Here is a 57,671-nt window from a genome sequence, read left to right as displayed (position 1 = left end):
TGCTTCGCATTTTTCGCAATGACAGTAAATGAAACTTAAAACCTATACAATAATGAATATATTTATAGCGAATTAAGACAAAGAATATAAAAAAAGCGCCCGAGGGAAACCTAAGGCGCTTTTTCTTTTAGAACTATAAAGTATCAAAAATTATTTCGCAACAACTGATGATTCTTGTGTAGGTCTTAACTCAGCAAATGCCATTTTACGTACATTTCCTTGTTGTTGTTTAGCAGCAAGTGCATCTAAAGCAGCATTTTGCTCAGCTTCTAAGAAAGCACCTTTAGCAGGTCTAGCATTTGCATCAACTGTAACTGTTGTTGCAAATAATGCAGCATCGCCACCGAATACTTTCTTTAAAGCGTTACCAGCTTTTGCAAAGAAACCAGATTTAGGATCAAGGTTAGCTTCAGCTGTTAATGTTTTAGAAGAAAGAATTGCAGTTGCAGCAGCATTACCGATTAATGCGTTAACAACGTGCTTACCATATTTAGATGCAACGTTAGAAACAGCAGCAAATACTCTTGTAACAACGTCTTTAGAGAAGAATGCTACAACTTTTTTACCAAATGCTGTTGCATAGAATTTGTTCATAAGTTTGCTTAAACCTGTGAAGTTTGCAACTTTAGCTGCAAAATTGTTTGGTAAGTATTTAGAAGCAAGATTAGAAATAACCGGACCTAAAGCTCTACCAGCAAAATATAAACCAGCAGAGAATGCAACTGTGTAAGCTACACGTTTAGCAAATACTACTAAGTTGTTTTTTAAGTATTTTTTGTTGTCAGCAGTAGCTTGAGCTTTTGTAGCAATTACGCTTGGTCTTTGAACTTTAACAGAAGCTAATTTGTCAGAAACAACTTGGCTTTTAACTGTAGCTTTAACAGTAGAAGCTGTTACAGATGTTGTAGCTTTTAACTCTGTAACTTTACCATTTGCATCTTTTGTTGCATTTAATGTAAAGTTAGAAAGTTTTAAGTTGTTGTAGAAGTCGTCAAAAGAAGCAGCAACTTTAGCTTTTTCAGCTGTTTTAGCAGCTACTTTTGCTTGAGCATCAGCAACATTATCAGTTTTAGCTTTTGTTGCATCAGCATGAACTTTTGTAGCTGCTGTAATTGCATCTGCAATAAGTTTACGAGCGGTTTCGTTTGTAGCTTCTTGCTTTTTTTCATCATCTGTTGGATTTTTATCATCAGCATAAGCTGTTTTTAAAGATGTAACATCAAAATTTTCAGCAAATTCAGCTGGAAGTACAACATCAGCACCTGCAGCATCAACAAATTTTACTTCTTTTGCTAAATTTAAATCAGCAGCTTTAGGAGCAACATATGCAGCAACTTTCACATCTTGTGCAGCTTTTAAAGCATCTTCAAGATTTTTGATTTCCGTATCAATAGCAGCAGATTCAGCTTTAACAGCTTCATCAAGAGCTTTAACTTTTTTTGTAGCATCTTTAGGATCAGCAACTTCTTCCTGATCTTTTAATTCTTTAGCTAAAGCTTCTACTAAGTCTTTTTCAGCTTTAGCAACTTTTGCATTAGCAGCTTCTTCAGCAGCTTCAAATTTTGTTTTAGCAGCTTCTTTTGCAGCATCATCTTTAGCAGCAGCTAATTCTGTATCATATGTTTTTTTAGCAGCTTCAAGATCAGCTTTTAATGTTGTTTCTTTTGCTGTAATATATGCATCATATTGTTTTAATGCACCATTCATTGTGTATTCTGTCATTATCAACACCCTAGAAATTAGTTAATAGTCAATTTTACGATAAACTATTATTTAGTTTACGATAAGTGCATTATATACATCCGCAATAATATTGCAATCGAAAATTTACCAAAATTAACTTATTAAAAATTAATTTTATAATAATCAATTACTTGATATGTTAATCATTGGTATAAATTTTAATGTATAAAAGGCATCTAAAATAATTTTTTAAATCATTATTTTAGATGCCTTTTATACTTATAAATATTTAAGTTTCAATAGCTTACAAGCTATCAACCATTTCCTTTGCTAAATTTTCTTCTTTAGATAATGATTGAACCAAAGCTAGCACTTTTTTTCTTATTTTGCTTTCTTTAATTTGAGAATATGACTTTACTAGTGCCATAACTTCTTTTGTAGAAACGTCATCTTCAAAATCATACTTAAAGCCACGGTTTTCTTCATTAAATGCTAATGACGCGCCATTTTGATTAGCAGATTTAACATGGTCTTGCGAGAACATATTTGAAAAAAAGTAGTTAACATCAACATTTAATACTTTTGCAAATTCAAATAGTCTGCTTGCACCTATTCTGTTAGAACCCTTTTCATATTTTTGAATCTGCTGAAAACTGACCCCCGTAGCCGACCCTAACTGATCCTGGCTCAAACCTAACATAGTACGTCTGAATCGCAATTTTTTTCCAACTTCGATATCAATGCTTTTAAGTTCTTCTTCAAAATCTTCAGTTCTATTGTTTATAATTTCCATAAAAATCAGCCACTTATTGTTAAGAATACATCAATCATATACATTACTTTTTAGCTAAGTGCAACGATTTTAAAGTAAATCTAAGCTTTAAAAGCAATAATATAGTAATTGTTAATAAATTTTTCCCAAAAAATTTGCCAAAATAATAGTCAAATCCATTTAATTTATGCCGCTCTACAAAGATTTTGGGTGCATCACTTGTAGAACACGTATGCCTAACATACTTATAGGGGTAATATATTAATTTTCCACCAATTTGTCTGATCTTCATACATAAATCTAAATCTTCCACATGTAAAAAGTACTCTTCATCAAAGCCCCCTAACCTAAAATAGTCTTCTTTGGTAAATAACATAAACGCGCCTGATGTTGCTTCTATAAAGACTTTTTTATCAGGTAAAGGAGTTTTATTTAGATTGATACCTCTAAATATATTAAATGGCGTTAAGAATCTTCTTCTGCTGCCTCTTTGTTCACTTCCATCAAGGTTTTCAATTTTGCAGGTAGCGCACAATATGTGAGGTTCTTTTAAATCCTCTAACATCTCTGTAAAGTCAAAATCATCTGATAGTACACAATCAGGGTTTATTATTAGCACATAATCGGTTTTAACATGCTTAGCTCCAAGGTTACATCCTTTAGCAAAACCAATATTTCCATGACCTGATATAATCTCGGCATCTTTTATATTATCCAAAAACCCTTCAGGATTACCGTTATTAACTATAATTATCTGAGATATATGTTTATTATTTTTAAGAGATTTTATCGTATCAAAAAGTACATCACCTGTATTATACGACACTATTACGGCAGTAATCATTTATTACCTTTTTTAAGCTTTCATCAAATTCTTTTTGCACAATATCATATTTTTCACATATAACAGCACAATTTAATACGGAATACATAGGACGCTTTGCTGGCAATGGATATTCATTACTTGTAATTGGCAATACCCTGCCATTACCTATGATATCAGATATTTTGACCGCAAAATCATACCATGACATAATATCTTTATCTGTATAATGATATAGCCCAGGTATAGGATTTTGAATAATTTTAGTAATTACTTCTGCTAAGTTTAGACAACTTGTTGGACAGCCTATTTGGTCATTAACTACTTTTATCTCAGGTTTTTCAGATAATAACCTAATCATAGTTTTTACAAAATTATTACCGTAACTACTATATAACCACGATGTTCTGATAATAATCGATTTTGGGCAATTACCTAAAACCGCCTCTTCCCCAAGTCTTTTGGTATAACCATAGAAATTGACGGGGTTTGTAATATCGGTTGTTTTATACGGAGCAGCCCCCTCTCCATCAAATACATAATCAGTCGATATATGTATTAAATACGCATCGTTTTCCTTACACCACATGGCAAGCTTTTTAGGAAACTCGCAGTTTAGCTCTAAAGCACTGGCTTTCTCAGTTTCGGCCAAATCAACCTTAGTGTAGGCTGCTGTATTTATTATAAACTCTGGTTTTATATCGTTAAGTTTATCAAATGAAAATTCTTCTTTTGATAAATAAGTAAAGTCTGGTGCAATTTGAGCCAGGCTTGCTGCCAAATTTCCGCTTTTTCCAATAACAACTACATTCATATTATAAACAGCCCCACCATTAATGGCATGTAGACTAGCGCAAAAAATGCGGCGAGTAAAACAGTTGTTGCAGCTTTTTCGGGGTGGATTTTAAATAAAAGTGACATAGTAACAGTATTTGTAGCAATAGGAGCAATAGATAACATCTTCATAGCCATATGAACATCTGGCTCATATATATGAAAAAATGCCCTATCAAGCAATATAAACGCCATAGTCAGTAACGGCCAGGCAACAAATTTTGACAAAAATGCCATACCCAAAAACTTTTTATCTATGGTAAGCTTATCCACCTGCCCAAGCGCAATACCAATAACAAGCGTACCAATTGTAAAGTAACAACCTTGTATATAATTAAGTAAATCCATAACTGACTTTGGAATATCAGCAATCTCTAACCCAAAATAGTTGAGCAGCGATCCTGCAATAAAAGCATATATAATAGGAAGTTTCGCAATTCTGCTTAATGCTTCTTTTGGGGTTTGCTCCCCTTTAGATACCATATAAAAACCAATTGAATTTTCATATAATGAAATACCTAACATGCCACTTATATACAAACCAATTAGGTTTGGGTCATTATTTGTTACAGCAATTGCAACAGGAAGACCAATAAAACCAGTATTGGCACTACCTGCCGATAATGCAATTAAGTTGCGCTGAGGGTTGTTTGCCCAAATCTTACCCCCCAAATAATAGAATAAAAAGCATAAGATACTGCAAAATATATAAATAGTTACAGGAAGCGTAAGAGCAACTCCGTTATCAAGATCAGCTTTAAGCGCCCCCTGAAATATTACAAAAGGCGTTACTATGTAAAATATAAGCTTTGCAAGGTCAGTTCCTTGCATTTTAAGGCGTTTTGCGCACAAATAACCCAGAAAAATATTGACGTATAGCGTCATAATCTTCTGTATAATTATAGAGGTTAGCATTTTAAGTAAGATATGGTTAACTAATTCATTTACATACAGTATAGACCTAAATGCCTGAAAATTCAAAAAAAACAAAAAAATCTTTTTTTATCCCTTGAATTGAACCAATAAGTACATATATATACTAACGCAAACTTAGTAAACCAAAGTTTAAATTTACAGGGAGATTAACAATTATGACAAAGTTCATTCCTTTAAAAGACAGAATCGCAGTTGAGCGTATTGCTGAAGAGGAAAAAACTGCAGGTGGAATTATTATTCCAGACAGCGCAAAGGAAAAACCAATGCAAGGTAAAGTAATTGCTGTTGGTAATGGCAATAAAGACGACAAAGGTGCTGTAATTCCTATGGATGTAAAAGTAGGTGATACAGTTCTATTTGCAAAATGGTCTGGAACTGAAGTTAAAATCGATGGCAAAGACCTTCTTATTTTAAAAGAAGCTGATGTTATTGGAATTGTAGCTTAATTATAGGAGTATTAAATTATGGCTGGAAAAATTATTTCACACGGTAGTGAAGCTCGTAAAAGAATGATCGAAGGCGCTAACATTCTTGCTGATGCAGTGAAAGTTACATTAGGTCCTCGTGGAAGAAACGTAATCATCGAAAAATCTTTCGGTGCGCCACAAATTACAAAAGATGGTGTTACAGTTGCTAAAAGCATTGAACTCGTTGACAGAATGCAAAATATGGGCGCTCAGTTAGTTCGTGAAGTGCCTAGCAAAACAAATGACAAAGCTGGTGATGGTACAACAACATCTACAGTTCTTGCTCAATCTATTATTAACGAAGGTAACAAGTTAGTAAGCTCTGGTCTTAACCCAATGGACGTAAAAAGAGGCATTGACCTTGCAGTAACAAGCGTTATCGAAGACCTTAAGAAAAAAAGCCGTCCTGTTAAAGACAAAAAAGAAATCGCACAGGTTGGTACAATTTCTGCAAATGGCGATACAGCTATTGGTGAAAAAATTGCTGAAGCTATGGAAAAAGTAGGTAAAGAAGGCGTAATTACCGTTGAAGAAGCAAAAGGCTTAGAGTTTGAGCTTGATGTTGTAGAAGGTATGATGTTTGACCGTGGTTACTTGTCACCATACTTTGTAACAAACTCAGAAAAAATGACTGTAGAGTTAGATAGACCTTATATTTTAATTTTCGAGAAAAAATTAACAGGTCTTCAGCCAATGCTTCCACTTTTAGAAGCTGTTGTTCAGTCTGGTCGTCCGCTTTTAATTATCGCTGAAGATGTTGAAGGCGAAGCACTTGCTACACTTGTTGTAAACAAACTCCGTGGTGGCCTAAAAGTCGCTGCTGTTAAAGCTCCTGGTTTTGGTGATAGAAGAAAAGCTATGCTTGAAGATATCGCAATCTTAACAGGCGCTCAGGTAGTAAGTGAAGATTTAGGTATGAAGTTAGAAAACGTAAATCTTACCGCACTTGGAACATCTAAGAGAATTGTTATTACAAAAGAAAACACAACAATTATCGATGGTAACGGTGAGAAAGAAGCTATTGAAGCTAGATGTAGCCAAATCAGAGCGCAAGTAGCTGAAACAACATCTGACTACGACCGTGAAAAATTACAAGAAAGACTTGCTAAACTTTCAGGTGGTGTTGCCGTTCTTAAAGTTGGCGGCGCAACAGAAGTTGAAGTAAAAGAACGTAAAGACCGCGTAGAAGATGCTCTTAACGCAACACGTGCTGCTGTTGCTGAAGGTATCGTTTCTGGTGGTGGTACAGCACTTTACTATTCTTCAAGATCACTTGATAATTTAACAGCTACAAACGAAGACCAAAAAGCTGGTATTGCTGTTATTAGACGTGCATTACAATCTCCACTTCGTCAAATTGCTGAAAACTCAGGTATTGATGGTGCAGTTGTAATTGCTAAACTTAATGACAGTAAAGATGCAAACTATGGTTTTGATGCTCAAAAATTAGAGTATGTAGACATGTTTGAAGCTGGTATTATAGACCCTACAAAAGTAGTTCGTACTGCTCTTCAGGATGCTGCGTCTATTGCTGGTTTATTTATTACCACAGAAGCTTCAATTGTTGAAAAACCAGAAGATAACAAACCATCTGCTATGGCATCTGGCATGGGCGGAATGGGTGGTATGGGCGGAATGGACTTCTAGTTTCAACCTTACTCAAAATTAAAAAAGCCGGGTTTTTATAGCCCGGTTTTTTTTATATAATCAAAACTATTATTTTGAATGATAATTTCCAGAATTTGGCGCTCTATAGTGACTTTCACTCTTATTTTCAATAATATTAGCGATTGTCTGACTAACAGATGTTGGACTTTGAGAAGTTTGCACCTCATTAACAATTTCATATTGTTTAACTAATTTTTCCATAACCTGTTTTGCTTGCTGCGCAGTTTCTTTCCCGCCATGACCATCAAATACAGCATTAATAAATGAATTTTGAGCATTGTTAATATTAGCAACCTGCACTGAAATATTATCTTGCGATCCACCATCTATTGCTTTTCTTAATAACAATGAAGCCAAAGAAAATTTATCCTTTTCTGATGAAGATGCTTTATTATAATCTCTAACGATTTCAGAAATTTTGTAAGGATTTAGACTATCTCTGTCAACAATACCATCACAAAATACTATTACAAAAATATTTTTACCTTCTTTGATCAAATCTGCATATTTAACTTGACCATAATCTGGAGTATTTGGCATAGGAACATTACTGTCACCAAATGCACCCCCACATTTTATATCACCGTTAACTCTGTTATAAAACATGCCTTTTGGATTGCCTGCCATAACATATCCATCTGCTTTCTCAACCATTTTCTTTCTAACAGGGTATAAAGCTTCCTGATCCTGACTTAAGTTATAAGTGTTATCAGGATCAATTGTACCATCTTGGTTTAATACAACTTGCATAATTCTTGAGTCGCCAAGATTACTGTAGCTTAAAGTTTTAGTCTCAGCATTATAATAGCTCATTACAGCAGTACTACCTGATTCATTAGCTTTAGTTTCGTTTCCAATACTATTATTGATAAATGATAAATATTTTATAGCTGCATTATCATCAAAATTTTCATTTAACTCAGCAAAAACTAATGTATCTTCTTGTTTACTTCTACCATAAACACCACCTAATCCAACATCTTCGGCAACTGAAACTGCACCTTTTTGCATATCTATTTCTAGTGTTTTTAAGGCTTTAGTTTCTAATAAATTTTCTGTATTAGCGTAACCAGTCTTAGGCATACTATTATATTGCATTTTTGCTTTTAATAATGTGAAATTAACAGCAACATCCTTCATTAACTCTAAAGAATTTAAATTACCATTACCAAGAGTATTTTTAACATATTTAACTGCCTCAGTTAAAATTTCGGCTTTTTTTGCAGCTGTATCTTTTGCAACCTGAACATCAGATGATTGTTCTGAATCATATGCACTTTCAAGTTCAGCGTAAAAATCAAGAACTTCGCTAATTGATTTTTTGCCATAAATAGTAATATCAGAATTATTTAGTTTAGTTATGTCAATATTTGACATTAATGACGTATTAATAACCTCACAAAAATTTACAAGCTCATTGATTAGTTCTGGAGTATTTACTTCACAAATTGATTTAATTGTATTTATATCTACGCTAAACTTTGACATATTTTTTCTCTTTTTATTAAATTTTATATTAAATATATAATCCCCAACATCATACAAATAAAATTATTAAAACTCAATGCTTATATTTACTTTTATAAACTATTTCTTTGCTATATTATTGATATATATTAGGTTGATTTTGCTAATCTTCTCGAACAACAAAATTTCTAAAATTTTGGGTAGCAATTAAATATTAGACTTAATAAAAGCCTCAAATCAAAAGGATATAACCAATATTAAGAAAGATTAAAAGCTGGATTAAAATCCAGCTTTTAATCTTTCTTAACTATCTAGAACATCATTCCATCATTAATTTCCTTACCCTTACCTTTTTTGTTATTAGGCAGTTTATTTTTATTTGAGCTTAGTACTCCTATTTTTTCACCTTTTGCAGCTTTTACAATAGGATACACACCTAATGTTATAATGCTTACCAGCGCTGTTAGGATTACATTTAACGCTTTTACAAGCTTACTTTTATGCTGTTTATTTGCAGGATTATCTATGATTGGTTTCATTGCTTTTTTAACGTTCTCAGTAACGGTTTTTGCATCCATTTTTCCGCTTTTTGATGATTTTTCAATCCCAGAAACTACCGCACCAAGTAAAGGTCTTGGTAAATCAGTTGATTCTACAATCTTTTTAGTTGCATCAAACATTTTTGATTCAAACGCTTTATTATCAGCTTTTTCTGGCTCAGGTTTTTTACCTGATTCCTTATCTTCAGATGCTTTTACTTTGTTTAGTGATGTGTTATTATCGTCAATTAAAGATTCATTTTGCTTTTTTACAATCTCGTGTTTTTCTGCAACCAAGACAAAGAAAGCTGGAGAATTAAAATATTCCTTACCCAACTTACTTTTTATGTATTTAATAGCATCCTTACTAAACTTTTCTATCTCTTCAATGTCTGTATCGTTTTGTTGCTTGCCCTTAACCGCTTTTGTTGCATAATGCTCAAGCATATCACGCAGTGACCTCATACCATCAACTTGAACATTGGTATTATTTTGTTGTGACAAATCTATTTCCTTATTTATCATTCTGTTGATTGTTGCGCATAAATTATAAAATTCATCTGATACTCTTTTGTTACCTTGAAGATTGAATAATTCATTCATATCAATTTTTTGTGCTTTCATTTTGACCTCATACTTACGATAAAATGGTTAATTACCAAATAGTTAATATTTTAATTTTAAATGACAAATTACCGCCCATCGATACAAAATTATTTAAAATTTAATAAATTCATATTTTTCAAATAAGTAAAATTTATCCCCCTATGTTTTAACTAATCCTTTAATTAAATTTGTCTATTTTAAAAATAAACTTATTACCTAGCCTATTAATCTTCTTGCTATATGACAGGTTTTTGTGGTAAAAGCTCATAATTCTGGAGTTTTTAAATATGTGGTTAGCGATTATAATATGTGGACTTTGCATAGGCATGGTTTTAGCTTTATTTGGTAGCGGCGGCTCAATTTTAGCATTACCTGCTTTAATATATGTATTCGCTATAAAACCTACTGTAGCCTCCAGTTACTCATTATTTATTGTAGCAGTTACCTGCTTAGTGGGCTTTGTTTTAGGGCAGAAAAAGAATAAATTAAATGTTTCAAAAGCGTTTGCAATTGCACTTCCTTCATCGTTATCTACATATTTAGTTAGGCATTATTTGTTACAGGAAATACCTGAAACAATTATAGATTTTGAATTAATCAAATTATCCAAAGACTTTTTACTTAAGGCAATTATAGCAATTATGATGCTAATTTCTGGCTTTAGAATGGCATTTAGAAACCATGTAGAACGCGGGGATGCAACATCTATTAAGGAAGTATACCCTAAGTATTTTGCAGTAGCCTTTTTAATAGGCTGTCTCACAGGCTTAGTAGGTTCAGGTGGCGGCTTTTTAATTGTACCTGCTATGGTTAGTATTTTAGGTTTTTCAATGCGTTATGCAACCAAAATATCACTGCTTATTATTTGCATTAACTCATCTGTAGGAATCGTGGGTGACTATAAATTACTTCCAAGCCTTAATTGGTTATTTTTAGGCAAATTTGTATTATCATCTCTATTAGGTTTATACATAGGTAATAAGCTTGCCAGCAAACTCAAAGACCATCATCAAAAAAGGGCATTTGGATATTTTTTAATTATGGTAAGCCTTTCAATAATATTAAGAGAACTTGTTAAGTTGTAAATTACCTATCATAATATTTAAATAATCAAGCAAGAGAGTGTTCAAAATCTTTAACTTGCTGATTTACAATGATTTTACGAGGGTTAAAGTTCTGAATATAAAGCCCCTCTAAACTTCTGGCTCTTGATAAAGCTACGTAAACCTGACCTGGTGCGAATGCTTTACTTAAGTCGCAATATATGCGGTCAATAGACATTCCCTGTGATTTATGCACCGTAATGGCCCATGCTAAACTTAATGGAAGCTGCGCAATTGAGGCAATTTCAGATAACCTGCCAGTCTCCAGGCAAATATCCTCTAATGCCCATGATTCATATTCAATAACCTTTTCAACACCGTTGTTAAACCTAACTACAGGTAGTTTTCTGCCTTTAAATATAATAAAATCAAGTACTTTGCCGGTTGATCCGTTAATAATACCTTCTTTGTAGTGGGTATTTTTAAGCATCATAACCTGCGCGCCAATTTTAAGCTCTAAAGAACTTGGAGCTAAGCAGTATTTTTTTAGGTAATCAAGTTTATCCTTATCATCCCCATATTCTTCCATTTTAAAGCTTTGAGATGTTGTATTAAGTTCTTTCAGAAAATGGGTATTAATTCTATCAACCTGATCATTATGTGTTGCAATAATGGTTAAGTTTTTAAAATCAGGCTTAAGGTTTTCACGAGATTTAAGAAGTCTTACGTCTTTATCTGATAGCTGGTTAAGTCTAATATTATTTAAAAGCTCAATAAATTCAGGGTCTTTTTGCCTAAAAATACTCTTTAATACGAACACTTTTAAGTTAGCTTCGCGCCATACCTGACTATTAAAAGCATAGGAATACTGGTTATCACGTGTTACGGGTGGAAGCTGAGCAAAATCTCCAATTAATACCACCTGAATACCACCAAATGGTACATTAACTTCACGAATGTTTCTGAAAACCATATCAATTTTATCAATTGTATCGCTGGCAAGCATTGATATTTCATCTATTACCAATAGCCTGCATTCTTTGATTTTCTTACGCATTTGGCGTGATTTGGCAGACTTTAACCGCTTTACTATAAATTCAACAGGCATATCCCCTGCTCCAATCCCTGAAAACGAATGGATAGTAGCACCGCCAATATTTACGGCAGCAATACCTGTTGTAGCTGTAATTTCAATTCCACGGTCATGGTATAGTGCTTTAAGTAACGTAATTAAAAAGGACTTTCCAGTACCCGCCTTACCAGTGATGAATACATTTCTGCCCTCTCTTACTGCATTTATTGCCTGATGCTGATCCGGAGACAAAGCATTCATTAAATCTACTGTATTCATTTTTCCTCTTTAAAATCCCAAAATTTATACTTTGGCTAATTTTTTATATATATCTGAAGTGCTTAAAAGCTCATCATGAGTTCCCATTTTGCTAACTTCCCCACCATCAAGTACTACTATTTTATCTGCATTTTCAATTGTAGAAAGCCTGTGAGCAATTACAAGAGTTGTACGACCCGCCATAAGTCTTGCAAGACCCTTTTGTATAAGCTGCTCATTTTCGCTGTCTAAGTTACTTGTAGCTTCATCTAGTAAGAGAATTGGGGCATTTTTAAGTATTGCTCTGGCGATTGCTATCCTTTGCTTTTGACCGCCTGAAAGCCTCATGCCTTTTTCACCAACAAACGTATGATATTTTTCAGGCAATCCTTCAATAAATTCATGAATTTCGGCTGCAATACTTGCCTGTACAACATCCTCAAAACTAGCATTTAAATTACCATATTTTATATTGTCATAAATGGTTGCCGAAAATATAACCGTTTCTTGCGGAACTATTGCAAAATGCCGTCTTAGATCACTCATGAGTATATTTTTGATATTAATATCATTTATTTTAACCTCACCATATTCAAGGTCATAAAGCCTTAAAAGCAGGTTAAAAATTGTAGATTTACCACTGCCTGAAAGCCCTACAAAAGCAATGGTCTCACCTTTATTTATTGATAAGCTAAAGTTGCTTAAAACATTTTTAGATGGATTAGAGGGATATGCAAAGCTGATATTGTCAAAGTTTATACTTGAAAATTCGCTTACATTAATTATTTTTGGACTCTCAGGATCTTTAATATTACTTTTATAAGCAAGTAAATGAAATATTCTATCAACAGCACCATGTGCTTTTTGGAATTCACTTAATGTTTCTGCAAGCGCCCCGCTACTTGAAGCAACAAGCACAGCATAAAATACAAATGACGACAAACTACCACTAGTAAGCTTTCCATCAATAACTTCATGACCACCTATCCATAATACAAAGCTTATTGAACCAAATACTATAGCAATTACTAGTGCCACAAGCAAAGCCCGTAAAAATATTCTTTCCTGAGCGGCATGAAGAGCTTCGTCAACCTTACCATTTAAAATAGATTTTTCATAGGCTTCGCGATTAAATACCTGAACTGTAAGTATGCCCCTTAAGCTTTCTTCTACTCTTTCACTGATTTCAGATATTTTTGCCAAAGCATCCTTTGATAAAGTTCTTACCTTTCTGCCAACAATTACAATAGGAATTACTACTAAAGGCATGAGTCCCAGTACAATAATACTCAGAAAAACACTTGTTTTAACGAGTAAAACCAGCCCGCCTATAAGTAATATCATATTTCTGATGGCAACCGATAACAGAGCTGTAATGATGTTAGTTAGTAATGTTGTATCGTTAGTAAGCCTTGTAATAATATCAGATATTTTATGCGACTCAAAAAACTCAACAGGCATTCCAACAACTACAGAAAAAGCATCCTGACGGATTTTAGCAACCACTTTTTCGCATATATTTGAAATTAAAAATGATCTAAAAAACGTTGCAATTGCAAGTACTATAGATACGGCTAATAAAATAATTAGAGCTTCGTTTAAAACCTTATAATCATTTTTAGCAAAACCTTTATCTATCAGGCTGCCTATGCCATCACCTATTCCAAGAACTGAACTTGAAGATATAGCAAGTGACACCATAACCCCTACAAGCTCATATTTAAATGGCTTTACATAATCTAAAGCAATTATTAGCGATCTTAAAGGAGAGGAAAACTTACTCATTAAACTGCACCGTTTCATTCAATTGTGCCAAGAATTTATCATACATTCAGTAATTTGACCAACTAAAACTAAACTTGACTTTAGGAAAATAATACACGACAATATATTAATAAGTTCATATATTTTAAATATTTATGTCAAAAGATAAAGAAGGTGGTGGAACCACTATAATCATCAAGAAGATCAATAAGGTAGCCGGCGGTCACCATGGTGGAGCTTGGAAAGTTGCTTATGCTGACTTCGTAACCGCGATGATGGCGTTTTTCCTTTTACTTTGGCTTTTATCAAGCGCCCCACAGGAAACATTAAGAGGGATTGCTGAATATTTCACCCCAACAATAGGAATCAGAGATGAAAAAGGTATTGGCTTTCAGGGCGGTAAATCTTCTAGCAAGACAGAATCTAATAAAGAAGCTGAATATGCAGATAATCAAATTCTTTACGGCGCACCTTCAAAAGGAGTTTTAATCACTCCACCTGAGGAAAAAAATAAAGATGATGAAGCAGATCAAAAAAACTTCATTACTATGGAGCAAGCACTTAAGGCAGCTATAAATCAGGATAAAGTTTTAAAGGATAATGCTGAAAATATTAGAATCAATATAACTCCCGAAGGGCTTGAAATTATGATAGTAGATACTAATAACAAGCCAACATTTAAGCCAGGAACCACTGAACTTGCACCTCATGCCAAGCTCATTTTAGAAAGAGTTGCTCAGATGATAAAATATATGCCTAACTTTATCTCTGTAACAGGCTATACAACAAGCGCAAGAACAGGAAGCTACGATGCCTGGGAATTATCCTCAGATAGAGCAAATTCTGCAAGGCAATACTTACAAAAAGCTGGTATAGATTCTGATCAGATAGGTAAAATTGGGGGCAAGGCAGACCGAGAGCTTTTAAATACAAAAGATCCTAATGCACCTGAAAATATTAGGCTTTCAATTATACTTATGAAAAACTCTATTAATCCACTTAAAGATAGAAATCTCGCCTCACCAACTAATTTAAAATAAGGCTAGATTCCTAAATCATTATAGATTTGCTGAACAGCACCTTTAGAAACTTCAGCTCTGTAATCATAAAAAATTGGCATTGGAGATAAAGTTTCAATTAGTCCTTTATTGTTATCAATAATTCTTTGCTCTAAATCTTCAGTAACGTCACTACCAAAAGCATTAAGTATTCGAGCTATTAAATCAGAAAATAGAGTACCTTGATTTTTATTTATTAAATTTACAATTGTTTTTTCAGCATACCATGAATCAAACATAAAGCCTGCTGCAATACTTAAAGCGTGAGACGTATGTTTTAAACCTGTAAGTAAATAATTCTGAAAAAATTGAAGATTAATGTCTTTTGTTTGATGAGTATTTTTTTTAGCAAATTTTTGTATATCTTTATCTAAATTTTGCATTTTAGTCGATAAAATTTTCAAAGCATTTGTGTTATTAATAAACATAGCACCAGCATAACTTACAGCTAATTTAATAAGCTTCACATTGAGCAAGCCCCCTATTACTGGAATATGCCTAATCACATTAGAGATTAAACTCCATATCATGCTTGCCAGCAGAATACTTCTGGCAATACCAATTGCCACAAGCTCTGGTTTTTTTTGCTCATCTCTTGTGATTTGGATATATTTTGAAAGGCTATTATTCACTTTGACATTTTTTGAAGACATTCTAAATTCCTGAAATATATAGTAAATTTCAGCGATAATAGCAGAAAACCTTAAATTATCAATTACAGATAACTAAATTTTACAGGATTTTTATTTAAAAATACTTTGGCAGGTTATAACCCTTTTATAGAATCTGCGGAAATTTCTGTATGGCTTGGCATTGAAATTAGCTTACGGTTAAGCTTTTGAACATAGCGCTTAAATTCTCTAGTTTCGTTTACATTAACCTTATTATTAGAAGCAAACTTAGCGTTTACAGGGTTAATGTGCTGAGAACCTTTGAGTACCTCAAAATGCAAATGAGGTCCTGTAACACGTCCTGTTGCCCCAACATATGCAATAACCTCACCCTGCTGTACTCTAGTACCCAGTTTCAGGTTCTTTTTAAACTTCGAGCAATGTGCATAGGCAGTACTATAGCCTGATCCATGCTTTAGCTTAATATAATTACCGTATGTACCTTTACGACCCATTTCTATGATAGTACCATCACCCGCAGCAAATATAGGTGTTCCGATAGGAGCAGCAAAGTCTACGCCTTTATGCATTTTGCTATAACCAAGAACTGGGTGCTTTCTTAAACCAAAACCAGAAGAAATCCTGGAAGCATTAATTGGTGTTTTTAATAGTTCCTTACGAACCGATGCCCCGCTTTCAGAATAATAATCACCCTTCCCGTCTTTTCCCTCAAAATAGTAAAGTTTATAAACTTCCCCAGCAAGGTTTAGTGACATGTAGATAGGCTTACCATCACGGGCATAGTTACCATATGCATCATAATAACGTTCATAAACAAGATCGAAGCTGTCGCCTTCGTGAATATCACGTTGAAAGTCAACGTCGTAACTGAATTGCTTTACAAATTCCTGGGCAATAATAGATGGCACGTCACTTGCCTGAGTCGAACCAAATAAACTGCCTTCAATTTTAGAGGTTACATGCACATAATTTTTAACAAGGGGTATGAAACGTTCTTTAACAGAAAAGCCTTCATCTGTTTTGGAAAGCTCTATGGTTTTTTCTGATGTGATAGAGAATTTTACGGCAGAGATAGAAGTTTTATCAAAGTCGTCATAGAAAATGGATATATTCTGCCCAATACTGATTTTAGAAGGGTCATAGACCTTTTTTAATGACTTTATGATATTACCTGCGTCGTTTTCGCTAATATCAGCGTTTGCAAGTATGCTTCTTAAAGTATCACCGTTCTGAACTGTAAATGAAACAGAATTATCCTGAGGGACTATTGCATCAGTTTTACGAAATGAGAAAATATCGTTATTATCCAGTAAGTTAGGAGTAGGAGTTGATTCGATTTTATTATATTCTGAAATACCGACCATGATTATGGTCATAGCCATCAGGACTGCGAAATATATTAACGAGACTTTCGTTCTATTTCTAATGGCACCGTATTTAATCATCTATCAATTTCACCCACTGTTCTTTGTTGTATGTTTACAATACAACATTAAATAATGCTATTGATATAATTAAATACTGTAATTAATTGTTTGACAAGAAAAAACTTAATCTGTTTAAATTAATTTGATTACATCTTTAAGATATCTAAACTCTCGGTTGCCACATTCCCCACCTATACTTACATTTACAGAGTTAATTTTAGCTATAATTTCCTTATCCCAATAAGTTAAAAATCGATCTAAATGCGGATAGGTTGGTGAAATATCTTCCATTTGCCAGGTAAAACTCTGCAATATACTAGGGTAATCAGGTAAGTAATACAATATTTCAATTGTTAATAACTTGGTAAAATCATTAGCTGGGATTACTAAAGAACCCAAATCATGCTTAATTCTTTCAAAAAATATGTTGTTCATGCATGCCCTTAGTATTATAAGTATTGCAGTATATAATAAAATTCTACCACATTAATAATAAGAAAAAATTAAAAAATTTATATTATACGCTAAAAATTAACCGTCAATATGGTATGCCATGAACGATTTCGGATACAGAACCAAAATATACATAGTGCTACTTACCTTATTTTGTAGCTGCCTTATATTAGGAAACATAATTTTTAAGAAGTTTACAAGCTTTAGTATATTTGGAATAGATTTTGAATTATCCGTCGGAGCTTTAACCTACCCTATTACTTTTATATTTACCGATTTAATATCGGAGTTTTATGGTAAACAAAAATCTGATTTTGCAGTAAAATGTGGCGTTATAAGTTCGCTATTTGTGGCTTTGTTACTTATGATAACAAATACATTACCATCAACTTCCTGGTCATACATTTCAAAAGATGAGTATAATAAAATGTTCGGATTATACGAAGTTGTATTTGGAGCTTCTATATTATCCAACTATTTAGCCCAAAAAATTGATATTAGAATATATTTATTTTTCAAAGATTTAACTAAAGGAAAGTATATATGGCTCAGAAATAACGCCAGCACTATAGTTTCACAAATAACTGATTCTGTTGTCATATATTCGTTAATGCTATACCTTGGAACCATACCTAACGGTAAATTTTTTACTGTATTTTCAAGTGCAATTTTATTTAAAATAATGTTTAGCCTAATTTGCACACCTTTTTATTATATGGCAATCTTTGCATGTAAAATATTGTTAGATCAAACAAAATTGAAAAATCACAAATAAAACTATTGACTTAAAATGAAATAATAGGTAAATTCCCATTTGTTCAAATACACAATTGCACCTATAAGCCGTAATAGCACAGTGGTAGTGCAATCGCCTTGTAAGCGATAGGTCGGGGGTTCGAATCCCTCTTACGGCACCATCTAAATTTAATAACTATCATTCTTATTCATAACAAATTGCTGATTTTGAAACTTTTTAAAAAATAATAAATCATTCAATTTATTATTAGTATTTTCTTTACATTGTTTTAATTTTCTGTTAGAAAGCATAGGAAAATCATGATTAGGCATAAAATTTGCATAATAATGATTTAAGTTGTTTTTTGTTAAATAATTGCAAATTTTTTAGTAAATAATACTATCTAATCTTGGAACTATTAACGCAAAACTCAAGTTAAAAAGTTACAAATTTTAGCTTAGTCACAATTCAACTATGTTCAATTAATTTTTTTAAGGTGAATTTACATGAGTACTAAAACCGAAGAGCATTTTTCTAAGTGGCGCGGTATCTTTTGGCCGATACATAACTACGAAATGAAAAAATTCTTGCCTATGGCACTTATTATGTTCTGTCTTTTATTCAATTACACAGTAATGCGTGATACAAAAGACGTACTAGTAGTAAACGCTGCAGGCGCAAATATTATTCCATTCCTCAAATTATACTGCGTAACACCATGTGCGGTATTGTTTGTAATACTATATGCTAAGTTATCTAATATCTTTAACAGTGAAAAGATTTTCTATGTTATCGTAACGCCTTTCTTAGTATATTTTGCAGCATTTGGATTCTTGATTTATCCAAACATTGCTGCTGTACATCCTTCTCCTGAATCAATTGCTGCATTACACCAAGCATATCCTAATCTTACAGGATTTATTGATATTTATGCTCACTGGGCATTCTCATCATTTTATGTAATGGCAGAAATTTGGGGAAGTGCGATGGTATCATTACTCTTCTGGCAGTTTGCCAACCAAGTGACAAGAATGAATGAAGCAAAACGCTTCTACGGTCTTTTCGCTTTAATTGCAAACATTGGTCTCATTTTCGCAGGTCAAACAGAGCATTTCTGTAACAACATTCACCACTACGTAGAAGTACAAGGTGACCATTGGGGCTTATCACTTAAGATTTTAATGGCAATTGTTGCTGCTATGGGTGTGCTTGCTATGTACCTTTTCAGATGGATGCATACAAATGTTCTCAGTGATCCAAAATTCTATGATGAAGCAGAAGCTGCTAACAAACCTAAGAAGAAAAAAGCTAAACTTAGCCTTAGCGAAAGTGCTAAAGTTATCTTCACTTCACCTGAACTTGGCTTAATCGTTTTACTCGTAGTTTCTTACGGTATCTCTATTAACTTAGTTGAAGTACAATGGAAACAACAGCTTAAACTTTACTATGCCGGCAACCAAAGCGGTTACCATGCATTCATGGGTAACTTCTCAACATTCGTTGGTATTTTCACAATATTATTCATCTTAGGTGTTGGTGCTAATATCCTTCGTTCTTTAAGCTGGTTTAAAGCTGCGGTAATAACACCACTTATTACTTTACTTTGTGGTTCAGTGTTCTTCTTTGTTATTATTCAAAAAGATTCACTTGCTCCAATGTTCCAGGAAATGGGCTTCACAACAATGGCGTTTGCAGCATTCCTTGGTGCAGGTTTAGTAACAATATCTAAAGCTGTAAAATACTCTCTCTTTGATCCAACAAAAGAGATGGCTTATATTCCACTTGATAACGAACTAAAAACCAAAGGTAAAGCTGCGGTTGACGTATTAGGCGGTAGACTTGGTAAAGCTGGTGGTGCTTTCGTACAAAGTACACTTGCGTTAGTATTTGCGGTTAAAGACGTAGTAATTCTTGCTCCTACAACATCAGTGATTTTCTTAATCATCTGCGTTGTATGGTTATTTGCTGTAAAAGGCTTAAGCAAAAAAATTACTATTGCTCAAAGACGTAAAGCAGAAGAAGAAGCAGCGGCCAAAGCATAATTTGCTTCTTTAATTAAAACCATGAAAAGGCTCGTTAAATTTAACGAGCCTTTTTTGTTTGAATTCATATTTGTACTATGTTAGCCTCAATATATTAATTTATTTACCATAGTAGGTTTTTATGAGGGCTCAGGAAATAATTGATCTATATCTTAATTACCGTTTTGATGTATTAAGCAGATGGTTCTTAGAACAAAACAGACCAGAGAAAGTAAGAATCTTTACAGAAATATATCAAAGATTTAGCGATAATAATTTATGCAATGCTTTATGGGATAATCTTGATTTAAATACTAAAATTAATATTTTATCAGATTTATTTTATGATAATCAGTTAAGTAGCTTTGAAAATATAATTAAAGATTATAACTTTTTAGATATTTTATATGCCTACTCATGCATACATAATCAAATTAGAATTATTGAACACTTATTCAGCACTTACAACATTACGAATGAACAAATTAAGTTAGGGTTCGTTAGCGCATCTGAAAGCGGAAACCTTGAGCTAGTCAAAAAGCTCTATAGCATGTTAGATGTTAACGACCATGCCAATTTATTAACGCGCTATTCTTTTGAATCAATAACTAATGCTTTAAAACATGGACACTTACAAATCGCAGAATATTTATGGAGTTTAATGAATACGGAAGAACTTAAGTTTACTACCCTTACACATAATAGATCAGATATTTTTAAAGTTCCAGTAATTACAAATCAAATTCTTTCTCTTAAATTCCTTTCTACAAAAGCAGATGAAATCAACCAAATAACTCCAGACCATAAACGAGTAATGTTTTATCAAATGTTTCATAGCGCATGCTGTGAAGGAAATTCAGAAATAATCGACTACACTTTCTCATTAATTGAAAACACTGATTTACAGCTATTTTTATTTATAAATAGCGATTTTGAAGCATTTTATAGCGCGTGCGTGAATAACAGAGTTGATATTATAGATAAATTATGGGATATCGCTACCTTACTAGAACAAGATTCCGAAGCTGCAGGACTTTTAAATCGAGACGGAATGCTTCTTGCCAAAAGAAATATTCTTTTCCACGACTTATGCTCAAATGGACATTATTTATCGGCAAAAAATATTTTAGATAAAGCACAAAAAACTGGACTACTTTTTAACGTACTTGAATCAAAAGCTGGTGAAACTGATGCAGATCATGACAACAGATATGAGTATTTTGATATAGCATGCAGATACGGTTATTTTCATATTATTGATCTAATAATGAGTTTTGGTTATGACATTCCAGATGTTCAGATAAAATGGGAGAAGTGGGCAGAAACATTGAGTCCGTGGGTTAATCTTTATAAAGAACTAAAACCAATATATGGTCATCAAATAAATCACTTTATACAATTTGCGTATCAAAACAATAAAAGCATAGATTTTATAAAAAAATTAATTTTCGATAACTCTAAGGTTGTATTATATTATACATCACAAAATATTAGTTTTTATGAATTTAAACATTTAATTTCTAAGCATAATTCTGCTGTAACTACTTTTAATCAGATACCTTACGAAATACACGATCAAGACGAAAAGTCTTATAGGCTAACCAATATGCCCGTTGAAATAAGGAAGCTATTTATAGAGAATATTGAGGAAGCAAAACCAGCTAAGCTTCTTGAAATAAAAGTTAAATCCTCTCAAAAAACACCAGAGTATAATCATCTGTAAGACGCATCATATAATTTTTAGCAAAGGTTTCCATTATATGATCAAATAGTTTTTCCGACATAAGAGAATTAGTTGAATTAATATAGTTTGTAAGCATTGATTCTAACTTCTCTAAACCCAGCATATTACCATGTAAGTCTTCTGTTTCAATCAGTGCATCACTATATAAAATTAATATATCTCCTTTTTTGAAGTCTGAGGTCTTATGCTCATAGCTATAAGATGAAGAAATTCCTATTGGAAGTCCTGCGGAATCAATTTTACGAATTGTTTTTTCACGAATGTTCAAAATAAAACCTGGTGGAGACCCACAAGCCGTATACTCAATCTGGTCATTCTTAAGATCAAATATTCCATAAAGTAATGTTGCAAACTGCCCGCGAGCAAGTATAGCTGTTAAGCTATGATTAATATGATTTACAGCTTCAGCTGAGCTTAACTTTAAAGATTTATCCTTAAGTTCACTAATAATAGTATGAAGCCTGAAAGTATTAATAGCAGCCCCTATACCGTGACCAGAAAAGTCTGTGATGTGAAAGGCAACCCTATCTTCGTCTATTGGATCAAATGACCAAAAGTCACCACCAATTTCTAATGATGGTAAGAAATACGACTGAATTTTCAGACCATAATTTTCAAGTAGTAATTTACGCGCCAAATCATTTGGCATTAATGCTTCCTGCATTTTTTGAGCGTTTGTAAGCTCAGAACGCAGCCTTTCCTGATAGTTTTGAAGCTTCTCAAGTAATATATGATTTTCCAAATGCACCTTAATACGCGCAATTAATTCTTCAGGATCAATTGGTTTATTAACGAAATCTGTGGCACCACAACTGAATGCCTGTGTTTTTTGCTTAGTCAGGTTTGTTGCAGTTTGTACAATGATAGGAAGGTTTGCAAATCTCTCTTCTTTTCTAATTATAGTACAATATTCAAAGCCATCCATCTCTGGCATCATTAAATCAAGAATAACAAGATCAGGGATTTCTTTTTTTGTAATTTCAATAGCTTCTATACCATTTTTAGCAGTAAAAACATTTTTAAAACCGTTCTTCATTAATAAATGCTGGATCATTATTACATTGAACTCCATGTCGTCTACCACGAGAATTTTAGATTCCCGCATTATAGCCATACTTTCTATAGAGTTCTTTTTCATTTATTTCTTACTAATCGATTATATTGAACAACATGTAAAACTTAGAAATTTCAAACATTTTTTGAACTTGTCCTTTAGGAGACCTTAGTATTAGTTCTATCGAATGCTTTTCAGCCTCATCTTTTAAAATAAGTAGTATACCAAGAGCGGCAGAATCAACAAACTCAAGATTACTTAAATTCAGCTCAAGAGTTTTAATGTTCTCTGACTTAAGTAAAGATAAAATGGTTTTAAATTCCATATGGTCATTGAAGGTAAATTTTCCACTTACCTCTATTGTACAAGATGAATCTTTTATAATTTTTTTGTATTCCATGAATTCCTACCTAAAACAACATAATTTCATCGTCGCTATTTCCATCAGTATCTTTAATGTCACCTATATCATATTGCTTTCCTTTTAGTTCATCAAGTAAAATGGTTTTCATTTCACTTAATTTCATAATTTTAATAAATTCTTCGACCAAATCTTTATTAATTCCAGATATTGCATTTTGGTCAGTATTTATCATAGCTAAATATTCTGCGATTTTTAGTAATGTAGACTGTGAATTCATAATATATTGCGACACCCTATCCTGAAATTGCATGCTAACAATTATTCCTGTTATTGAATTAGCATTTTCTGTGGTCTCGCGCGAAACATCTTTAAGTGTATGTGAAAAGCTTTCATTTTGCTTCATCATACGTGACATTAGTTCTTCAATTTTTTGTTTGATCATTATATTATCAGACATATCAATGGTCGCAACTTCACCCAATGTTTCATAGCTTTTATGTACGCTATTTGTAACCTCAGTAATTCTTGCCTGCATTGAAAATGACATTTGAGATATTTGTTTAGATAAGTTTTTGACTTCGCTTGCAACGACCGCAAAACCCTTACCATATTCCCCTGCCCTTGCAGACTCAATAGTAGCATTAAGCGCAAGCAAATTTGTTTGCTTTGTAATTTTTTGAATATCATCTACAACTTTATCAATATCACGCAGGCTTGCCATAGCTTCATCAAGACTATAAACCATTGACATAGCCATTTTTGAAACGTGAATAATCTTATCAACTGAATCTGACAAAGTTTTGTTAATAAGGTTTAAAGATTCAGATAAACTCATTGAACTTCCATCTTCAGCCTGAATATTCAGTGCTAAATGCACAATTTTATCAATATTTTCACCTTGTTTTTGTGTGCTTACTGCGATGTTCTGGAATTTACCGCTTAATTCCGTAATAGTGGTCTCAACAGTTTTAGATGCTATTGGAAGAACTTTACTTATAGCTTCAATACAAGTAATAATGGAGTTTAAATTTTCATTCAAACTACCTTTATAAAAATTGTTATTTTTTTCTTCTTCCTGTTTCTCTATCATAACGACCAACTATCAATTCTATTTATCAAAAATCTACAGTTACTAACTTAAACATTCTTTAATAATTGTATCCGCAATCTTTTCTAAAGGCAACTCAATAGTTACTGCACCATTTGCCTTAGCAGCTTTAGGCATACCATAAACTATACAGCTAGATTCATTCTGACCAACTGTAAAAGCGCCTTGATTTTTCATCTCCAATAAACCTTCTGCACCGTCTTTACCCATACCTGTAAGAATAACCCCTATAACTTTATCATTTTCAAATTCAGCGATCGACTTAAACATGATATCTACAGACGGTCTGTGACCTGAATATAAATCACCATTATCTAGCTGGGTATAATATTTATCACCCTTCTTTTTTATTTGCATATGAATATCACCAGGAGCAATGTAGATATTATTATACTGAAGCTGCATTCTGTCAGTTGCCTCATGAACTGGTCTGCCTAATGATTCACCAAGTCTTCTTGCAAAAGACGAAGTAAAACCCTTTGGCATGTGCTGAGTTATAACAATTGGAGGCATCCCGTCAGGAAGCATTTCTAAAAGCACCTTGTTAGCTTCAACTCCACCTGTTGATGATCCAATAGCAATAAGCATATTAGATTTGAAATTATATTGTTTCTTCTCGGCTTTTTTAACTGGCTGCCTTGCCTGAACTTTAGAATTTGCAGCAATTTTTACTTTTGAAGCAAGCTGGTTTTTAACAAGTTTGAGTGTATATGGATCTTCCTTAGCAAATGGCTTACCAATAAAATCTACAGCACCAATTTCAAGCGCCCTGATAGTATGCTCTGTCCCTGTTTGAGTAAGTGTAGATGACATCACAACTGGCATAGGTCTTAATGTCATAATTTTTTCCAAAAACTCAAGACCATTCATTCCTGGCATTTCAATATCTAAAGTAATAACATCAGGATTCAGCGCTTTTATCTTGCTACGTGCATCATCTGCATTCATTGCCTGACCAATAACCTCAATATCAGGATCTTCTGATAGCATTTCTGTATATAAATCTCTAACTAATGCTGAATCATCAACAATCAATACCCTAACTTTTTTATTCATAATATCACTCCCAAATTAGAATAAATCGACAGAACCACCCTTGTCTTCCTGAACAACCACTTTTTTGCTGTACACCATTTCTTCCTGTACAACGTTTTCCTGCTCTACTGAAGTTACAAGCTTCATCATAGCAACGCCATTACCAGGACAAAACTGTACTTTTCGTGCCTGAGTGCCGCCCAAATGTTCTGCCACCACATTTAAATTCTCTTCTTTACAAAACTTTTTGATAAATTCTACGTTTTTCGAGCCAATTAGCGCTGAAGTTGCGCTAACATTAGCACCGCCAAAAAGCTTAACTTCTAGTCTGCTTTTTACACCACCCATTTTAATAATACTGTTAATTAGCTGCTCCATTGCAAACGATCCATATCTGCTCATTGTATAGCTTGTAACTTCGCCATCTGTCGCAGGTAATAAAAAATGGTTCATACCGCCAATGTTAAGCTGCGGGTCTCTAATACATGCAGCAATACATGAGCCTAATATTGTTACCATAACTTCTTCAGGCTCTTTTGTTGCATAACAATCGCCTGAGTAAATTTTAACGTAGGTTTTATTATCTGCTTTTGAAACAAATTTTTTCATTGCATCTAAAACCATAGCAACTACCCTATTTTTCTATATGTTGTTTTGCCAATCAATTTGAAAATTGAGCTTCTATCACCTATGGTTTCAGAGTGTCCAATTAACAACATTCCTTCCTTATCTATATTCTGATGAAATTTATCAAAGATTTTTGACTGAGTAGGCTTGTCAAAATAAATTAATACATTTCGGCAGAATATAATCTGCATTTTTCTTTTAAGCGGAATATTCCCCATTAAATTTAGCTGATTAAATGCAATCAAATTTCTTAACTCAGCATTCATGCTAATTTTTTCTTCACCATCCTCATTAATAGTTTTGCAGTATTTTTTAAAATAGTCGTCAGGAATATTTTTCTTTTCTGCAATATCGTATACACCTCTTTTGGCTTTTGCTAAAATGTCAGTATCAATATCTGTAGCTAAAATTTTGATATCGTATGTAGATAAATTTCTGCCAAGCAAATGAGAAACAACCATTGCAATCGAGTATGGCTCCATTCCTGCTGAACAACCAGCCGACCAAATTCTAATTGGAACACCTTCAGCAATCAGCTTGTTAAGCTCATCTTTAAGATATTCAAAATGATGAGACTCTCTAAAAAAGCTTGTAAGGTTTGTAGTAAGTGAGTTGACGAAGTTGGTAAATTCATTAGGGTCATTATCTACTAAATCTAAATATCTTGTAAATGAATCTAAATTTAATGCTCTTAGGCGTCTTACCAGCCTGGAGTATACCATTGACTTTTTTTGTTCAGAAAGAACAATCCCAGACACATCAAATATCTTCTTTGCAACAGCTTTAAAATCGCTGTCTGTAAGTTCGAAATCTGGTGTCTGAGCGCTCATGATCTTTCTCCTATGATCTAACTACTAAAACTCTTCCCAGCCATCATCACCTTTTTTAGAAGGTGTTGAGCTTTGAGCAGCTGGAACTGGTTTTTTAGCATCAGATAATTTCTTCATGTTCTCTGACTTACCGTGAGTAGCTGGCTTTTTAGCAGGTGAGCTATGCATAGGCTTAGGGGCTTCGGCAGCCATTTCTTCTTGCTGGTTTTCAGATAACTTAAAGAAGCTCACTAGTCTGTTTAAAGTATTAGCCTGCTCTACAAGTGAATGTGAAGCAGCTGTGCTTTCTTCTACTAAGGCAGCATTTTGCTGTGTCATCTCATCCATTTGTAGTACTGCAGCATTAATCTCTTTAATACCGTTTGCTTGCTCATTACTTGCTGTCGCAATATCAGAAATAAGATCTGCCACTTGTTTAACAGATGATACGATATCACCAAGTGTTTCACCTGCCTGTTTAACAAGAACAGCACCATCCTGAACTTGCTCAGCACTCTCAATAATTAGCTTCTTAATCTCTTTAGATGCAGACGCAGATCTACCAGCAAGTGTTCTTACTTCACTAGCAACCACCGCAAATCCTTTTCCAGCGTCACCTGCACGGGCAGCTTCAACAGCAGCGTTAAGAGCTAAGAGATTTGTTTGGAATGCGATTTCGTCAATTACACCGATAATATCAGAGATTTTCTGTGAAGATTTCTCAATATTACCCATCGCACCAACTGCACTACCAACAACTTCACCACCTTTCTCAGCTTTTTGTCTGGCATCGATAGCAACTTTGTTAGCATTATTAGCGTTTTGAGTATTTTTCTGTACAGTTTCAGTTAATTCTTCCATTGAAGACGCTGTTTCTTCTAGGTTAGAAGCCTGATGTTCTGTACGGCTTGATAAGTCTGTACCGCCAGATGCAATCTCGCTTGATGCAGATCTTACTGAATTTGCAGACTCTTTAATCTGTACTGTAATAGATGATAACTTATCAATTGTTGCATTTAAAGCATTTTGCATGCTAGCAAACATACCTCTGAAGTCACCATCTAATTTATGATATAATACACCTTTAGAAAGATCATTCATCACTTCAATTGATTTACTTACTGGTACAAGCACTGTATTCATAAGTTTATTCATACCGCTACTGATTTCTAAGTATACACCTTCTAGGTCATTTGTATCAATTTTAGCTTCTAGATCACCATCAGACGCTGATGCGATAAGTCTGTTAATATTTTCTACAGCTTGTTTGTTTGCTGCATCAGCTCTTTTCTTCTCTGTAACAATTGACCAGTCAACAAATGAACCGTCAATTTGTCCGTTTGAGTTTTTAAGAATATTAGCATTTAAAGATAACCATTCATCACCAATCATGAATTCAGCTTTATGCGGCATTCTTGTTTCATCAACAAGTAACTTTCTTTGGTGTGCTGGGTTCTTATGGAAAATATCAATATTAACACCAACAAGCTTATCAACTGTAACTGGTAATAATCTCTCAAGCCTTTTTAAAGCTGCATGTGATGCTTTATTAATATATGTAATATTAAAGTTTTTATCACAAAGCATTACTGGAAGTGATAAATTATCTATCATATTTTGAAGTCTTGCAGCTTTATTAATATAACCTTTAACATGCTCTGCTTCATCTAAAATTAAAGCAATTTCTTTGTTAGATGCAATCCAAGGCGCAACTACATAACTAGTATCACCTTTTGCAAAAGCACCCATTAATTCAGCAATTGATCTATTTTTGTTTATTACAAGCTGAATAATTTTGTACATTACAAAACCAATTATAGAAAGACCAACTATAGACAAGAATCCTAATATATTTTTAGCAGTAATGATATCCTTATTGAGTTTATCTTTAATTTCAGGAGAATATTCATATAATTCAGTTCTCATTTTAACATTCAAAGCTGAACGTTCTGACATTTTAGATTCTATTTCACTTAGAATTAATTTTCTTTTTTCATAACTTACATTAGTATCATTAATAGCTTGTTCAAATAAATTTGTAATAGCTAACATGTTTTTATAGCTATCTTCCATAAGTTTTTTAACTTTATCAATATAGCCGTCTGATGTAGTATTTAGATAACCAGATTTAAAGTCTTTGTATTTTTCATAATGAATAGCAAAATTATCTTTAGCTTTATTATAAGACTGTAGATATTTTTGAAATTCACTAGAGTTTTCAAATGTTTCAAGAGCTCTTACACCTGCGTTATAAATCCCCCTATCTGCCCCTTGATACTCCCAGATTAAATATGATAAATCTATCATTTCATCTGCTTCATTTGCACCTTTTTGAATATTTTCAAGTTTAATTACAATTGTAATACTTATAATCAATACTAGAGCAACGACTAGCCCTGTTGCTGCTTGAACCTTACCCTTAATAGAACCTAACATCTTTATCATTATAGCCCCCTATTGTTTAATATTTTCGATGTTAATTTGACCAAACATTTCTTCCATATTTAGTACTATGACCATTCTCTCATTAATAGAGACAAGGCCACTAATGTACTTATCATCTATTTCTGTCTCACTTGTCGGTGATGCCTTGATTTCTGTAGCTTCCACATCTAGGATGTCAGAAACTGCATCAACCAAAATTCCTATAATTCTATTTCCTGCGGATAATATAATTACCACATTCTTATTTGTAGCCTCAGTTGTACCCTGACCAAATCTTGTACGTAAGTCAAAAATTGGAATAATAACACCACGAAGATTCATAACACCCCTCATTTCTTCAGGTGAGTTAGGAAGCCTTGTTACTTCCGTCCAAACTTTAATTTCTCTAACCATCATTATATCTACGGCATACTCAAGTTTTCCTACTGTAAAACTTAAGAACTTTTTTAAGTCGGAAGAACCGCCCTTCTTGTTATCCGTAGCTAAATTTAATTCTACACTCATTTTAGCACTCCTCTATTTTTAAGCGTTTTTCTATCGGATTTTCTTTAACTAAAATTTTCTGATGAATTGTCGGTATTTTGGATATATCAAGAATTAGCGAAACCTTGCCGTCACCTAATATTGTTGCGCCACTTATACCATCGATTGGGTTTGAGTTTTCTTCCAAGCTTTTAATTACAACCTGCTGCTGTCCTAAAAGTTCATCGACAACCAAACCAAATTTTGAATTTAAACTTTCAACTAACACTACTAAAGTTGCTGCGCCATTATCATTAGCTGCACTTACTGAGAAAATTTTATGAAGTTCAATAATATTAATGAACTCGCCACGGATATTTACAACCTGATTACCTTTAGTAACCTCATTGATTTCACCATGTTTAATGCTTAATGTTTCAACAATGTTTTCGATAGGAATAATGTATTGCTCCTCTCCAACCCTTATAATCATACCATCAAGAATCGCAAGTGTTAGCGGGAGAGATACAGTAAATACACTTCCCTTACCCATTTCACTTTTAATAACAACACTTCCGCCAAGTCCCTCAATATTACGTCTTACAACGTCCATACCTACACCGCGACCAGATATATTACTTATAACTTCAGCTGTAGAAAATCCTGGCAAGAATACTAGGTTATCAATTTCTTCACCCGATAACTGAACAGTCGGATCAATTAAGCCTTTCTCAAGTGCTTTTTTATAAACTCTATCACGATTAATCCCAGCACCGTCATCTTTAATCTCAATAATAATACGGCCACCGCGGTTAGCTGCCGAAAGAGAAACTGAACCTTGGGCAGGTTTCCCCTTAGCAATTCTATCTTGAGGTTTTTCAATACCATGATCGCATGAATTACGTATCATATGCATTAGAGGATCACCAAGCTGCTCAATAACTGTTTTATCAATTTCGGTTTGCTCACCAGACATTTCTATTTTTATGTCTTTGCCAAGCTGGCCTGCCAAATCCCTGATAAGCCTTGGCATACGAGAGAATAATGATTTTACTGGTTGCATTCTTACAGACATTACAGCTTCCTGAAGCTCTCTTGAATGCTGAGATAACTCTTCAATAGCCCTTAAAATACCGCCATGGTACTCCATTGGTAATCTTTTAGCCTGGTCATATAACATTGACTGGGTAATAACAAGCTCACCTACCATGTTTACAAGCTTATCAATTTTATCAGTATCAACCCTAATGGTTGTGGTATTTGATGAAGCCGCGTTTTTATTTGCATCTTTTGAAGTATCTTTAGCTGCTTGCTGTGTTTTATCTTCGCTTGCTTTTCCTTCTTCTTGCTCTGGCGACTGAGCTTCATGCGCCTTTAATTCTTCTTCAGATAATGGAAGTTCAATTTCTGACTGCTGCGATATTTTAATTTTTGCAACGTCTGATACAAATTCAAAAATATCCGCAATATCATTATCCGAACAACTTGTTTCTAAGTCAATTTCCCATGACATATAACACGAAATAGGATCAATATCATGAAAATCAGGGATATTTTCAACTTTACATCTTACATTAGGAATACCAAGATTTGAAAGCGCTTTAATTAAAACAAAAGGCTCACTTCCTGATCTTAACATTTCAGGCGATGGAATAAATTCGATTAAGTATTGCTTTATAAATTTTGAAGTAGGCTTTGCTTGATTTACTTTTGGCGCTTGTGAAGCAGCTTTAGAAGCACCATGACCCTCACCATGAGCACTTAAAACGGCTTCTACTTCTTCTAGTACACCCGCACCGAAATCATCATCAAGCTCTTTATTATCTCTTGCAGCCTCAACCATTTTAGTAATGATATCATTTGCTCTGATTAATATATCTACAATTGGCTTTGTAAGCGTGATTTTGCTGTCGCGGAGTTTATCAAGTAAAGTCTCAACAACGTGAGTGAATTTTACTATATTATTCATACTAAAAACGCCCGCACCACCTTTAATGGAATGCGCGCATCTAAAAATTGCGTTTAGGTCGTCTAGCGATGCTGAATCAACATTTATTTCTAATAAAATTGACTCTGCGTCCGTAAGCAGTTCGAAACACTCGGTGATAAATGTCTTCTTAAATTGCTCTGTATTGTCTGTAGACATAATTTAACCCTCAAGGACAAACCTTACTAATTACCTGCATTAATTTTTCAGGATTAAAAGGTTTTACTAACCAACCTGTCGCTCCTGCAGCCTTACCCTCACTTTTTTTAGTATCATCGCTCTCTGTGGTTAACATTAGAATTGGAGTGAATTTATATGTTGGGTTTTCACGCAACTTTTTTATTAATGTAAGACCATCCATATTAGGCATATTTAAGTCTGTAATAATTACATCAACTTTTTTATTATCTAAAACAGATATTGCCTGAACTCCGTCTTCGGCTTGCAACACCTGAAAACCATTTTGAGCAAGCGTAAATGCGAGCATATCTCTCATTGTTTTTGAATCGTCTACTGTCATAGCTATTTTTGTCATAAGTCATTACTCCATTCACCGATTTGACCCATTAGACCTAATGTTTTGGCCGTATTAATAAAAGCTTCTGAAGGCTTTACAACCTTAAAAGTTTTTTGATTTTTTTTGCATTCATTTGATATGGATATAAGATACTGAAACCCAGGAGTCGTGATTCTATCTATTTTAGAAGCATCGAGCATTACATCACCATCTAACTTAAGGCCTTTAAATAAGGTTTGCATCTCATCTATTGTCTCAATGGTCATCCTTTCTGGCAAACTGGTAACATCTTGGTCTAAATCAGCCATAGTACATTCCACAAAAGTTAATATATTAATTATTATAAAATACAAATAGATAACCTGCAATAGTAATTATGCAATAAAACAACGTAAAATTGCATAGGCTTTAGTTTACTGGTAAATTTGAATAACTTACTAATTTAGTTAACTTTTTTTATTAACTTATATTTAGTAAATTTGCAATGTCTATGAATTTATTGATTAAAATATATATGTGCTAATAATTAAATTTTAATACTATTAATGACCAATATTAATTTGCTGTATTCATAGTGAATTAAGTTGAGTTTTGCACAGAAATAACGAGCGACATTTAGTAAAAACTACATTAGCGAGGAAATGACGCATGCAAACCTCAACTTAAAAAACTATAACTAAGTTTAATAGATAATTGGTACTACTATTACATATTTAATATAGCAGCAATACCAACTTAATTTAATGATATAGCCTTATTTTTTAAGGACAATAATAGATGCAACCGAATTGATAAAAGAAGTATTTTTATGATAATATGGATGATTTTCACCATATTCTAAAGTAGATATAAAAACCTTACCAGTAATATTTCTGCCTCTATTTTTACCAGATTCGGTTCTAACGCCCCATAAACTTTGCATAACTAAAGGCTTTTGCTGCATCACCCCCATATAAATGGTAATATGACCAGGCTTATATAATAAGGCTGAAAAAGGCTGTTGCTCGGAAATTACTTCTAATTTTTGAATATTGCTCATTTCTTTTAGATCAATAACATTTTTAGAATAATTGGCTATATCCTTGCTATTTCTTGGCAAATATAGTCCAAAAGAAGTATAGAAATCTTTAAGAAATTGTGAACAGTCTCTTGCACCTAAAAGTCCGCCCCAACCATATTCCTTGCCTATCATCTGGTTAGCTATCAGGCTTATATTATCTGAATTAAACTTTAGAACGTGGCTAGCTACATCTTTTGGTTTCGCAATCCATGTTAGCTTGTTATTAACAGGAATAAGTATATTTCCATCTTTTGAAGGAAAAAGCATTCCAAGCTTAATATATTCAACGAAACTACCATTATTTATTAATGGAACGTCATCTTTGATAGCTGGAACTAATTTATAAGACTGGAATTCTTCAGCTTGCAAATCACTAATTTTCATAACATGATCAGACCTCACAAAACCTAATGCCTTATCATTGCTAATTACATATGCCCAGGCTTTGTCTTTTGAATAGTGACTGATACGTACAGGAGTACCGATATATAAGTAACTTTCCTGAGCATAATCAAATGGATACCCCTCTCCTGCTTGCGCTGGATCTGCAAAATAAGGCTTATCAGTTGGAAGCGCTCTTAAATTACTATTTCTGGTAATTAAACCTTTTTTATTAACTAACAATAACGATGAAAAATCGGCATTATATTTATCTTTTTCAAATTCATCATTAGATCTTGGCAATAGATTCAATGAGTAAGACGAAGACAAATTATTTAAAACTTTTTGATAATAATCGACATAATAACTAATATCATTGTTAATTTGCCAAGCTGAATAAAATCCTGATAAGTCAGTATTTAAACTTAAAACACTATTATCAAAATTATAATCATCCAAGTTTTGTGATAATGTTAAACTATCCTTTACTTCATCAAAACTAGTAGTTTTATGATGCGAGCAAGAGGCAATTATCAGAGCAGAACATAAAGCAATTTTTGTATACATATTGAATACCATGAATAATAAATTAAGATTAATAGTATAGATTTAATTAATACTGTCCATTCCTATTTAAATCTATTCAACAGTTAGCGGCATTACAAAACGGTATTTTGGTAAATTAGGGTAATGCTTTGGAACAGCATCGAATTTTTTAAGCTTTTTTAGTATCTCTTTAAGCTCTTCATTAGCTTTTTCGTCGTCTTCTTCCTTAAGTAATTTATAATCTATAATTTGACCGTCACGATCTACACTGAATTCAAGCATAAATTCACCATAAAGATTCTCGTAACTATCAATATTTTGCTCTAAAACAAGGGCAACTCTTGAAGACATTTTTTCTTCATAGTCCCTTTTCATGTTATCTACTTCTTTTTGAGTCGGCTCCTTTGTTTCTTTAGTTTGAGTTTTTAGATCTTTATTTTTGGTAAGGCTCTTTGGTGTTTCATGTGCTTTTTTATGAGACAGCGGAGTTTTTTTGGTAATAGCTTCAGTAACAAAATTAATATAAACAATGCTTTCTTTCTTGATTTCCTGAACTTCAAATTTATTAAAATACAGGTCTAAAAACAAAGGCACAATTACATTAATATGAAAAAATATCGATATTAATATGAAATGCCATTTTTTTAGCACAATAGGCTTACTATCGATTAATCTCTCGATAGAAAGCCTATTTTTTAAACCTGCAAATTTCATAGCATACTTTTACGGTAAATTATTTGGAGCTTGAAGCAATTGTATTGGTGTTAATTTGAAGTTTATATGTAGCTTCTAAATCTTTTAAATATTGCTGTTTATATTCTTCAAATGTTTTGCCTTGTAAATAATTTTTCATGTTTTCAAATTGCGGAGCCTTTGGAACTGTTCTTGCCTCTATTTTATAAATAGCCCAACCTGATGTAGTCTCTACTGGTTTAGAAACCGTACCAACAGCCTGATTAGCCAGCACATCATCAAATGGTGTAATTACTTTTTTTGGAACAAAATGATTTCTTACCAATCCGCCATTAATAGAAGTATCCCTATCTATAGAATATTTCTTCACCATTTCCTCGAAATTTTTACCTGATTTATCAATCACAGCATAAACTTCCTGTACTTTATCAGGTGTCAAAACAATTTTACGATAATCAACTACTGCATTTGCCTGAATTTTTTTCACTTCTTCAGCATAAACTTTTTTTAGGTCTACTTTTTTAATATTTTGTTCAACAACATACCTGATAAAACTTTGTTCCATTAATGAACGCTTTAACTTATCAAGTTCTCTTTTCATTTGAGTAGTTTCTGTAAATGATGCTTTCTCTGCTTCTTTAAGAACAATTCTTCCCATAGCAATATTTTTTACTATAGATTCCTTAGTACTTGCTGGTATAGATTCATATGTTGGATAATTAGATGGCATAACTCCACCATTCATCATAACAAATTCTGTTAATAAATCTTCTTTAGATACAACCTGGTTATCGCCATAGGTTGCAAGAATATTTTGGTCTTCTGCAGCTATAGAAATATTTGTAGAAGACAATAATGTTAAAGTTGTTAAACAAAGAAACTTCATAAACAAACTACTCCAAAAATTAGGTTTACAAAATATTATTAAATTAAAATTTTTAAAAAATACAGTTTTTTCTGTATAAATACAAAAAATTTGTTTATAAGTGTTGTTTGATAACATTATAAAGATACGCAATTAGGAAATAAATCCATGGTTTTTGGCATTTTTGAAAAAATATTCGGTACAAAAAACGACAAAATTATAAAGCATTTTGCAAAAACAGTTAAAATTATTAACTCTCTTGAATCTAAATACATGTCTATGGATGACAATTTACTTAGAAATCAAACCGAGAAATTCCGTGACAGATTAAAAAATGAAAGTTTAGACGATATTTTACCCGAAGCTTTTGCTGTAGTAAGAGAAGCTGCTAAAAGAGTCTTAGGACAAAGACACTATGACGTACAGCTTATGGGCGGAATTGCGCTTCATAAAGGCATGATTCCAGAAATGCGTACAGGTGAAGGTAAAACTCTGGTATCAACACTACCTGCTTACCTTAATGCACTTTCATCTAAAGGCGTACACATTGTTACAACAAATGATTACCTAGCAAAACGTGACTCGGAATGGATGGGTAAAATACACGAATTTTTAGGCTTAACTGTTGGATGCATACTTAGCGGTATGAATGATGACGCCAGAAAAACAGCCTATAGCTGCGATATTACATACGGAACTAATAACGAATTCGGTTTTGATTATTTACGTGATAATATGAAATTCGATGCTTCAACATTTGTTCAGCGTAAACTAAATTACGCAATAGTAGATGAAGTTGACTCTATCTTAGTTGATGAAGCACGCACACCTTTAATTATTTCAGGTGCAACTGAAGACAGGTCTGATTTATATGTAAAAATTAACAGACTAATTCCAGCAATAAGCGATGAACATTATGAAAAAGATGAGAAAAGTCGTAATGTTCATTTAAACGAAGAAGGTATTAACTTTGTTGAAGAGTGGCTGGAAAGCAACGGAATGATGGAAGGCAGTCTCTACGATATTAACAACGTAAATACATTGCACCATGTTAATCAGGCTTTAAAAGCGCATAAACTTTTCCAAAAAGATGTGGATTACATTGTTAAAAATAATCAAGTCATGATTATTGATGAGTTTACTGGTCGTACAATGGATGGTCGCAGATATTCCGAAGGATTACATCAGGCCTTAGAAGCTAAAGAAAATGTTCCGATCAAAAACGAAAATCAGACTCTTGCTTCCATTACTTATCAAAACTATTTCAGGCTTTACAATAAGCTTTCAGGGATGACTGGTACTGCAATGACCGAGGCAGGAGAATTCCGTGAAATTTACAGACTGCATGTTGTTGAAATTCCAACAAATATTCCAGTAAAACGTGTGGATGAAGAAGATACAGTATTTCGTACCGAAGTAGAAAAATATAAAGCCATCATAAAGCTTATCAAAGAAAGAAATGAGGCAGGTCAACCAATATTAGTTGGAACTACAAGCATTGAGAAATCAGAACTTATTTCAACTATGCTCAAAAAGGAAAATGTTCCTCATCAGATACTTAATGCTAAATATCATGAACAGGAAGCTGAAATTATATCCCAGGCTGGTCGTAAGGGTGCTGTGATGATTGCAACCAATATGGCAGGTCGCGGTACGGATATTATGCTTGGTGGTAATATTCAGGTAAGAATTCAGAATGCTATTAAAAACATTTCCGATCAAAATGAAGCATCAAAGATTAAAAACCAGATTTTATCTGAGCATGATCAGGAAAAAAGAGAAGTTCTTGAGCTTGGCGGTCTTTTAGTTATCGGTACAGAACGCCATGAAAGCCGTAGAATTGACAATCAGTTACGCGGAAGATCAGGACGTCAGGGTGACCCAGGACGCACAATATTTTTCTTATCGTTACAAGACGATTTAATGCGTATTTTCGGCTCAGACAAGCTTGCAGATACCATGAAAAGACTGGGTATGAAAGACGACGAAGCAATTTCGCACCCTTGGGTGAGCAAAGCTCTTCAAAAAGCTCAGTATAAAGTTGAAGCTCGAAACTATGATATTCGTAAAAACTTACTTCGCTTCGATGACGTTATGAACGAGCAACGTATGGTAATTTACGAGCAACGCAGAAATATTATTAATAGCGAGAGTGTAAGTGATATCGTCCGCTCAATGATTGAAGAAAATGTTGAAGAAATGGTGCGTAATGCTACATATAATAAGCCAACCAGCGATATGTGGGCTTGGGATGAACTCGCGCAAAACCTTCATAATATGTTTGCAAACGAATTTGATTACTCTGAAATTAAAAGCAAACACGGCTTAGTACCTAATGATTTAATTGAATACTGCTTAAATTTCGCAAATGAAGCTTATGAAGCTAAACATACAGAGCATAAGCCGGAGGTTATGAATTTTGCTGAAAAACGCTTTATGCTTTTATCCTTAGATTATCTTTGGAAAGATCATTTACTTACCTTAGATCAATTAAGGTTTGGCATAGGACTTAGAGCATATGGTCAGAAAGACCCCCTAAATGAATATAAACGTGAGGCATTTGAGTTATTTAAATCAATGCTAGATCATTTAAGGGTTATGGTTGTTGAGCGTATCCTACATATGGAAATTTCTTATGAAAAACCTGAAGATGCTGCAAAAGAAGCTAAAAAAAACTTTGATACCAGCATTTCTCGTAACAGCATTTGCCCTTGCGGATCTGGTAAAAAATATAAACATTGCTGCGGTAATCTAGTCCCTGCATAATACAAAAGGCGCATTTTAAATGCGCCTTTTTCAATTAAACGATCACATTATATTAAATACTGCCCTGCGCAGTTTCTACTTCGGCAAATGTTGGCTGCAGATGGTGCGGAATAGATGCCCTGCCTACCTCAATTGAAATTTGTGGTGCGCTACCATGAAGGTGGGTTACGAATACTTTTTTAATAACGTCATAGAAGCAGCCTTCTTCTTCAGCAACTTCATTCATTTTACCTGCCATAGGGGCAACAAAACAATACGCCATAAATACCCCCAGGAATGTACCAGCAAGCGCACCACCGATCATGGCACCTAAAACAGCAGGTGGTTCGGTAATACTTGCCATTGTTTTGATTACACCAAGTACCGCAGCAACGATACCAATCGCAGGAAGTCCGTCAGCAACAGTCTGAAGTGAGTGCGCAGGATGCACAGCATCATGGTGATGTCTCTCTAGCGAAAAAGCAATTACATCTTCAACATGATAAGGATTATCCATATTCATAGTCATCATTCTTAAAGTGTCGCATATAAGGGTAACTGCAAAATGATCGTGTAATACTAGCGGATATTTTTTGAAAAGCTCGCTTTCCTCAGGTTTTTCTATCTGAGGCTCAAGCTCAACAAAGCCTTTGGTTTTAATAATTTTTATAATAGCAAAAAGGAGGGTCAATAACTGAATATAATCATCTTTCTTTCTTTTAGAACCCTTAAAAACCTTACCAAAGTTCTTCATTAACGCCTTACCAGTTTTACCCTTATTTGCAAGCATATAAGCACCCGCCGCCGCACCCGCAATAGTGGTAAGCTCAAATGGAAGGGCATACAAAATAATACCAAACTTACCTCCGGCAAGCATATATGGTAAAAATACGCATACAAATGTTATAACAATCCCAGCAATTCCAAGCATGATAATCTCTAAATCTAATATATAATTAATTATATTAAATTTTTAACTATTATGCAATATGTATAATTATTGTTTTGGTTCTTCAAAAATAAATTTTAGTTTAAGATGCATTTTTTCGGCTTCTTCCTGGTCAATTTCATGAATAACCTGCCCTTCCGCCTTACCATACACATATTTTAAATACAATTTATAATCTTCGCTTGCAAGTAGAAAAGCTTTTGTCCTTTTCACCTTATTTAATATAACAGTGTAATAACTGTATATGTCATCTAGGTAACACATATAGTCATAACCACCAAAATTATAGTTATTGTCCATAAGGGTTTGTTCAAGCTTTATAAGAGTATGCATATCGGCGTTTCTATATGCATGGTTTAGAATGTTGATAAGGTTAAGGTTATTGCTTTGACAAACTACCAGATGTAATTTTTTGAGTAGTGTTTTATACAAAGGCTTCAGATAATCTGATTGAATATAAGATATATTGTTATCTTCTTTATTGTCATTACTTTGTTTTAAAGTTAAATCATCGCTATTTCCAAACTGGTCAAACATTAGCGATAGTTCATCTATAAACTTTGTTGTAAAAGTTCTTAGCTGATTTTTAATAGATGCAATTTCCTGATTTATAATCTCAATTTCTGACAAAACATAAGCAATATACTGCTCGAGCCTTTTGGTTTCTTTTGAGATCTCAAGGTGAAATTCACCACTATTATCATTTGACTGCATCTAAAATTGCCAAAATATTATTTTTTTAATAATCCTATAATGGCATTGTATTGTGCGTCAAGTGTTGTTTTACATTTTTTCATCATTTCAAGTTCCAGGTCAGATTTTGTAACCTGTAAAATTTTATGAGCTTGCCTTGCTAAAAACTCAACAAGCTTACCTATACAGCTACCATTATCCCATACAGAACATGGCAGTTGAACCCTTGGGTTAAGGTCAATTTGCTCAATCATATAACATACTGCGTGCGCAGGACCCATAACAGATGACGCACCTGTAAGCTTAATAATATCATTACCTCTAAGCACTGTTTGCTTTCTGATAGCTTCAATTTGGTCTTCGTTAGCAAAATCTGTAAGCGGTCTTGCATTAACTGTCACCTGACTCATAATAGGAACCATTGCAGGACCATGTTCTCCAAGCGCAATACCTTCTATGATAGGGTTTGTAACTTCAGGATGGTGAATTTCCAGAAATTCTTTTACAGCGTTTTTAAGTCTCATAGTATCAACATATGAAACGCCCACGATTTTTTTAGCCACTTCTTCTAATTTTTTACCTGATACTTTAGCAACTTCTTCAATTAGATATCTAGCTAAAAAATCAATAGGATTAGTTACAATTAAAGTAAGTGCTTTGCTATTTTTGGATATTAACTCTGCGAAACCAGCAATAATCTTAGCATTTTTACCTGCCAGCTCTTCTCTTGTCTCTTCAGGGCTACTGCGTTTAGCACCAGCTGTAATTACAATGTAATCAACGTTACTCAGTTTATCAAGGTCATGAACCAGACATACACTTCCAGCCCCTGGTAGCTGCAATGAATCGTTGATATCCATCACAATACCCATTTTAGATAACCAGTAAGGACCCGGCTTGCCATCTACTTCGTGATATCTGTTATAAACAATAACGTCATGCCCTTTTAACGCCATTACTTCGGCAATATTAAAACCTATATCACCGGCTCCGATGACACCTACCGTACCTTTCTGCATTGTTACCTTGCTTACAAATTTATGTTAATTTCTATATTAACCTTATTATATAACAATAAATTAATTTGAAGCAAGTTCATTTACTTATTCGCGGGAAGTATCTACTTTTGTTAAATAATACTCTCTGGCTTTTGCGAGCCTTAAAAACCTTGCAAATGCAAAAATTGCACTATCTACAAAACCGTCAAATCCAAATAGAAAGTACCTGCGCAAAATATAAGCCTTAAAGAATGCAGCAAATAGCTCAAATACTATTCTCAACCTACCAGGAATACGATTTTTCATGATAAGGTCATTTGCCTGCACAGTGCTTACGAAATGCGCTTTCTCAACAGCCTGATCAATAGATATCAGTGACATATGATAAACAGGATGCTTAAGCTTACCAACAGGCTCTTTAGCATCTTTTGGGAATACAGAATCATGAGCAAGACCCGTAACTTTTTTAGCGCTAAAAGACGCATATTTCTTATTATAAAGCCTTATCGGACTGTTAGTAGGAGCAAATTTTGAATTATGTTTAGATATTCTATGAACAATCCTGATAGGAATTCTATAGCAATTAAATTCAGGTGATTCTTTTTTTAATATATTATAAATTTCACCTGCAAGCTCTGGGCTTAATGGTTCATCGGCATCAATATTTAAAATCCAGTCATGTGAACAAATCGCTTCACCAAATATCTTTTGTTTTTCATAACCATTCCATGAATTATAGACAAATTTATGTCCGTAAGATTTTACAATTTCTTCGGTACCATCGGTACTTCCGCTATCAACTACAATAACTTCAGATGCAATTGCTGAAATGCTATCTAATACTTTAGCAATACGTTTTTCTTCGTTTTTTGTGATTATAAATACTGAAAGCTTATGCATTTTATACTATATTTAAAAGTTCTTTATAAACTTTTATAGTATCAGCCTGCATTTTAGCAAGTGTAAAGTTTTCAATAATATGCTCTCTTGCTTTAATTCCCAATCTTTGTCTGTGCTTAGAATCCATAGTCATAATTTCATGAAGCCTTAGTGCAAGATCATCACTACTGCCCGATTCAAACAAGAAGCCTGTTTCTTCATCGATTATTGTTTCAATAGCCCCGCCTATATTACTGGCTAAAACAATCTTAGCCATAGACTGCGCTTCTATTGCAACCCTGCCAAATGCTTCGGGCTTTAGCGAAGGAATTACAACAATATCAGACACCATATAAATTGCCGACATATCAAATAAATGCTCAACAAATGTAACATTTCCCTCTAATCCTGCTTTTTCCACAACATCTTTAAGTTCTGAAAGATAGTTACTATGTCCTTTACTATCGCCCAATATTACTGCTCTATACTTGCTTTTATCAAGTTGCTTAAGTGCCTCGATAAATAACAAATGACCTTTCCAGCGGGTTACCCTTGCTGGTAACAATATTACCGATTTATCGCCTATATCATTAATATTTAAATTAACTTTTGCATTAACAATACGTTGCTCAGGTACGGCATATGGGTCAAAATGATGAGTATCCACACCCCTGTGTATCACCAAAGTACGCTCTAAAGCTTTTGGAAAATGCTTTGATATATATTCCTTAATGTAATTTGATACTGCAATAACTCTATCACCATATGTCATTACTTTATTATAGTGTTTTTTAATAAAATTGTGACCATACGTACCATGAAAGGTTGTTACAAATGGTATATTTTTAATTTTACAAGCTTTATAGCAACTCCACGCTGGCGCTCTGCTTCTTGCATGCACAAGGCTTACATTATAATTTTCTATAATTGCTAATATTTTTTTAATATTACTTCTAATGACAAAAGGGTTTTTTGAAGCAACGTTTAGGGTAATATGCATACCACCATGGTCTGTAATCTTTGACGCCATGGTTCCGCCGCTTGAGACAACTATAGAATTCATACCAGCTTTAACTATAGCTTCCGAAATTTCAACAGTGCCTCTTTCCACCCCACCTGAATATAAAGATGGGACAACTTGTAAAATTGTTATTTTTTTCATAACAAATCTCTATGAACTTTTTATTGCAATATATTTGTATGTGATAAATAGTATAATAACAATACAAAACTTATTATGCTAATAAATTATGATAAAATCTGATTTAATTATTATAGATACCGCAAAACTGGATGTGATACTAGATGTCAAATATGCAACTAACGACAATTTCGTTGGAACGCAAATATACCAGAAGCCAGTTGTTATGCTTCATATTAATGCTTATCAGGCACTGGAAAAAGCAGTAGAGTCTGCAAGTCGCATGGGTTATAAGCTTAAAATTTTTGATGGCTTTAGACCATTTGAAGCTCAGAAATTGATGTATGACGCTTTTCCAGGCTCAAATTATGTTTCAGACCCTGACAATGGAATTGCGACTCATACACGTGGAATTGCTATAGATCTTACACTGGTTGACCAAAATAATAATGAGCTAGACATGGGTACTGCGTTTGACTCATTTGAAGAAAGCGCCCATCATACAAGTTTTGAAGTTAGAGATGAAGTTTTAAAAAACAGAATGTTGCTACTTGGAATTATGACATTTGCCGGATTTGAATTTTATAAATATGAATGGTGGCATTATCAACTGCCAAATCCATATGATTACCCAAAGCTTCATGACAATGATGCACCTATAAGTATAATGTAATATATATGCTACTTAACCGTTATATTTCAAAATCACTCATTTACCCAATACTATTGGTAATCTTTACTTTTACCTTTTTAGTATGGCTTACGCAGTCACTTAGGTTTATTGATTTTATTGTGAACAAAGGCATAGATGTCGGTATTATTTTTACAGTAACTATGCTTATGATGCCAACTTTTATTAATATGGTTTTGCCCATTTCTGTTTGTATTGGAATAGTATTTTTCTATCATAAAATGATGAATGACAATGAAATTACAGTTATGAAATCGATTGGGCAAAATAATTTTGCTATAGCAAAACCTGGTTTATATGTCGCAAGCATTGCAACACTTATCGGCTTTGCGTTTAGCTGTTTTATTACACCTACATCAGCATCGACTTTTCAGGAGAAAAAGAGGTTTCTGCAACATAACTACGCAGCTATGGTGCTGCAGGAAGGGGTTTTTACTGAGCCGATTAAAGGGATTACAATTTTTATTGATCAAATTGAAAATAACTCAAACTTTAAAGGCATTTTGGTAAGTGACGAACGTGATGAAAACAAAGACGTTCTAATACTAGCGAAAGAAGCAAAAGTTGTGAATAATGGCGATCAGACCATATTTGAACTAACCTCGGGTAATCGTCAGGAAAAAAAGGACAATAAGATCAACGTATTAGCCTTTGATAAATTCCCTGTTAATATCAGTAATTTTGTTAAATCCAGCTATAGTCTTAATAAAGACCCCGAAGAAATGAATATTGTGGAATTATTTAAAAACCTTGATAAAGATAGCGATATTTATACAAAAATGATTTCTGAAATAAATAATCGTATTGCATGGCCATTATTAAATATCACCCTAAGTTTGGTTGCGTTATCTATTTTACTTAAGTCTAAGAATTCTCGTTATGGATATTTTAAAAATGTATTTAAAACTTCCCTTGCCGCAACCGTTGTAACGGCAGGCATTGTGCTTTTAGTTATGTTATCAGCCAGGAATATTAATCTTGTCCCACTTATTTATGTATACCTGCTTTCGGTATCATCTGTAAGTATGTGGCAACTTCAAAAGAATTAAAATATGTTATCTGTTAGAAAAATAAAGTGGCAACAAAAACACCTGGACGATAGAAGTCTTGCGTTTCTGATGCAAAAATTTGCCTTAAACGATATATCTTCGCGCATTATTCTGGCTCGTAATGATAATGTTGAGAAAATAGATAACTATTTAAACCCACAAATTCGTACCGATCTTCCTGACCCTTTCCATTTAAAAGATATGGAAAAAGCTGCCAATAGAATAGTTGATAGCATATATAACGGTGAAAAAATCGTGGTTTTTGGTGATTATGACGTAGATGGCGCGACATCTAGCGCATTATTTGCCAAATATTTCAAAATGATTGGCTATACAAACTTTGAAGTATACATTCCCGACCGTATAAAAGAAGGATATGGCCCTAACTCTAATGCATTCCGCAAATTTGCTGAAAATGATGTAAAGCTTATTATCACGGTTGATTGCGGTACTTTATCCTTTGAACCTATTGAAGTTGCAAGCAGTCTTGGTACAGATGTTATTGTCATAGACCACCATTTAAGCGATGTTACATTTCCTAAAGCCTTAGCTATTGTTAACCCAAACCGCTTTGATGAAACATCGCCCCATACAAATTTAGCAGCAGTTGGGGTTAGCTTTTTAGCACTTGTTGGCATTAACAAAATACTAAGGCAAAAAGGATACTTTGATACAGTTAAAGAACCAAACTTACTTTCACTCCTTGATATTGTTGCCCTTGGCACAGTCTGCGACGTGATGACCCTTACAGGCGTTAACCGCACATTTGTAGCGCAAGGACTTAAGGTCATGGCGAGCCGTACAAATAAAGGGATTACCGCACTTGCCGATGTTGCAGGCATAGACTGCCCCTCCTCCACATATCATTTGGGCTACGTTCTAGGTCCCAGAATAAATGCTGGCGGTAGGGTTGGTGAATCTTACCTCGGTATGAAGCTTTTATCAGCCGATACCTATGAAGAAGCATATGAGTATGCTGTGAAACTTGATAAGTTTAATAGCGAAAGAAAATCTATCGAGCAACTGGTTTTAGATGAAGCCTTCATGCAGGTTGAGGAAAAAGTTAGCAACCAGCCCCTAATATTTGCATGCGGTGACAACTGGCACCCTGGAGTTATCGGCATTGTCTGCGGGCGCATCAAGGAAAAATACAATAAACCTACTGCTGTTATTAGTTTTGACAAAGATATTGGCAAAGCATCCGCAAGATCCGTAGTTGGTGTTGATATAGGAGCTGGAATAGTTTCCGCTAAAAATGACGGTCTTTTACTTGCAGGTGGTGGGCATGCAATGGCAGCTGGCTTTACGGTAGAGCGCCAAAAACTTGATGATTTATACATGTATCTTGCCGAGAAAGTAGCAAGCGCAAACCTAAGCGAAGAATTCGTTATGTGCTATGATGCAGATATAGCGGTAACAGGTGTAAACCTTGAGCTTGCAAAACTGATTAAAATAGCCGAGCCATACGGCAATGGCAACCACGAGCCGTTATTTAAAATCAATAACGTTAGAATTGCCAAAGCCGATGTTCTAAAAGGCTCTACAGTTAGGGTTCTGCTTGCAGATAGCCAAATGTCAAGCAGCTTGGTTAAAGCGATGGCGTTTAGAGCAGCAGATAGTGAAATCGGAAGATTTCTGCTCACTCATAAAGGAACATGCGATATTATAGGAAAAATTTCAGTTAGCACCTGGAACGGTAGAGAATCAGCGGAGTTTTTTATTGAGGATTGTATTCAGAATTAAGGTGTGAAAATTAAATATAATAGTCATCATAATACTTTATTTGTGGGATAGAATAAATCATATTTGGATTGTAATTCTCAATCCCAAACAGATGCTGATAGACTGGTAAAATTTCCTCATTAACTTCATTAGGGATTACCTGACTGAACTTAACGTACCCATTGCTGTATTTCATATTGGGGGATTCAAAATACGCTCCAATATCGCGAATATAACCATTCTCATCTGTAATAGTAGACTTTGTATAAAATATTTTATTTAAAACCTTCCAATTTGCTGGTAACTTTGCTATTTGCTTATTAGCAAAATAAAACTTGTAATAAACTGCTTCACGAATAACATTGCACGGACTGTCAAATTTACTAAGCATACTAATAACATTTTCAACTGAATTCTCGGAACATAATTTTTTAATATAATCAAAATCATCTTTACTCATTATAAACTCTGCTTTAAATGGATAATATTGATCATTAGAATATTCAAAAGAATTATTAGCTAAATCTATTTTAGACATGTACTTTCCTGAGCCACTTTTTGAAACATCTGTTAAAATATTTTTATAAAAATTTTTAAAAACCTCAGCTAAAAATGCTGACTGTTTTATATCCGTTTTAATGTTCTGTTTTTGAAGCTGACTAAACACCATGTCACATTTAAGATCTAAGTGGTCATTCAATGTAATCTTGACCGAATCGTCAATATTTTCCATGTTATTAACATCAGGAGCTAACATTTCCGCTTCAGCATCACGCCTTGCCTGCATACCCGTGTAGTCTGCTTTAATTTTATCTACGCAATTATTTTTAACTTCAAATACGGCTTGTTTTAAAAATTCTTTATTGCCAGTATCTACATATTTCTTTAAATACTCACGAAGTGGCTGACCAGCTTTTAAATATATGTAACCACTATTGTAAAATATATCTTCAATTGCTAATTTTTCATTGTACCTAAGCTTATTTTTCCATGCCTCTTTACCAAACATAACTTTCAATTCATCTTCTCTAGTTTTAACTGAAAAATCGAATAATATTTTAATTTCACCGTCGCTTAAATCCCTATTCCCATCATAAACATCCTGAAACGGCACTTCCATGCCAACTTCATCGAAAGCTGCATCCCACTCTCTTTTTGCTTCACCTCGATCCATATTAAAACCAATACCAACAGTTTTATTTTTTCTACTATCTAAATATACATGTGATCTTACCTTTTCATTAAGCTTAAAAAATTGATATCTTACTAATTTATAATCTTCATCATTCATCTTGTAATTTTTTAGCGTTTTTTTAAATTGTTTTATTTCATTCATTGAACTTGTCATTATTATTTATCCTAATCTATTATTTTACCTGTATCTATTTCTTCCATTGTTACTGCATCGTTATTAAGCCAATAAACCTTTATATTTTTACAATCTGCGGGTTTTATTTTTTTGAAGTCACACCTTTTTGATATGTAAACACTACTATATGCTGAATATGATCTTATTATCTTACCCCATACAATCATGTCCGTATAACTTTTCTCAATAATATTTTTCTTAAATTTTTTATTAAAAATGAAATCGAATTTCTCTAAAAATTCTTCCTTATTTTTAATCACCATAAGCTTTACATCTCTTTCCCTGTCATCCGGCGCTACAAATTTATTTAAGTGAAATAAATCAAGAGGATAATCCATCATGTCAGCTAGTTTTTCCTTATCATTGTTTTTCACTGCATTTTGAAATTCAAACCAAAATTCTTTAACCTTGTACCAATCTTTTCCAAATGCTTTATAAAGCTGTAAATCCATGCATTCTTCGTAACTAAAACCTTCGCTATATTTACACTTTTCATAGTCAAAAGGCTTTAACTTCGATTTATCCTCAGCGCACGCTGCTACAGCAAATATTATTACAGCAAACACCATCTTTATTAATTTCATATATATATTTAACCTAAATGAGATAAGAAAAAAGAATTTTCTACCCAGGGTATTAGCATGGGTATTTTTAGGCGTCAAGAGGGGTAAGTGAAAATAAATTTAAAATATTAGTTCAAATTGATTTTTGAGAAGTTTAACAGGGGCAAAACTATGACGGTGAACACCTTTTATAGCCCCATATTTATTCAGCATTTGCATATGTAAGGCCGTAGGGTAACCTTTATGTTTATCAAATGCATAATGCGGATATTGCTCATGAAGCTGCAATAACATTCTATCACGGGTAACTTTAGCAATAATTGAAGCTGCTGCGATACTGATACTTTTACTATCACCCTTAACAATCGGTAAAACCTTTTGATTTTCACCTAAATTAAACGCAATATTTCCATCAATTAAAGCAATACTCGCGCTTACTCCTAATTCACTATATGCCCTTTGCATTGCAAGCTCTGTAGCACGTAATATGTTTATATTATCAATCTCTTCAGCGGATACTATACCAATCCCTACTTTGGCGTTTTTCATGATGATATCATAAAGCTTCTCTCTTTTAGCTTCCGATAGTTTTTTAGAGTCGTTGATCTCTTTGGGAAGATTATCATTATAAAGAACAGCACTAGCTACAACTGCACCTGCAAGTGGGCCTCTACCTGCTTCATCAATGCCAATTGCTGAAAAGCCGTATTCTTTTTCAATTTCATTAGATATCATGTTTTTTTACCGGATTTTAACACAAGATATATGCCAGCTATTATCATTGGTATACACAATATTTGCCCCATTGTAAGGTTTCCTATATATCCAATGTGAAGATCTGGCTCACGGAATAGTTCTGCTATGCTTCGGAATATACCATAACCTATTAAAAATGCACCAGATAACGCTTTTTGTTTTTTATAAATATCTGTTTTGTAATATAAAACGTTAAGTAATGTATATAAAACAACACCTTCTAAGAAGGCTTCATAAAGCTGACTTGGGTGACGCGGAATCTTGCCTCCATAAGGAAATATTACCCCCCACGAACCATCTGTTGGTCTTCCAAAAAGCTCACCATTGATAAAATTGGCAATCCTGCCTAAAAATAAACCTATAGGTCCCACTAGTACGATTGCATCTGCCATCTTCCAAAGCTGAATTTTATACTTTTTACAATATAGAAATATTCCTAAAATTAGACCTATTAACCCTCCATGAAAAGACATCCCCCCTTCCCATGTTTTGAAAATATCTATAGGATCAGACAAATATTCCATTGGCTTGTAAAAAAATACGTACCCTAAACGCCCACCTAGTATTATCCCTACAATTGAATATACTACGATGTCATCAATATTCTTATCACTTGTAAGTCCTTCTTTTTTATTGATTTTTTTAAGCTGCCAAACCCCAAGTATTATGCCAATAGCATAGGCTAAACCATAGTAGGTTAGCTTTAAAGTTCCGAAATCGATTAATACTGGATTAATATTATGTAAAAAAATGTTTGTCATATGTTTTATCTTTATATATTATGGCAAATGAATAATACTTTGGTTCTGTTATGTCAGGCAATGATTTTTTTAATGAATTACAAAAACTTACAGCAAGTGCATTTAGCACCGTAACTGGTTCGGCTAAACATTTTGAAGAAATGTTTAAGCATAATCTTGAAGGCGTGCTTAGAAAAATGGACTTTGTAAAACGCGAAGAGCTTGAAATCATGCGCGAAGCACTAGCAAAATCAATTGAAAAACAAATGATTTTAGAGCAAGAGCTTAAAGACCTTAAGGTTAAACTAAAATCTGAAGATGAAAAAGAACCCACAAGGGTAGCTGATTAACAGTTTTTTACTACTTTTTCTATAAATACCAGATTTTCAAGGACTTTTCACATGATTAAATATTCAAGGTCATACTTTGTATGGCTTATTACCATGGCATTTTTCGCCTATCAGTTTGTACTACGCAATACTCCAGGTCTAATGATCGATGAGCTTATTGGCAAGTTTAGCATTTCAGCAAGCGAATTTGCTATGTTTTCTTCAAGCTTTTATTTAGCATATGCTTTAATGCAAATCCCAGCAGGAATTATACTAGATAAGTTTAACATCAGGTATGCAATTCCAAGCTTAGTTCTTACATTTATAGCTGGAAGTTTTATTTTTATTTCAACAGACAATTTTTACATTGCTGTTTTAGGTCGTATACTTATGGGTGTTGGCGCTACCGCAGGATTTTTAGGCGGCGCTAAAGTAGTTAGCATGATGTTCCCAAAATCATATTACAGCATTATGATATCCATGACATTTACGCTAGGTTTCTTAGGCGCAATTTACGGCGGCAAACCAATGAGCTTATTACTTGCAAGCTATGGTTCTTATAACACATTTATATACTTTATAATTGGCGGCATTGCTATAAGTCTGTTAGGCTTAATATTCTTAAAAAGTACTAAAGAAACCAGCGAAACAGCCTTTAATTTAAAAGATATTGTGGCTCATATAAAAAACAAAAATATACTGCTTACTGCTATATTTGGCGGATTTATGATGGGATCAACCGAAGGATTTGCAGATGCATGGGGCATTAAGTTTATTTCATCTAAATTCGATATGTCCATTTCTGATGCATCTTTAGTAGTATCAATGGTTTATATGGGATTATGCTTTGGAGGCCCTATATTAGCATGGCTTTCTGAAAAATATTCTGATAATTACAGAACTACAATATATTCTGGTCTTATTATGGGGGCTTTATTTTTAGTATTAGTTGCAGACTTTGATTTATCTTTATATCAGCTAATCATAATTACTCTTATCATCGGTATTTTTACAGGATCTCAGGTGCTTATATTTAGTATAACCAACTCATTTTGTATCGAGCGATATGCAGGAATAACATCTGCAATTACTAACTCTATAGTAATGTCATTTGGTCTTATTATTCACCAGATGATAGGTTTTATTCTGGATATGTTTGGTGTTGTTTCCCGCCCTGATGGCAGCTTCTGTATGAGTTCTCTTGGGTTTGATGCTGCTATTAGTATCATTGGCATTTTTATGTTCATCGGAAGCCTTGGAATTTACTGGCTATATAGGAAAAATAAGGCTTAATTCCAATAAAATTTTATCCGCTTGACAGCTATACAACAATCTTCAATTATTAGTTATATAACTTTAAAAACAGGATTATATATATGAAATCAGAAATGACGATTGAAGAGCGTTTAAAAGCAAGTTTAATTTGTACTGCCGTAGGTGATGCACTAGGTGCAGGCGTTGAAAACTGGAAGCTTAACGAGATTTTAGCAAAATTCCCTGAAGGTGTTACAGAATATACCAGAACTCCAAGACCAAACAAGCCTTCAACAAATGGTAATCCTGGTGATGTAACAGACGATACTGCAATGACAGCATGCATATTAAGCGGAATTAATAAAACCTTAGCTCAAATTAATGATATTCATAATACACCTTATTTACTTAAAACCCATGCTGCCAATTTTTCATTTAGAGGCGGGGAAGAAGAGCTAAATAAAAATCCAAGACAAGTTCATATTGACGCACTACTTAGAAATATGTTCAACGCTTTCCTTTATTGGGGTAAAAGCCAAACTACTTATTCTAAAGTATCAGGTAAAGATATAGCAACACCAGATACAAACTGGGACAAACTGCCTGCTTTTAATGATACATTTGGTGCAGGTGACGGAACTATCAAAATTTTAAAACAAAACAAAATGGGTACACTTGAACATTTAACCGAAAAAGCCCCCGAAGATATTGAGCCAGGAAAGTCCAAGTATCCAGAAGGATGTGGAGCACTGATGAGAGTTGGTCCAGTAGGCATTTTCTGCGCATATTTCCCAGAGTTTGATGCCTTTAATTTGGGTGCAAGATCAGGAGCTATTACACATGGCGATGCAACATCTTATATTGCTGCAGGTATTTGGGCTGAACTTATTGCAAGCGTTATTAAGGAAAATATATCTATCGAAGAAGCGGTTACATCTTCTATAGACCTTACCAAGCTCCGCTGTAAAGTAGAAGCAAACGCAGAAAAGCGTGCTGGTTATGATAACTGCCTAAAAGCTATTGATATTGCAGTAAAATACGCAAACAATGCTAGCTTATTAAGTAACCATGAGACAGTAAATGCTTTAGGTAAGGAATGTGGCGCAAGAAGTTTATTTGCCTCTGCCCCAGTTCTTGCACAAGCACTTTATGCAGCTTTAGTTCATGAAAAATATGGAATTTCCACTGATAAAGCACTAAGCATTGCAGTTACTCAAGATGGCGATAGTGATTCAGTAGCAGCAGTTGCTGGAAGTTTAATTGGCGCAAGCAAGGGATATAGCGCTCTTCCTAGTGAAAAACTAATTAATGGCTTAAATTCTAACCATCGAGCTGCACTAAAAGCTATGTCAGAAGAATTTGTAAAATCTGCCGAAATTACAAAAGCAAAAGGTGCTTTAAATTTACAAACTCCAGAAATGGCAAAATTTTAAGTATAAAGGGGGGAGCATATAGCTCTCCCCTTACTTTTTATTTTAAAAACTCATAAAAGCCCTTGACAAAACTAATATTTTGGTTATTATGACCTTTACTAACGCGGGGTGGAGCAGCCCGGTAGCTCGTCAGGCTCATAACCTGAAGGTCGTCAGTTCAAATCTGGCCCCCGCAACCAAGTATTTCCTAGGCATTTCGCCGATTCTAAAATTTCATAAAATTTTCTGGTGCCGCACTGGTGCCGCAATCAAACGAAAGTTTTGCCATTTATGCTTATGTAGAAAGTTTAGAATATGATGACAACTGCATATAGTATATTTATGAATTTTTATTAAGTTATAAAATCTATATGTATACTAGTTAATCCTCAATAATTTTGATATAAATAGCCAAATTATAAATAAGAGAGGTTAATTATGTTAAAGAAGACAAGCAAAGCAATAAAAATTCTCCATTCACCTGATTATGTTCTAACTCAACAACTTCAAAACGTTTCTATGATTAATGAACCTTTATACGGTTTTTCCACCAATTTAGAAATTACTGAAATATTAGAAACATTCGATAGTGAGTGCCTTAGGCTAAATAAAGAAGTTAATAATAATGATAAAAATCAAATAATCATAGCAATAAAGTTATATCTTGAAGAATATTTTTGCAACTATATGAAAGATAAAAAAATCAACTATTTAAAGGCAAATCAAGATTTTATGCGTCTTGATTTAACAATGTATTTTACAGCATGGTTTGAATCTTTAAGATACAAACACCTTCTTTTAGAGGAAATTTTTAATAATAATTTTGTGGAATTATTTGATTGCGAGAAAAACATAATAAAAGAAATCATTAATGATTCATACAAATTCCAAGAGAAATTAGATATAATGATACATTATTTCAATAATTTATCCAATAATAAGATTGAATTTCAACAAAAGAAGAAAGTACCTGACATATATCTTGAGAATTTTGTTTTAAATATGATGAAAATTTATGAGAAGTATTTTGGTTATGTTAAAGGTAAACGTACACAAGAGGATAATGAATCTGATTCAGATTTTGGTTTATTCTGTAAAGCATTTTTCAAAATAATAGAGCCAAATATTAGAGAGGTATATAAACAGACGCATGGCAAATGTAATACAAGTTTTTTTACACATTTAAGATCTGTTGTGAGACGATTAACAGAATCAAAAAATAAAAAGAATAAATTATAAAAAATTTTTTAATATCAGTCTTATACTTTTTTAAATGCCAAAAGTAATATTAAAAAGGTATAAGACTGTGTTTTATAACCTCTATATAAAATTATGTGTAAGTTTAATAAACGCTTACATATATTAACTAATATTGAGGTTATCATGACTGATAAACGACTAGACACTAACAAGTTAGATTCGTCAAAACTAATGTTTAAGTTAAATAAACTTAAATCTATTAATCAAACCCTTTTAGATTCAAAGCAAGTTGCAGAACTACTTAATCTAAAAGAAGGATCACTGTCTGTATGGAGATGTACCAAAAGGCACCCATTAAAATATGTTAAAATTGGTAGATTAGTCAGATATAGGCTATCTGATATAGAAGAATTTCTTAACAATAATACATATTTAAGTGAGGTTAAAAATGACAAATAACCTCTATTCCAAAATAAAACAGATTCGTCCAGAAGAGTACTACTCATCAAGACTTAATAACTTCAAATATAAAAATAAAAGAGGCGAATGGTATAATGGGGGCTTATGCCCTTTCCATAATGACCATCGTGACGGTAGTTTTTTTATTAACCTAAAATCTGGTGCATTTAAGTGTCATTCATGTGGCATTGGAGGAAGCAACATAATCTCCTTTGAGATGCAGTTAAATAATATTGAATTTAAAGAAGCTATTAACCAAATAGCTTCTAAATGGAGGGTATAATAATGCAAAATTATGATATTCCCCAAAAATATAAAGACAAAAAATTAGTTAAGTCTTGGCTTTATAATGATAACATACTCGTGGCAAGGTATGAAAATCATAATGGTGACAAAGAGGTATTGCCTTGGATTAAAAAAAATGATGAGTGGGTAAATAAAGCACCTTCTGTACCTTATCCTATATACAACTATTTCAATTTAGACATGTGCGCTAATAAAAAAGCCGTATACATTGTAGAGGGGGAAAAATGTGCATCAGCTTTAATATCTTTAGGTTTAAATGCTACAACTTCTTTAGGTGGGGCAAATGCTGCCCTAAAAAGTGATTGGAGCATTATATCAAAATTTGAAAATATTTATATTTTGCTTGATAATGATGAACCAGGCTATCGTTATGCACATGATTTAGCAATGAAGCTATTCTCCCTTGGAAGTTCTCCTGAAAATATATATCTTATTTATTTACCAGATTTGGCGGAATCTGAGGACGTAGTAGACTGGATAAAAAAAGAACTTCCTTATTGGGATGAATATAGTAAAATTCCTGAAGAATCTATCAAATGCATCAGAGATATACTCGTACCAATTATAAAAGAAAATGCTAGAAGTTCAATAGAATTATGGGAAGATTTACCTACAAATATTAATATTCAATTACCTGAATTTAATGTTAAGTTACTTCCAGAACTCTTGCAAGAATATGCTGAAAGTCTAGCTAATGAATTTGAAGTTTCACATTCATTAGTAGCTCTGGGTATATTGAGTATTATTTCTGCTGCTGCCAATAAACGTTTTGTAATTACACCTAAAAATAATTGGGAAGAACCTATTAATACATATACTGTGATAGCTCTTCCTCCTGCTAATAATAAAAGTTCTATTCTTAAGAATCTAATCAAGCCAATTATAGATTGGGAGCAAGAGCAAGCCTTAATTTTGGGTCCTAAGATTAAGCTGCAGACTTCTGAATATAAAACTAAGCACATGAAGATAGATAAAATTAGAAAGGACATGATTAAAGTTAATAAACCAGAGCAAATTATTACTTTAAAAACCGAGCTTGAACAGCTAGAGCAATCATTAGTTTTGCCTGGTGTTTTACCTCAAATTTTTGTCAATGACACCACTCCTGAAGCGTTATCTACAACTATTTTTGAACAAAGCGGTAAAGGAGCTATTATATCAGATGAAGGTGGAATAATGGAGACTTTATCTGGCTTGTATAGTAGCGGCAGAGCAAATGTTGATATTTTGCTTAAGGGCATAGATGGAGGGAGTGTCCGAATCAAAAGAAAAGATAGGTCTTTAGACCTAAATCCTTATTTATCGATATTAATGTTAGTTCAGCCCGAAATTTTAAAGAATATTCAAGAAAAGTCTTCATTTAAAGGCAATGGGTTTCTTGAAAGATTTTTATATTTAATACCTGAAAGTAAGGTAGGTAAACGAACGCTCAGTTCTTTAGAAGTACCTGAAGAACTCAAGTTACGATATAACCAAATAATAAAAAATATATTAAATCTTGAAGATTCTGACGCGCCAATAAAGTTAAGTTTATCAGAAGATGCTCAGGATGAATTTATGACATTTCGTTTATACATTGAAAAAGAGTTGGGATCAGAAGGCAGCTTACATGAATATCGTGAATGGGGCGGTAAAATATGTGGCTATACTTTAAGAATTGCAGGACAGTTACATATCACTGAGTATTTGACGACCCACAAGGTGATAATAAGCCTTAAAACTATAAAAAATGCTATTGAAATTATTAAAAATCTTATTCCTCATACCAAATATGTATATGGCCTTAAAGGTAAAAATCAAATTGAAACTGATGCTCATACGATATTGGAATGGATCAAAATTAGTGGTATTAGACAATTTACAAAAACCGAAGTTGTTAATAAATTCAAAAATAGGAGTATACATAAGTCTAATAGATTAGATAAAGGGTTGAATTTTTTATGCGAAAATCATTTCATAAAACAAATTAAAGATTTATCTACTAAAAAACCTACTGAAATTTTTATAGTTAATCCTAAACTATAAAATAAATTAACTAGCAGTTTTTATACATTGCTTTAATAAGAATTTGAGGAAAAAGAGGAATTTGTTATTTTATTTTTGAATAAATTCTTCAAATTCCTCAAATTCTTGTGGTTCATAAAACTAATTTTCTAAATATGCATTTAGTTTTCCTTAGTTAAATTCTCTATAAATTGATGTATAATATACTCAATATAAGCATTAAAATTTAGTTAACGGAGGGAAATGTGAGGAAATCTAATAATCCAGCTGGAAGGCCAAGGAGTAGATCTGTTATCTCTGAACTCTCCATAAACATAGGTGATATGCCAGAGTTTACAGCTTTATCTATACTTGGCTTTAGTAACGAAAAAATACGTCAAATATACGGTTATTCTAACGATACTTTTTATGGCAAGTTATTGAAACAGCCAATAGTACAAAAGCTTTTACAAGACG

General features: G+C 33.4%; 53 protein-coding genes, 2 tRNA genes and 1 pseudogene. 21 read left to right on the top strand and 35 right to left on the bottom strand.

From position 1 onward, the window contains the following. Positions 1-150: 150 nt before the first annotated feature. The 5 genes from BGO27_00860 to BGO27_00840 all read right to left on the bottom strand — a co-directional run bounded on the left by BGO27_00860 (position 151) and on the right by BGO27_00840 (position 4,943). The gene (locus BGO27_00860; GenBank protein OJV13707.1) at positions 151-1,722 is read right to left on the bottom strand and encodes a hypothetical protein; all 1,572 of its coding nucleotides are present in this window, start codon (positions 1,720-1,722) and stop codon (positions 151-153) included. Positions 1,723-1,987: 265 nt separating this feature from the next. Beyond that, positions 1,988-2,476, bottom strand: a complete 489-nt coding sequence (locus tag BGO27_00855; GenBank protein ID OJV13706.1) for a hypothetical protein — start codon at positions 2,474-2,476, stop codon at positions 1,988-1,990. A 43-nt stretch (positions 2,477-2,519) separates the two neighbouring features. Continuing rightward, positions 2,520-3,299 (bottom strand): hypothetical protein, encoded by a 780-nt coding sequence (locus BGO27_00850; GenBank protein ID OJV13705.1) that lies wholly within the window; start codon positions 3,297-3,299, stop codon positions 2,520-2,522. After that, positions 3,271-4,092, bottom strand: coding sequence for a dTDP-4-dehydrorhamnose reductase (locus BGO27_00845; protein OJV13704.1), 822 nt, complete (start codon positions 4,090-4,092; stop codon positions 3,271-3,273). Before BGO27_00845 ends, BGO27_00850 begins: the two co-directional genes overlap by 29 nt. Then, positions 4,089-4,943: a hypothetical protein gene (locus tag BGO27_00840; GenBank protein ID OJV13703.1), complete on the bottom strand. Its 855-nt coding sequence runs from the start codon at positions 4,941-4,943 to the stop codon at positions 4,089-4,091. The genes BGO27_00845 and BGO27_00840 overlap by 4 nt, the downstream gene beginning before the upstream one ends. A gap of 260 nt (positions 4,944-5,203) precedes the next feature. On the opposite strand from BGO27_00840, the gene BGO27_00835 reads away from it, so the two are divergent. Further along, positions 5,204-5,494, top strand: coding sequence for a co-chaperone GroES (locus tag BGO27_00835; protein ID OJV13702.1), 291 nt, complete (start codon positions 5,204-5,206; stop codon positions 5,492-5,494). Between the two features lie 18 nt (positions 5,495-5,512). Then, positions 5,513-7,162, top strand: coding sequence for a chaperonin GroL (locus BGO27_00830; protein ID OJV13701.1), 1,650 nt, complete (start codon positions 5,513-5,515; stop codon positions 7,160-7,162). A gap of 69 nt (positions 7,163-7,231) precedes the next feature. On the opposite strand, the gene BGO27_00825 is transcribed toward BGO27_00830, so the two are convergent. Together BGO27_00825 and BGO27_00820 are read right to left on the bottom strand one after the other, a co-directional pair. Beyond that, positions 7,232-8,671 (bottom strand): hypothetical protein, encoded by a 1,440-nt coding sequence (locus BGO27_00825; protein OJV13700.1) that lies wholly within the window; start codon positions 8,669-8,671, stop codon positions 7,232-7,234. A 290-nt stretch (positions 8,672-8,961) separates the two neighbouring features. Then, positions 8,962-9,813 (bottom strand): hypothetical protein, encoded by an 852-nt coding sequence (locus BGO27_00820; GenBank protein OJV13699.1) that lies wholly within the window; start codon positions 9,811-9,813, stop codon positions 8,962-8,964. A gap of 269 nt (positions 9,814-10,082) precedes the next feature. Here BGO27_00820 and BGO27_00815 point away from each other — a divergent pair, with 269 nt between their 5' ends. Continuing rightward, positions 10,083-10,880 (top strand): hypothetical protein, encoded by a 798-nt coding sequence (locus tag BGO27_00815; GenBank protein ID OJV13698.1) that lies wholly within the window; start codon positions 10,083-10,085, stop codon positions 10,878-10,880. 25 nt (positions 10,881-10,905) lie between these two features. Here the strand turns inward: BGO27_00815 and BGO27_00810 are convergent, their stop codons facing one another. Together BGO27_00810 and BGO27_00805 are read right to left on the bottom strand one after the other, a co-directional pair. Beyond that, positions 10,906-12,189: a hypothetical protein gene (locus BGO27_00810; GenBank protein OJV13697.1), complete on the bottom strand. Its 1,284-nt coding sequence runs from the start codon at positions 12,187-12,189 to the stop codon at positions 10,906-10,908. Positions 12,190-12,213: 24 nt separating this feature from the next. Then, on the bottom strand, positions 12,214-13,953 hold the full coding sequence (locus BGO27_00805) for a hypothetical protein (GenBank protein OJV13696.1): 1,740 nt from the start codon (positions 13,951-13,953) through the stop codon (positions 12,214-12,216). Between the two features lie 134 nt (positions 13,954-14,087). Here BGO27_00805 and BGO27_00800 point away from each other — a divergent pair, with 134 nt between their 5' ends. Then, positions 14,088-14,972 carry a hypothetical protein gene (locus BGO27_00800; protein ID OJV13695.1) on the top strand — a complete coding sequence of 295 codons (885 nt, stop codon included), beginning with the start codon at positions 14,088-14,090 and terminating at the stop codon, positions 14,970-14,972. Between the two features lie 2 nt (positions 14,973-14,974). On the opposite strand, the gene BGO27_00795 is transcribed toward BGO27_00800, so the two are convergent. The 3 genes from BGO27_00795 to BGO27_00785 all read right to left on the bottom strand — a co-directional run bounded on the left by BGO27_00795 (position 14,975) and on the right by BGO27_00785 (position 17,448). Next, a complete protein-coding gene (locus tag BGO27_00795; protein OJV13694.1) occupies positions 14,975-15,643 on the bottom strand; it encodes a hypothetical protein in 669 nt (222 codons plus the stop codon). Between the two features lie 113 nt (positions 15,644-15,756). Beyond that, complete coding sequence (locus BGO27_00790; protein OJV13693.1) at positions 15,757-17,004, bottom strand: hypothetical protein; 1,248 nt, start codon at positions 17,002-17,004, stop codon at positions 15,757-15,759. A 177-nt stretch (positions 17,005-17,181) separates the two neighbouring features. Beyond that, positions 17,182-17,448 (bottom strand): hypothetical protein, encoded by a 267-nt coding sequence (locus BGO27_00785; protein OJV13715.1) that lies wholly within the window; start codon positions 17,446-17,448, stop codon positions 17,182-17,184. Positions 17,449-17,602: 154 nt separating this feature from the next. Here BGO27_00785 and BGO27_00780 point away from each other — a divergent pair, with 154 nt between their 5' ends. The 4 genes from BGO27_00780 to BGO27_00765 all read left to right on the top strand — a co-directional run bounded on the left by BGO27_00780 (position 17,603) and on the right by BGO27_00765 (position 21,982). Then, complete coding sequence (locus BGO27_00780; GenBank protein ID OJV13692.1) at positions 17,603-18,277, top strand: hypothetical protein; 675 nt, start codon at positions 17,603-17,605, stop codon at positions 18,275-18,277. 67 nt (positions 18,278-18,344) lie between these two features. Next, positions 18,345-18,419 (top strand) — tRNA-Thr (locus BGO27_00775). A 325-nt stretch (positions 18,420-18,744) separates the two neighbouring features. Further along, positions 18,745-20,280, top strand: coding sequence for a hypothetical protein (locus BGO27_00770; GenBank protein OJV13691.1), 1,536 nt, complete (start codon positions 18,745-18,747; stop codon positions 20,278-20,280). Positions 20,281-20,401: 121 nt separating this feature from the next. Continuing rightward, a complete protein-coding gene (locus BGO27_00765; protein OJV13690.1) occupies positions 20,402-21,982 on the top strand; it encodes a hypothetical protein in 1,581 nt (526 codons plus the stop codon). On the opposite strand, the gene BGO27_00760 is transcribed toward BGO27_00765, so the two are convergent. From BGO27_00760 to BGO27_00695, 14 genes are all read right to left on the bottom strand, one after another. Continuing rightward, a complete protein-coding gene (locus tag BGO27_00760; protein OJV13689.1) occupies positions 21,942-23,075 on the bottom strand; it encodes a hypothetical protein in 1,134 nt (377 codons plus the stop codon). The two genes, BGO27_00765 and BGO27_00760, sit on opposite strands and share 41 nt — an antisense overlap. Before the next feature lie 76 nt (positions 23,076-23,151). Further along, entirely contained in the window at positions 23,152-23,457 is a 306-nt protein-coding gene (locus tag BGO27_00755; protein OJV13688.1) for a hypothetical protein, read from the bottom strand. A gap of 10 nt (positions 23,458-23,467) precedes the next feature. Continuing rightward, positions 23,468-24,511, bottom strand: a complete 1,044-nt coding sequence (locus tag BGO27_00750; GenBank protein ID OJV13687.1) for a hypothetical protein — start codon at positions 24,509-24,511, stop codon at positions 23,468-23,470. A 42-nt stretch (positions 24,512-24,553) separates the two neighbouring features. Further along, entirely contained in the window at positions 24,554-25,585 is a 1,032-nt protein-coding gene (locus BGO27_00745; GenBank protein OJV13686.1) for a hypothetical protein, read from the bottom strand. Positions 25,586-25,600: 15 nt separating this feature from the next. Next, on the bottom strand, positions 25,601-26,188 hold the full coding sequence (locus BGO27_00740) for a hypothetical protein (protein OJV13685.1): 588 nt from the start codon (positions 26,186-26,188) through the stop codon (positions 25,601-25,603). 5 nt (positions 26,189-26,193) lie between these two features. Next, on the bottom strand, positions 26,194-27,021 hold the full coding sequence (locus BGO27_00735) for a hypothetical protein (protein ID OJV13684.1): 828 nt from the start codon (positions 27,019-27,021) through the stop codon (positions 26,194-26,196). A gap of 24 nt (positions 27,022-27,045) precedes the next feature. Further along, positions 27,046-29,445, bottom strand: a complete 2,400-nt coding sequence (locus tag BGO27_00730; protein ID OJV13683.1) for a hypothetical protein — start codon at positions 29,443-29,445, stop codon at positions 27,046-27,048. A 9-nt stretch (positions 29,446-29,454) separates the two neighbouring features. Continuing rightward, entirely contained in the window at positions 29,455-29,949 is a 495-nt protein-coding gene (locus tag BGO27_00725; GenBank protein OJV13682.1) for a hypothetical protein, read from the bottom strand. A 1-nt stretch (position 29,950) separates the two neighbouring features. Further along, complete coding sequence (locus BGO27_00720) at positions 29,951-32,053, bottom strand: hypothetical protein (GenBank protein OJV13681.1); 2,103 nt, start codon at positions 32,051-32,053, stop codon at positions 29,951-29,953. Positions 32,054-32,063: 10 nt separating this feature from the next. Continuing rightward, positions 32,064-32,429 carry a response regulator gene (locus BGO27_00715; protein OJV13680.1) on the bottom strand — a complete coding sequence of 122 codons (366 nt, stop codon included), beginning with the start codon at positions 32,427-32,429 and terminating at the stop codon, positions 32,064-32,066. Continuing rightward, positions 32,426-32,719: a hypothetical protein gene (locus BGO27_00710; GenBank protein OJV13679.1), complete on the bottom strand. Its 294-nt coding sequence runs from the start codon at positions 32,717-32,719 to the stop codon at positions 32,426-32,428. The genes BGO27_00715 and BGO27_00710 overlap by 4 nt, the downstream gene beginning before the upstream one ends. Before the next feature lie 446 nt (positions 32,720-33,165). Further along, entirely contained in the window at positions 33,166-34,419 is a 1,254-nt protein-coding gene (locus BGO27_00705; GenBank protein OJV13678.1) for a hypothetical protein, read from the bottom strand. Positions 34,420-34,491: 72 nt separating this feature from the next. Then, positions 34,492-35,112: a hypothetical protein gene (locus tag BGO27_00700; GenBank protein OJV13677.1), complete on the bottom strand. Its 621-nt coding sequence runs from the start codon at positions 35,110-35,112 to the stop codon at positions 34,492-34,494. Between the two features lie 19 nt (positions 35,113-35,131). Further along, entirely contained in the window at positions 35,132-35,977 is an 846-nt protein-coding gene (locus tag BGO27_00695) for a hypothetical protein (GenBank protein ID OJV13676.1), read from the bottom strand. A gap of 147 nt (positions 35,978-36,124) precedes the next feature. On the opposite strand from BGO27_00695, the gene BGO27_00690 reads away from it, so the two are divergent. Next, complete coding sequence (locus BGO27_00690; protein ID OJV13675.1) at positions 36,125-38,722, top strand: preprotein translocase subunit SecA; 2,598 nt, start codon at positions 36,125-36,127, stop codon at positions 38,720-38,722. Between the two features lie 52 nt (positions 38,723-38,774). Here the strand turns inward: BGO27_00690 and BGO27_00685 are convergent, their stop codons facing one another. The 5 genes from BGO27_00685 to BGO27_00665 form a co-directional block, all read right to left on the bottom strand. Beyond that, complete coding sequence (locus BGO27_00685) at positions 38,775-39,632, bottom strand: flagellar motor stator protein MotA (GenBank protein ID OJV13674.1); 858 nt, start codon at positions 39,630-39,632, stop codon at positions 38,775-38,777. A 66-nt stretch (positions 39,633-39,698) separates the two neighbouring features. Continuing rightward, on the bottom strand, positions 39,699-40,364 hold the full coding sequence (locus tag BGO27_00680; GenBank protein OJV13673.1) for a hypothetical protein: 666 nt from the start codon (positions 40,362-40,364) through the stop codon (positions 39,699-39,701). A 17-nt stretch (positions 40,365-40,381) separates the two neighbouring features. After that, a complete protein-coding gene (locus BGO27_00675) occupies positions 40,382-41,362 on the bottom strand; it encodes a hypothetical protein (GenBank protein ID OJV13672.1) in 981 nt (326 codons plus the stop codon). An 84-nt stretch (positions 41,363-41,446) separates the two neighbouring features. After that, complete coding sequence (locus BGO27_00670; protein OJV13671.1) at positions 41,447-42,241, bottom strand: hypothetical protein; 795 nt, start codon at positions 42,239-42,241, stop codon at positions 41,447-41,449. Between the two features lies 1 nt (position 42,242). Then, entirely contained in the window at positions 42,243-43,382 is a 1,140-nt protein-coding gene (locus BGO27_00665; GenBank protein ID OJV13670.1) for a hypothetical protein, read from the bottom strand. 88 nt (positions 43,383-43,470) lie between these two features. Here BGO27_00665 and BGO27_00660 point away from each other — a divergent pair, with 88 nt between their 5' ends. From BGO27_00660 to BGO27_00650, 3 genes are read left to right on the top strand one after another with little or no spacing between them, the layout of a single operon-like run. Next, positions 43,471-44,034, top strand: a complete 564-nt coding sequence (locus BGO27_00660; protein ID OJV13669.1) for a hypothetical protein — start codon at positions 43,471-43,473, stop codon at positions 44,032-44,034. 5 nt (positions 44,035-44,039) lie between these two features. After that, positions 44,040-45,101: a hypothetical protein gene (locus BGO27_00655; GenBank protein OJV13668.1), complete on the top strand. Its 1,062-nt coding sequence runs from the start codon at positions 44,040-44,042 to the stop codon at positions 45,099-45,101. A 3-nt stretch (positions 45,102-45,104) separates the two neighbouring features. Then, positions 45,105-46,844 carry a single-stranded-DNA-specific exonuclease RecJ gene (locus BGO27_00650; protein ID OJV13667.1) on the top strand — a complete coding sequence of 580 codons (1,740 nt, stop codon included), beginning with the start codon at positions 45,105-45,107 and terminating at the stop codon, positions 46,842-46,844. Between the two features lie 10 nt (positions 46,845-46,854). On the opposite strand, the gene BGO27_00645 is transcribed toward BGO27_00650, so the two are convergent. The 4 genes from BGO27_00645 to BGO27_00630 form a co-directional block, all read right to left on the bottom strand. Continuing rightward, complete coding sequence (locus tag BGO27_00645; GenBank protein ID OJV13666.1) at positions 46,855-48,171, bottom strand: hypothetical protein; 1,317 nt, start codon at positions 48,169-48,171, stop codon at positions 46,855-46,857. A gap of 11 nt (positions 48,172-48,182) precedes the next feature. Next, positions 48,183-48,776: a hypothetical protein gene (locus tag BGO27_00640; protein OJV13665.1), complete on the bottom strand. Its 594-nt coding sequence runs from the start codon at positions 48,774-48,776 to the stop codon at positions 48,183-48,185. 99 nt (positions 48,777-48,875) lie between these two features. Then, positions 48,876-49,490 (bottom strand): ribonuclease HII, encoded by a 615-nt coding sequence (locus tag BGO27_00635; protein OJV13664.1) that lies wholly within the window; start codon positions 49,488-49,490, stop codon positions 48,876-48,878. Then, positions 49,487-50,272: a prolipoprotein diacylglyceryl transferase gene (locus BGO27_00630; protein ID OJV13663.1), complete on the bottom strand. Its 786-nt coding sequence runs from the start codon at positions 50,270-50,272 to the stop codon at positions 49,487-49,489. Before BGO27_00630 ends, BGO27_00635 begins: the two co-directional genes overlap by 4 nt. A 50-nt stretch (positions 50,273-50,322) precedes the next feature. Here BGO27_00630 and BGO27_00625 point away from each other — a divergent pair, with 50 nt between their 5' ends. From BGO27_00625 to BGO27_00585, 9 genes and pseudogenes are all read left to right on the top strand, one after another. Next, the gene (locus tag BGO27_00625; GenBank protein OJV13662.1) at positions 50,323-50,601 is read left to right on the top strand and encodes a hypothetical protein; all 279 of its coding nucleotides are present in this window, start codon (positions 50,323-50,325) and stop codon (positions 50,599-50,601) included. 51 nt (positions 50,602-50,652) lie between these two features. Continuing rightward, entirely contained in the window at positions 50,653-51,873 is a 1,221-nt protein-coding gene (locus BGO27_00620; protein ID OJV13661.1) for a hypothetical protein, read from the top strand. 83 nt (positions 51,874-51,956) lie between these two features. Beyond that, on the top strand, positions 51,957-53,267 hold the full coding sequence (locus tag BGO27_00615; protein OJV13660.1) for a hypothetical protein: 1,311 nt from the start codon (positions 51,957-51,959) through the stop codon (positions 53,265-53,267). 102 nt (positions 53,268-53,369) lie between these two features. After that, a tRNA-Met gene (locus BGO27_00610) sits at positions 53,370-53,446 on the top strand. 238 nt (positions 53,447-53,684) lie between these two features. Continuing rightward, positions 53,685-54,485 carry a hypothetical protein gene (locus tag BGO27_00605; protein OJV13659.1) on the top strand — a complete coding sequence of 267 codons (801 nt, stop codon included), beginning with the start codon at positions 53,685-53,687 and terminating at the stop codon, positions 54,483-54,485. A gap of 219 nt (positions 54,486-54,704) precedes the next feature. Continuing rightward, positions 54,705-54,905, top strand: a complete 201-nt coding sequence (locus tag BGO27_00600; protein OJV13714.1) for a DNA-binding protein — start codon at positions 54,705-54,707, stop codon at positions 54,903-54,905. Next, positions 54,895-55,188, top strand: coding sequence for a hypothetical protein (locus tag BGO27_00595; protein OJV13658.1), 294 nt, complete (start codon positions 54,895-54,897; stop codon positions 55,186-55,188). The genes BGO27_00600 and BGO27_00595 overlap by 11 nt, the downstream gene beginning before the upstream one ends. Positions 55,189-55,190: 2 nt before the next feature. Then, entirely contained in the window at positions 55,191-57,236 is a 2,046-nt protein-coding gene (locus tag BGO27_00590) for a hypothetical protein (protein ID OJV13657.1), read from the top strand. Positions 57,237-57,460: 224 nt separating this feature from the next. After that, positions 57,461-57,671, top strand: a pseudogene (locus tag BGO27_00585) (hypothetical protein).

The organism is Alphaproteobacteria bacterium 33-17, from assembly GCA_001897445.1.
Classification (GTDB): Bacteria; Pseudomonadota; Alphaproteobacteria; order Rickettsiales; family 33-17; genus 33-17.
Note: the sequence above shows the minus strand (reverse complement) of the source record. Positions and strands in the feature narration are given on the sequence as shown.

Excerpts from the sequence above, each read along its gene's own strand:
- BGO27_00860 (OJV13707.1), bottom strand. The coding sequence starts at position 1,722 with ATGACAGAATACACAATGAATGGTGCATTAAAACAATATGATGCATAT.
- BGO27_00855 (OJV13706.1), bottom strand. The coding sequence starts at position 2,476 with ATGGAAATTATAAACAATAGAACTGAAGATTTTGAAGAAGAACTTAAA.
- BGO27_00850 (OJV13705.1), bottom strand. The coding sequence starts at position 3,299 with ATGATTACTGCCGTAATAGTGTCGTATAATACAGGTGATGTACTTTTT.
- BGO27_00845 (OJV13704.1), bottom strand. The coding sequence starts at position 4,092 with ATGAATGTAGTTGTTATTGGAAAAAGCGGAAATTTGGCAGCAAGCCTG.
- BGO27_00840 (OJV13703.1), bottom strand. The coding sequence starts at position 4,943 with ATGCAAGGAACTGACCTTGCAAAGCTTATATTTTACATAGTAACGCCT.
- BGO27_00835 (OJV13702.1), top strand. The coding sequence starts at position 5,204 with ATGACAAAGTTCATTCCTTTAAAAGACAGAATCGCAGTTGAGCGTATT.
- BGO27_00830 (OJV13701.1), top strand. The coding sequence starts at position 5,513 with ATGGCTGGAAAAATTATTTCACACGGTAGTGAAGCTCGTAAAAGAATG.
- BGO27_00825 (OJV13700.1), bottom strand. The coding sequence starts at position 8,671 with ATGTCAAAGTTTAGCGTAGATATAAATACAATTAAATCAATTTGTGAA.
- BGO27_00820 (OJV13699.1), bottom strand. The coding sequence starts at position 9,813 with ATGAAAGCACAAAAAATTGATATGAATGAATTATTCAATCTTCAAGGT.
- BGO27_00815 (OJV13698.1), top strand. The coding sequence starts at position 10,083 with ATGTGGTTAGCGATTATAATATGTGGACTTTGCATAGGCATGGTTTTA.
- BGO27_00810 (OJV13697.1), bottom strand. The coding sequence starts at position 12,189 with ATGAATACAGTAGATTTAATGAATGCTTTGTCTCCGGATCAGCATCAG.
- BGO27_00805 (OJV13696.1), bottom strand. The coding sequence starts at position 13,953 with ATGAGTAAGTTTTCCTCTCCTTTAAGATCGCTAATAATTGCTTTAGAT.
- BGO27_00800 (OJV13695.1), top strand. The coding sequence starts at position 14,088 with ATGTCAAAAGATAAAGAAGGTGGTGGAACCACTATAATCATCAAGAAG.
- BGO27_00795 (OJV13694.1), bottom strand. The coding sequence starts at position 15,643 with ATGTCTTCAAAAAATGTCAAAGTGAATAATAGCCTTTCAAAATATATC.
- BGO27_00790 (OJV13693.1), bottom strand. The coding sequence starts at position 17,004 with ATGGCTATGACCATAATCATGGTCGGTATTTCAGAATATAATAAAATC.
- BGO27_00780 (OJV13692.1), top strand. The coding sequence starts at position 17,603 with ATGAACGATTTCGGATACAGAACCAAAATATACATAGTGCTACTTACC.
- BGO27_00770 (OJV13691.1), top strand. The coding sequence starts at position 18,745 with ATGAGTACTAAAACCGAAGAGCATTTTTCTAAGTGGCGCGGTATCTTT.
- BGO27_00765 (OJV13690.1), top strand. The coding sequence starts at position 20,402 with ATGAGGGCTCAGGAAATAATTGATCTATATCTTAATTACCGTTTTGAT.
- BGO27_00760 (OJV13689.1), bottom strand. The coding sequence starts at position 23,075 with ATGGAGTTCAATGTAATAATGATCCAGCATTTATTAATGAAGAACGGT.
- BGO27_00755 (OJV13688.1), bottom strand. The coding sequence starts at position 23,457 with ATGGAATACAAAAAAATTATAAAAGATTCATCTTGTACAATAGAGGTA.
- BGO27_00750 (OJV13687.1), bottom strand. The coding sequence starts at position 24,511 with ATGATAGAGAAACAGGAAGAAGAAAAAAATAACAATTTTTATAAAGGT.
- BGO27_00745 (OJV13686.1), bottom strand. The coding sequence starts at position 25,585 with ATGAATAAAAAAGTTAGGGTATTGATTGTTGATGATTCAGCATTAGTT.
- BGO27_00740 (OJV13685.1), bottom strand. The coding sequence starts at position 26,188 with ATGGTTTTAGATGCAATGAAAAAATTTGTTTCAAAAGCAGATAATAAA.
- BGO27_00735 (OJV13684.1), bottom strand. The coding sequence starts at position 27,021 with ATGAGCGCTCAGACACCAGATTTCGAACTTACAGACAGCGATTTTAAA.
- BGO27_00730 (OJV13683.1), bottom strand. The coding sequence starts at position 29,445 with ATGATAAAGATGTTAGGTTCTATTAAGGGTAAGGTTCAAGCAGCAACA.
- BGO27_00725 (OJV13682.1), bottom strand. The coding sequence starts at position 29,949 with ATGAGTGTAGAATTAAATTTAGCTACGGATAACAAGAAGGGCGGTTCT.
- BGO27_00720 (OJV13681.1), bottom strand. The coding sequence starts at position 32,053 with ATGTCTACAGACAATACAGAGCAATTTAAGAAGACATTTATCACCGAG.
- BGO27_00715 (OJV13680.1), bottom strand. The coding sequence starts at position 32,429 with ATGACAAAAATAGCTATGACAGTAGACGATTCAAAAACAATGAGAGAT.
- BGO27_00710 (OJV13679.1), bottom strand. The coding sequence starts at position 32,719 with ATGGCTGATTTAGACCAAGATGTTACCAGTTTGCCAGAAAGGATGACC.
- BGO27_00705 (OJV13678.1), bottom strand. The coding sequence starts at position 34,419 with ATGTATACAAAAATTGCTTTATGTTCTGCTCTGATAATTGCCTCTTGC.
- BGO27_00700 (OJV13677.1), bottom strand. The coding sequence starts at position 35,112 with ATGAAATTTGCAGGTTTAAAAAATAGGCTTTCTATCGAGAGATTAATC.
- BGO27_00695 (OJV13676.1), bottom strand. The coding sequence starts at position 35,977 with ATGAAGTTTCTTTGTTTAACAACTTTAACATTATTGTCTTCTACAAAT.
- BGO27_00690 (OJV13675.1), top strand. The coding sequence starts at position 36,125 with ATGGTTTTTGGCATTTTTGAAAAAATATTCGGTACAAAAAACGACAAA.
- BGO27_00685 (OJV13674.1), bottom strand. The coding sequence starts at position 39,632 with ATGCTTGGAATTGCTGGGATTGTTATAACATTTGTATGCGTATTTTTA.
- BGO27_00680 (OJV13673.1), bottom strand. The coding sequence starts at position 40,364 with ATGCAGTCAAATGATAATAGTGGTGAATTTCACCTTGAGATCTCAAAA.
- BGO27_00675 (OJV13672.1), bottom strand. The coding sequence starts at position 41,362 with ATGCAGAAAGGTACGGTAGGTGTCATCGGAGCCGGTGATATAGGTTTT.
- BGO27_00670 (OJV13671.1), bottom strand. The coding sequence starts at position 42,241 with ATGCATAAGCTTTCAGTATTTATAATCACAAAAAACGAAGAAAAACGT.
- BGO27_00665 (OJV13670.1), bottom strand. The coding sequence starts at position 43,382 with ATGAAAAAAATAACAATTTTACAAGTTGTCCCATCTTTATATTCAGGT.
- BGO27_00660 (OJV13669.1), top strand. The coding sequence starts at position 43,471 with ATGATAAAATCTGATTTAATTATTATAGATACCGCAAAACTGGATGTG.
- BGO27_00655 (OJV13668.1), top strand. The coding sequence starts at position 44,040 with ATGCTACTTAACCGTTATATTTCAAAATCACTCATTTACCCAATACTA.
- BGO27_00650 (OJV13667.1), top strand. The coding sequence starts at position 45,105 with ATGTTATCTGTTAGAAAAATAAAGTGGCAACAAAAACACCTGGACGAT.
- BGO27_00645 (OJV13666.1), bottom strand. The coding sequence starts at position 48,171 with ATGACAAGTTCAATGAATGAAATAAAACAATTTAAAAAAACGCTAAAA.
- BGO27_00640 (OJV13665.1), bottom strand. The coding sequence starts at position 48,776 with ATGAAATTAATAAAGATGGTGTTTGCTGTAATAATATTTGCTGTAGCA.
- BGO27_00635 (OJV13664.1), bottom strand. The coding sequence starts at position 49,490 with ATGATATCTAATGAAATTGAAAAAGAATACGGCTTTTCAGCAATTGGC.
- BGO27_00630 (OJV13663.1), bottom strand. The coding sequence starts at position 50,272 with ATGACAAACATTTTTTTACATAATATTAATCCAGTATTAATCGATTTC.
- BGO27_00625 (OJV13662.1), top strand. The coding sequence starts at position 50,323 with ATGTCAGGCAATGATTTTTTTAATGAATTACAAAAACTTACAGCAAGT.
- BGO27_00620 (OJV13661.1), top strand. The coding sequence starts at position 50,653 with ATGATTAAATATTCAAGGTCATACTTTGTATGGCTTATTACCATGGCA.
- BGO27_00615 (OJV13660.1), top strand. The coding sequence starts at position 51,957 with ATGAAATCAGAAATGACGATTGAAGAGCGTTTAAAAGCAAGTTTAATT.
- BGO27_00605 (OJV13659.1), top strand. The coding sequence starts at position 53,685 with ATGTTAAAGAAGACAAGCAAAGCAATAAAAATTCTCCATTCACCTGAT.
- BGO27_00595 (OJV13658.1), top strand. The coding sequence starts at position 54,895 with ATGACAAATAACCTCTATTCCAAAATAAAACAGATTCGTCCAGAAGAG.
- BGO27_00590 (OJV13657.1), top strand. The coding sequence starts at position 55,191 with ATGCAAAATTATGATATTCCCCAAAAATATAAAGACAAAAAATTAGTT.